54 protein-coding genes (1 of these 54 only partly in view) are annotated in these 57,671 nt (G+C 47.9%); 50 read left to right on the top strand and 4 right to left on the bottom strand.

Features of this window, described 5'->3' with window-relative positions:
• Positions 1–138: 138 nt before the first annotated feature.
• The 5 genes from hypF to DHAF_RS18105 all read left to right on the top strand — a co-directional run bounded on the left by hypF (position 139) and on the right by DHAF_RS18105 (position 5,217).
• Positions 139–2,415 (top strand): carbamoyltransferase HypF, encoded by a 2,277-nt coding sequence (hypF, locus tag DHAF_RS18125; protein ID WP_005810713.1) that lies wholly within the window; start codon positions 139–141, stop codon positions 2,413–2,415.
• Positions 2,415–2,636, top strand: a complete 222-nt coding sequence (locus tag DHAF_RS18120) for a HypC/HybG/HupF family hydrogenase formation chaperone (protein ID WP_005810715.1) — start codon at positions 2,415–2,417, stop codon at positions 2,634–2,636. The genes hypF and DHAF_RS18120 overlap by 1 nt, the downstream gene beginning before the upstream one ends.
• Positions 2,623–3,726 (top strand): hydrogenase formation protein HypD, encoded by a 1,104-nt coding sequence (gene hypD, locus DHAF_RS18115; protein ID WP_005810717.1) that lies wholly within the window; start codon positions 2,623–2,625, stop codon positions 3,724–3,726. Before DHAF_RS18120 ends, hypD begins: the two co-directional genes overlap by 14 nt.
• Positions 3,727–4,719, top strand: a complete 993-nt coding sequence (hypE, locus tag DHAF_RS18110) for a hydrogenase expression/formation protein HypE (RefSeq protein WP_005810719.1) — start codon at positions 3,727–3,729, stop codon at positions 4,717–4,719.
• 87 nt (positions 4,720–4,806) lie between these two features.
• Entirely contained in the window at positions 4,807–5,217 is a 411-nt protein-coding gene (locus DHAF_RS18105) for a DUF3842 family protein (RefSeq protein ID WP_005810723.1), read from the top strand.
• Between the two features lie 71 nt (positions 5,218–5,288).
• Here the strand turns inward: DHAF_RS18105 and DHAF_RS18100 are convergent, their stop codons facing one another.
• The gene (locus DHAF_RS18100; protein WP_005810724.1) at positions 5,289–6,731 is read right to left on the bottom strand and encodes an ammonia-forming cytochrome c nitrite reductase subunit c552; all 1,443 of its coding nucleotides are present in this window, start codon (positions 6,729–6,731) and stop codon (positions 5,289–5,291) included.
• Positions 6,732–7,232: a cytochrome c3 family protein gene (locus tag DHAF_RS18095; RefSeq protein ID WP_005810727.1), complete on the bottom strand. Its 501-nt coding sequence runs from the start codon at positions 7,230–7,232 to the stop codon at positions 6,732–6,734.
• Positions 7,233–7,363: 131 nt separating this feature from the next.
• Between DHAF_RS18095 and DHAF_RS18090 the strand changes: the two genes are divergently transcribed.
• From DHAF_RS18090 to DHAF_RS17975, 24 genes are all read left to right on the top strand, one after another.
• Positions 7,364–8,122: a YebC/PmpR family DNA-binding transcriptional regulator gene (locus DHAF_RS18090; RefSeq protein WP_011460362.1), complete on the top strand. Its 759-nt coding sequence runs from the start codon at positions 7,364–7,366 to the stop codon at positions 8,120–8,122.
• A gap of 206 nt (positions 8,123–8,328) precedes the next feature.
• On the top strand, positions 8,329–9,333 hold the full coding sequence (locus DHAF_RS18085; protein WP_005810730.1) for an SPL family radical SAM protein: 1,005 nt from the start codon (positions 8,329–8,331) through the stop codon (positions 9,331–9,333).
• Positions 9,334–9,437: 104 nt separating this feature from the next.
• Positions 9,438–9,935, top strand: a complete 498-nt coding sequence (ruvC, locus tag DHAF_RS18080) for a crossover junction endodeoxyribonuclease RuvC (RefSeq protein WP_005810732.1) — start codon at positions 9,438–9,440, stop codon at positions 9,933–9,935.
• Positions 9,932–10,537, top strand: coding sequence for a Holliday junction branch migration protein RuvA (ruvA, locus tag DHAF_RS18075; RefSeq protein ID WP_011460360.1), 606 nt, complete (start codon positions 9,932–9,934; stop codon positions 10,535–10,537). Before ruvC ends, ruvA begins: the two co-directional genes overlap by 4 nt.
• Positions 10,538–10,603: 66 nt before the next feature.
• Positions 10,604–11,650: a Holliday junction branch migration DNA helicase RuvB gene (gene ruvB / locus DHAF_RS18070; RefSeq protein WP_005810736.1), complete on the top strand. Its 1,047-nt coding sequence runs from the start codon at positions 10,604–10,606 to the stop codon at positions 11,648–11,650.
• A 93-nt stretch (positions 11,651–11,743) separates the two neighbouring features.
• Complete coding sequence (locus DHAF_RS18065; RefSeq protein WP_015944695.1) at positions 11,744–13,123, top strand: SpoIID/LytB domain-containing protein; 1,380 nt, start codon at positions 11,744–11,746, stop codon at positions 13,121–13,123.
• 41 nt (positions 13,124–13,164) lie between these two features.
• A complete protein-coding gene (gene queA, locus DHAF_RS18060; protein WP_011460358.1) occupies positions 13,165–14,190 on the top strand; it encodes a tRNA preQ1(34) S-adenosylmethionine ribosyltransferase-isomerase QueA in 1,026 nt (341 codons plus the stop codon).
• 17 nt (positions 14,191–14,207) lie between these two features.
• Positions 14,208–15,326 carry a tRNA guanosine(34) transglycosylase Tgt gene (gene tgt, locus DHAF_RS18055; RefSeq protein WP_015944694.1) on the top strand — a complete coding sequence of 373 codons (1,119 nt, stop codon included), beginning with the start codon at positions 14,208–14,210 and terminating at the stop codon, positions 15,324–15,326.
• 88 nt (positions 15,327–15,414) lie between these two features.
• On the top strand, positions 15,415–15,771 hold the full coding sequence (gene yajC / locus DHAF_RS18050) for a preprotein translocase subunit YajC (RefSeq protein WP_005810745.1): 357 nt from the start codon (positions 15,415–15,417) through the stop codon (positions 15,769–15,771).
• Positions 15,772–15,913: 142 nt separating this feature from the next.
• Positions 15,914–16,663, top strand: coding sequence for an EcsC family protein (locus tag DHAF_RS18045; RefSeq protein ID WP_011460357.1), 750 nt, complete (start codon positions 15,914–15,916; stop codon positions 16,661–16,663).
• 46 nt (positions 16,664–16,709) lie between these two features.
• On the top strand, positions 16,710–17,372 hold the full coding sequence (locus DHAF_RS18040) for an HD domain-containing protein (protein ID WP_005810750.1): 663 nt from the start codon (positions 16,710–16,712) through the stop codon (positions 17,370–17,372).
• Positions 17,373–17,472: 100 nt separating this feature from the next.
• On the top strand, positions 17,473–19,683 hold the full coding sequence (locus DHAF_RS25330) for a protein translocase subunit SecDF (RefSeq protein WP_011460355.1): 2,211 nt from the start codon (positions 17,473–17,475) through the stop codon (positions 19,681–19,683).
• 180 nt (positions 19,684–19,863) lie between these two features.
• Positions 19,864–21,555 carry a biosynthetic-type acetolactate synthase large subunit gene (ilvB, locus tag DHAF_RS18025; RefSeq protein WP_015944692.1) on the top strand — a complete coding sequence of 564 codons (1,692 nt, stop codon included), beginning with the start codon at positions 19,864–19,866 and terminating at the stop codon, positions 21,553–21,555.
• 6 nt (positions 21,556–21,561) lie between these two features.
• A complete protein-coding gene (gene ilvN, locus DHAF_RS18020) occupies positions 21,562–22,056 on the top strand; it encodes an acetolactate synthase small subunit (RefSeq protein WP_005810756.1) in 495 nt (164 codons plus the stop codon).
• 154 nt (positions 22,057–22,210) lie between these two features.
• A complete protein-coding gene (locus DHAF_RS18015) occupies positions 22,211–23,170 on the top strand; it encodes a polysaccharide deacetylase family protein (RefSeq protein ID WP_015944691.1) in 960 nt (319 codons plus the stop codon).
• Between the two features lie 264 nt (positions 23,171–23,434).
• Positions 23,435–23,572: a hypothetical protein gene (locus tag DHAF_RS26155; RefSeq protein ID WP_005810761.1), complete on the top strand. Its 138-nt coding sequence runs from the start codon at positions 23,435–23,437 to the stop codon at positions 23,570–23,572.
• A gap of 467 nt (positions 23,573–24,039) precedes the next feature.
• The gene (locus DHAF_RS18010) at positions 24,040–24,471 is read left to right on the top strand and encodes a hypothetical protein (protein ID WP_242660008.1); all 432 of its coding nucleotides are present in this window, start codon (positions 24,040–24,042) and stop codon (positions 24,469–24,471) included.
• Positions 24,472–24,771: 300 nt separating this feature from the next.
• A complete protein-coding gene (recJ, locus tag DHAF_RS18005; protein WP_015944688.1) occupies positions 24,772–27,177 on the top strand; it encodes a single-stranded-DNA-specific exonuclease RecJ in 2,406 nt (801 codons plus the stop codon).
• 26 nt (positions 27,178–27,203) lie between these two features.
• Positions 27,204–27,725: an adenine phosphoribosyltransferase gene (locus DHAF_RS18000; protein ID WP_011460351.1), complete on the top strand. Its 522-nt coding sequence runs from the start codon at positions 27,204–27,206 to the stop codon at positions 27,723–27,725.
• A gap of 27 nt (positions 27,726–27,752) precedes the next feature.
• Positions 27,753–29,933 (top strand): RelA/SpoT family protein, encoded by a 2,181-nt coding sequence (locus DHAF_RS17995; protein ID WP_005810772.1) that lies wholly within the window; start codon positions 27,753–27,755, stop codon positions 29,931–29,933.
• Between the two features lie 2 nt (positions 29,934–29,935).
• Positions 29,936–30,385: a D-aminoacyl-tRNA deacylase gene (gene dtd, locus DHAF_RS17990; protein ID WP_011460350.1), complete on the top strand. Its 450-nt coding sequence runs from the start codon at positions 29,936–29,938 to the stop codon at positions 30,383–30,385.
• A 39-nt stretch (positions 30,386–30,424) separates the two neighbouring features.
• Positions 30,425–31,042, top strand: a complete 618-nt coding sequence (locus tag DHAF_RS17985; RefSeq protein WP_011460349.1) for an MBL fold metallo-hydrolase — start codon at positions 30,425–30,427, stop codon at positions 31,040–31,042.
• The gene (locus DHAF_RS17980; protein ID WP_011460348.1) at positions 31,039–32,595 is read left to right on the top strand and encodes a coproporphyrinogen III oxidase; all 1,557 of its coding nucleotides are present in this window, start codon (positions 31,039–31,041) and stop codon (positions 32,593–32,595) included. Before DHAF_RS17985 ends, DHAF_RS17980 begins: the two co-directional genes overlap by 4 nt.
• A gap of 114 nt (positions 32,596–32,709) precedes the next feature.
• Positions 32,710–34,035: a UDP-glucose dehydrogenase family protein gene (locus tag DHAF_RS17975; RefSeq protein ID WP_015944686.1), complete on the top strand. Its 1,326-nt coding sequence runs from the start codon at positions 32,710–32,712 to the stop codon at positions 34,033–34,035.
• 126 nt (positions 34,036–34,161) lie between these two features.
• On the opposite strand, the gene DHAF_RS17970 is transcribed toward DHAF_RS17975, so the two are convergent.
• A complete protein-coding gene (locus DHAF_RS17970; RefSeq protein ID WP_011460346.1) occupies positions 34,162–35,325 on the bottom strand; it encodes a glycosyltransferase family 4 protein in 1,164 nt (387 codons plus the stop codon).
• 731 nt (positions 35,326–36,056) lie between these two features.
• On the opposite strand from DHAF_RS17970, the gene DHAF_RS17965 reads away from it, so the two are divergent.
• From DHAF_RS17965 to trxA, 19 genes are all read left to right on the top strand, one after another.
• Complete coding sequence (locus DHAF_RS17965; RefSeq protein ID WP_015944685.1) at positions 36,057–36,530, top strand: ribonuclease H-like YkuK family protein; 474 nt, start codon at positions 36,057–36,059, stop codon at positions 36,528–36,530.
• 66 nt (positions 36,531–36,596) lie between these two features.
• Positions 36,597–37,922, top strand: coding sequence for a PhoH family protein (locus DHAF_RS17960; protein WP_011460344.1), 1,326 nt, complete (start codon positions 36,597–36,599; stop codon positions 37,920–37,922).
• A gap of 110 nt (positions 37,923–38,032) precedes the next feature.
• Positions 38,033–38,614: a zinc dependent phospholipase C family protein gene (locus DHAF_RS17955; protein WP_011460343.1), complete on the top strand. Its 582-nt coding sequence runs from the start codon at positions 38,033–38,035 to the stop codon at positions 38,612–38,614.
• A gap of 310 nt (positions 38,615–38,924) precedes the next feature.
• The gene (locus DHAF_RS17950; protein WP_015944684.1) at positions 38,925–39,440 is read left to right on the top strand and encodes a phosphatase PAP2 family protein; all 516 of its coding nucleotides are present in this window, start codon (positions 38,925–38,927) and stop codon (positions 39,438–39,440) included.
• A gap of 185 nt (positions 39,441–39,625) precedes the next feature.
• A complete protein-coding gene (locus tag DHAF_RS17945; protein ID WP_015944683.1) occupies positions 39,626–39,934 on the top strand; it encodes a nucleotidyltransferase family protein in 309 nt (102 codons plus the stop codon).
• 318 nt (positions 39,935–40,252) lie between these two features.
• Positions 40,253–40,777 (top strand): RNA polymerase sigma factor, encoded by a 525-nt coding sequence (locus DHAF_RS17940; protein ID WP_011460341.1) that lies wholly within the window; start codon positions 40,253–40,255, stop codon positions 40,775–40,777.
• On the top strand, positions 40,774–42,093 hold the full coding sequence (locus DHAF_RS17935; protein WP_015944682.1) for a DUF4179 domain-containing protein: 1,320 nt from the start codon (positions 40,774–40,776) through the stop codon (positions 42,091–42,093). The genes DHAF_RS17940 and DHAF_RS17935 overlap by 4 nt, the downstream gene beginning before the upstream one ends.
• 169 nt (positions 42,094–42,262) lie before the next feature.
• Positions 42,263–42,697: a VOC family protein gene (locus DHAF_RS17930; protein WP_011460339.1), complete on the top strand. Its 435-nt coding sequence runs from the start codon at positions 42,263–42,265 to the stop codon at positions 42,695–42,697.
• 18 nt (positions 42,698–42,715) lie between these two features.
• On the top strand, positions 42,716–44,578 hold the full coding sequence (locus DHAF_RS17925) for a MutS family DNA mismatch repair protein (protein WP_011460338.1): 1,863 nt from the start codon (positions 42,716–42,718) through the stop codon (positions 44,576–44,578).
• Positions 44,579–44,712: 134 nt separating this feature from the next.
• On the top strand, positions 44,713–45,921 hold the full coding sequence (locus tag DHAF_RS17920) for an EAL and HDOD domain-containing protein (protein ID WP_011460337.1): 1,209 nt from the start codon (positions 44,713–44,715) through the stop codon (positions 45,919–45,921).
• A gap of 182 nt (positions 45,922–46,103) precedes the next feature.
• Positions 46,104–46,784 carry a response regulator transcription factor gene (locus tag DHAF_RS17915; protein ID WP_011460336.1) on the top strand — a complete coding sequence of 227 codons (681 nt, stop codon included), beginning with the start codon at positions 46,104–46,106 and terminating at the stop codon, positions 46,782–46,784.
• Entirely contained in the window at positions 46,781–48,484 is a 1,704-nt protein-coding gene (locus DHAF_RS17910; RefSeq protein WP_011460335.1) for a sensor histidine kinase, read from the top strand. The genes DHAF_RS17915 and DHAF_RS17910 overlap by 4 nt, the downstream gene beginning before the upstream one ends.
• Positions 48,485–48,626: 142 nt before the next feature.
• Positions 48,627–49,085: a DIP1984 family protein gene (locus tag DHAF_RS17905; RefSeq protein WP_011460334.1), complete on the top strand. Its 459-nt coding sequence runs from the start codon at positions 48,627–48,629 to the stop codon at positions 49,083–49,085.
• 404 nt (positions 49,086–49,489) lie between these two features.
• Complete coding sequence (locus DHAF_RS17900) at positions 49,490–49,753, top strand: hypothetical protein (RefSeq protein ID WP_005810817.1); 264 nt, start codon at positions 49,490–49,492, stop codon at positions 49,751–49,753.
• On the top strand, positions 49,741–50,190 hold the full coding sequence (locus DHAF_RS17895) for a type II toxin-antitoxin system VapC family toxin (RefSeq protein WP_005810818.1): 450 nt from the start codon (positions 49,741–49,743) through the stop codon (positions 50,188–50,190). Before DHAF_RS17900 ends, DHAF_RS17895 begins: the two co-directional genes overlap by 13 nt.
• Positions 50,191–50,994: 804 nt before the next feature.
• Positions 50,995–52,269 carry a histidine--tRNA ligase gene (gene hisS, locus DHAF_RS17890; RefSeq protein WP_011460333.1) on the top strand — a complete coding sequence of 425 codons (1,275 nt, stop codon included), beginning with the start codon at positions 50,995–50,997 and terminating at the stop codon, positions 52,267–52,269.
• Positions 52,269–54,047 carry an aspartate--tRNA ligase gene (gene aspS, locus DHAF_RS17885; protein ID WP_015944679.1) on the top strand — a complete coding sequence of 593 codons (1,779 nt, stop codon included), beginning with the start codon at positions 52,269–52,271 and terminating at the stop codon, positions 54,045–54,047. The genes hisS and aspS overlap by 1 nt, the downstream gene beginning before the upstream one ends.
• A gap of 128 nt (positions 54,048–54,175) precedes the next feature.
• On the top strand, positions 54,176–54,454 hold the full coding sequence (locus tag DHAF_RS17880) for a metal-sensitive transcriptional regulator (protein ID WP_011460331.1): 279 nt from the start codon (positions 54,176–54,178) through the stop codon (positions 54,452–54,454).
• Between the two features lie 70 nt (positions 54,455–54,524).
• On the top strand, positions 54,525–54,854 hold the full coding sequence (gene trxA / locus DHAF_RS17875) for a thioredoxin (RefSeq protein WP_005810823.1): 330 nt from the start codon (positions 54,525–54,527) through the stop codon (positions 54,852–54,854).
• Between the two features lie 124 nt (positions 54,855–54,978).
• Here trxA and DHAF_RS17870 read toward each other — a convergent pair whose 3' ends face one another.
• A complete protein-coding gene (locus DHAF_RS17870; RefSeq protein ID WP_005810826.1) occupies positions 54,979–56,292 on the bottom strand; it encodes a replication-associated recombination protein A in 1,314 nt (437 codons plus the stop codon).
• A 395-nt stretch (positions 56,293–56,687) separates the two neighbouring features.
• On the opposite strand from DHAF_RS17870, the gene DHAF_RS17865 reads away from it, so the two are divergent.
• Positions 56,688–57,128, top strand: a complete 441-nt coding sequence (locus tag DHAF_RS17865; RefSeq protein WP_011460328.1) for an RrF2 family transcriptional regulator — start codon at positions 56,688–56,690, stop codon at positions 57,126–57,128.
• Between the two features lie 59 nt (positions 57,129–57,187).
• Positions 57,188–57,671 carry the 5' end (the start) of a cysteine desulfurase NifS gene (gene nifS, locus DHAF_RS17860; RefSeq protein WP_011460327.1) on the top strand. The gene runs 719 nt beyond the window's last position, so 484 of the gene's 1,203 nt are visible here — the first part of the coding sequence; the start codon lies at positions 57,188–57,190; its stop codon lies off the right edge, out of view.

Here is a 57,671-nt window from a genome sequence, read left to right as displayed (position 1 = left end):
CAATTAGATTGTAACCCATTTCGCAAGCCTTGGCTAGCCCTTTTTAAAATTTCCGAATATTAAAATTATTTACTTAATACCTCATTCGAGTGTAGAATGTATTTACATGATTAGGCCGGGCAGAAAGCGGGTAAATTTATGACGACAGCTTATTTTATACATCTCAATGGCATCGTTCAAGGTGTAGGCTTTAGACCCTATGTCTACCGTTTAGCTCATGAAATGGGAATTAAAGGGTGGGTGAACAATTCCAGCCATGGAGTTTATATTCATGCTGAAGGTTTACAGGTTCCGGTTTTCTATAGGCGTTTGCTTCAAGAGGTGCCCCCGTTAGCCAAGATTACTCATGAAGAATACCGAGAAGTAGCATTTGGCAATTATGCAGATTTTGCAATCCTGCAAAGTCGGGAGGAAGGGCAAGCCGATGTGCTCATTTCTCCGGATATAGCTACCTGTGGAGATTGTCTGGCTGAGCTCAGGGATGTGCAGGATTTGCGTTATCGATATCCTTTTATCAACTGCACCAATTGCGGGCCCCGTTACACGATTATTCAAGATGTACCCTATGACCGGGCCCAGACGACGATGCAGTCCTTCCCCATGTGCCCTGTCTGCGCTCAGGAGTATGCAGATCCCCTGAACCGGCGCTTTCATGCTCAGCCTGTAGCTTGCTCTCAATGTGGTCCTGCGGTTCAGCTTTTGAATGCTCAAGGTGATTTCTGCGCAGGTCTGGGCATTGAACAGATAGCCCGGGGAGAAATTATTGCTATCAAAGGGTTAGGCGGATTTCATTTAGTTTGTGATGGAGGAAATCCGACAGCTGTTCAACGCTTACGCCAGCGCAAAGAAAGAGGAGCTAAGCCTTTTGCTTTAATGGCCCGCAATCTTGAGGTCATTCGCAGATATCTTAAAGTCTCTTTAAAAGAGGAAGAGCTATTAAAGAGTTCAGCAGCTCCTATCGTCATCTTAGAAAGAAAAAAGGAAAGCGGGAATGTTCTTCCTGACGAACTGGCCCCAGGGCTTCACACCCTGGGAGTGATGCTCCCTTATACTCCCCTCCATGCCCTGCTTTTCGATGGAGCCTTTGATTTTTTGGTGATGACCAGTGGGAATCTCAGTGGCCGTCCTTTGATTTATACTAATGAAGAGGCTGTCCGGGAGCTTAAAGGGATCGCCGACTATTTTCTCCTTCATAACCGGGATATTTTTCATCCCTGTGATGATTCTGTGGTTCAAGTCATTGGAGATGAGGCCGTCTTGCACCGGCGGGCCCGTGGTTATGTTCCGCTCCCTCAGAAATGTCCCCAGGATTTGAAGGCTTCAATCTTAGGGGTAGGGGGAGAATTAAAAAATGCCTTTTGTCTGGGGGCCAAAGACAGAGCCTTTACCAGCCAATATATCGGAGATATGGAAGGGTACGAGAATTTTCAGCGTTTTCGTCAGGAGCTCGCTTCCTTCCAAAAAGTAGTGCAAATTGTACCTGAGGTGGTAGCCTATGATGCCCACCCCGATTTCCAGACCACACAGTTTGCCTTGGCAGGCCCCTGGCCGCAGAAAATAAAAGTACAGCATCACCACGCCCATTTAGTGAGTGTCTTGGGAGAGCATGGCATCACAGCCCCTGCCTTAGGTGTGGTGTGTGACGGGACAGGCTGGGGTGAGGATCGGCGAATCTGGGGATTTGAGTTTTTGAAGGGAAATGCTGAAGGATACCGGCGTTTGGCTCATTTGGAATATCTGCCCTTACCTGGAGGAGATGCCGGAGCTAAACATCCCCTGCGGATTGCCTATGCCTATGGAAAAAGCCTGCTCTCTGAGCGGGAGTGGCTGATGACGGAAAGATTATGGGAAAGGCTTGCTGGGGCTGAGCAGAAGATTCTCGATCAACAGCTGGAGAAAAGGCTTCAGATCTTTGAGACATCCAGTGGAGGCAGGCTATTCGATGCGGTGAGCGCTTTGCTGGGTATCTGTACAAGCGTTACCTATGAAGGGCAGGCCGCTATCGAATTAGAGAGTAAGGCTGCACTGTGGTCCGGCAAAAACAGTGAAGATGCGCTTGAGCCACGCTACCTTATCGAGTGGGCTGAGAATGGGGAATGCTTAATCTTAAAGGTGAAGGAACTCTATTGGGGTATTATTCAGGATGTACTTGACGGGAAAGAGCCCGCTTTTATAGCTTATCATTTTCACGATTCTCTGGCTCACGGGATTGTCCGGACGGTGCTTGAGCTTCAGGTTGGTGAAGGCCCCCTTGTTCTGACGGGTGGGGTCTTCCAGAATAAACTTTTAACGGAAAAGGTATTGGTACTATGTAAAGCTTTCGGGATCCAAGTCATCCGTGCCAAGGAGTTGCCGCCGGGTGATGGGGGATTAGCCTTAGGTCAAATATTGATAGGGAATGAGAGGTGCTCATAATGTGTATAGCTATTCCTGCCCTGGTGGTATCCATAGATGAAATGATGGCCAAAGTTGATATGATGGGCAATGAACGTATCGTCGGGACTCATCTGGTACCAGATGTGCAGGTGGGGGACTATGTTTTGGTTCACGCCGGGTTTGCTATTGAAATCGTTGACCCTCAGTATGCTAAAGAGACAGAAGAATTACTGATAGAGGAAGCGAATGCACGTGAATAATTATAATTCAAAGCAATCGGTTAAAGAAGTGGCGGCGGGCTATCTAAAAGAAATTCGGGAATTAGCGGCAGCCCCCTATACGGTTATGGAGGTATGTGGAACTCATACTGTGGCTATTGCCAAGAATGCCTTGCGGGATTTGCTGCCGGCTCAGATTCGCTTGGTCTCCGGTCCGGGGTGCCCTGTATGTGTTACAGACAGCAGCGATATTGATCAGTTTCTCTATCTGGCTGCTCAGCCTCATGTCATTACCGCAACCTTTGGCGATATGATTCGGGTGCCCGGCTCGCAAAAGAGTCTGCAGATGCTGCGTGGGGAAGGGGCGGATATCCGCATTGTTTACTCCACACTGGACGCCTTGGACCTGGCCCGGAAGAACCCTGACAAAGAAGTGGTCTTTCTCGGCGTGGGCTTTGAGACCACCGTTCCCACGGTGTGTGTAAGCATTGAACAGGCCCAAAAGGAAGATATCAGGAATTACAGTATTTTATCCATGCATAAGCTTGTGCCTCCTGTGCTGCGCGCCTTAGCAGAGGATCCGGAGACGGAAGTGGATGGGTTTCTGGATCCCGGTCATGCCTGCGCTATTATTGGCAGCGAAGCCTTGGCCTTTATGGCTGAGGATTACGCCATGCCCGGAGTGGTTACTGGTTTTGAAGCTCTGGATATCCTGGAGGGGTTGGTCATGCTGCTCCGGCAAAGAGACCAAGGCCGTGCGGAGATAGAAATACAATATGATAAGATCGTGAAACCGGAAGGCAATCGGGTAGCTCAGGCTCTCATCCATAAGATCTTTGAACCGGTTGATGCAGCATTTCGGGGACTCGGTATCATTCCTCTGGGAGGGTTGGGGGTCCGTAAGGAATATGAGGATTGGGATGCTGCGAAAAAATTCGCGCTCCCGGAGTTTGAGACCGTAGAAATCCCCGGCTGCCGCTGTGGGAACGTTCTAAAGGGGCAGATTACTCCACCTGAGTGTCCATTATTTGCCCGTAAGTGTACCCCCTTGTCTCCTGTGGGACCTTGCATGGTTTCCTCAGAAGGGTCTTGTGCAGCTTATTACCGATATGCGCAAAGGAGTGGGATATAAATGGAGCGAATTATTATGGCACATGGCAGCGGGGGACGCTTAAGCCATCAATTGGTCCAGGAGATTTTCCAGAAACATCTGAGCAACGATTTCCTTAATCAGATGAATGATGCCACCTGCCTGCCCGGAAGTGAAAAACTGGCCGTAACCACGGATTCCTTTGTGGTTTCCCCGATTTTTTTCCGAGGGGGCGATATCGGCAAGTTAGCAGTTTGCGGCACTATCAATGACTTGGCCGTAGCGGGGGCTCAGCCCCGCTACCTTTCCCTGGCAGTGATCCTGGAAGAAGGATTTCCCATCGGCGATCTCGAAAGAATTGTCATGAGCATTGCCGAGACATCCCGTCAGGCCGGTGCAGCCATCGTCTGCGGGGATACTAAGGTCGTAGAGCGGGGCAGTGCGGATAAAATTTTCATCAATACTACGGGGATAGGGATGATTCAAGAGCGGTTGGTAGGACCTCACTGTATCAAACCGGGGGATTATGTCCTGATCAGCGGTACCCTTGGTGATCATGGGATTTCCATTCTTGCCGATCGGGAGGGGTTGGAATTTGAGACCCCTGTCATCAGTGATTGTGCGCCTTTAAATCATCTTATCGACAGCTTCTATATGCCGGGAGTGCATTGCATGCGTGACCCTACCCGGGGGGGTGTCGGTACAACTTTGAATGAGCTGGCCCGTCAGGCCCAGGTCAGCATCCTTCTTGAAGAAGAAAAACTACCCCTCAACCCTGGAGTTGCGGGAGCTTGTGGAATGCTGGGATTGGATCCTCTCTACCTTGCCAATGAAGGGAAAGTTCTGGTGATCGTTTCACCGGAAGCTGTGGAAAGAGTCTTAATTCAGATGAGAGCTCATCCTCTTGGCAAAGAGGCCGCAGTTATCGGCAGGGTTGAAGAAGCCGATCCGGGACTTGTCCTGCTGGAGACTCCCCTGGGAGGAAAACGCATCGTAGGAATGCTGGAAGGTGAGCATCTGCCAAGGATTTGCTGAATCAAGGGGACAGGTACCATTTTTCAGGAAGAAATCGCGCCTTGGGGAAAGAGAATATTGATATAATAAGAAGTGTGGAGGTTGGGGATGAGAGTTGCAGTCATTGATGGACAAGGCGGAGGAATGGGGAAGCATATCGTGGAACAATTGCGCAAACGCATGCCGGATCTGGAGATATTAGCCCTCGGAACCAATGCATTGGCCACAGGTGCTATGCTCAAAGCAGGTGCTACAGAAGGCGCCTCCGGTGAAGCGGCCATCTGTTATAATGCCCATAGGGTGGATATTATAGCGGGCTCTTTAGCTATTGCCACAGTTCATGGTCTGCTGGGTGAGATTACACCAGGGATAGCCGGAGCAATATCCTCAAGTCCGGCTCTGAAGCTTCTCATACCTATCCAAAGAAGCAATACAGTGATCACAGGAATTACCCGTATGCCCTTGCCCCATCATGTCGAGCAATTGGTGGATGAGGTGGCCGCAAGGGCGAAGGAATAAAGAGGAAGTAGTAAGGAAGTAATAAGGGAGGCCGCTGACTAAGCAGTTGCGGCCTCCCTTTGTTGCAATGATTATGATTGTTTCTTTTCCTCTGTTTGTTTTGTTTCATCATTAGGAGCAGAGCCATCCCCATCCGTGGGCTTCTTATCATTGTTCTTATTGTCTGGGAGTGGGGTAGCGCCCCCTGCTGCTTCATTGGCGGTTCCTGCGCCCGGAGTCTGACCGGCATCGGGATTAGCCGCACCACCGGCAGCGGTACCAACGGCCAGATTAGCCTGCAGCTGAGCCTGACGGGCAAAGTCGATTCCTTCACCCAGCACACGCAGGGCTTCATTAGGACTGTGGAAACCCATGCTGTTTTCGGCGGCAATGTAATCCCAGCGCCACTGAGCTTTGCGGTGCAGATCCCGGGCTTTACTCATGGCATCGGCTTTGGCATTGGCATTTTTATCGGCAGTCTTGATAGCATCCATGGCGTCAGCCAGGGCGTTTTCCAGAACCGTCCGTGTCGCAAAGACTTTATCCTGAGTGGCTATGACTTGATTTTTCAGGTATTCCTCGCTTTGGCGATGACAGGTTTGGCATGACTCACTAATGCTGTTGAGGGGGCTTTGCAGATGATGGGAGGAGATCTTGGATGTTCCTTCTTTAACGTAGGGCATATGGCAGTCGGCACAAGCCACCCCGTTAGCGGCGTGGACTCCTGTTGAAAACAGCTCATAATCAGGGTGCTGGGCTTTCAGCATAGGCGCTCCGGTTTCGGCATGGTTCCAATCTTTGAAGTTGATCTCTTCGTAGTATTTTTCTGCGTCATTGGCGGTGAGGCCATATTTCCAGGGATAGGTCACTCTTTTGGTCTCAGGTTCAAAATAATATTCCACATGGCATTGAGCGCAGACCATGGTACGCATTTCCTGGCGGCTGAGCTGGTTGGGATCGATGCCGCGTTCCTTGAGGGCATTGAGCAAGGTAACCCGGGTAATGCGCAGATTCATGGTCTCAGGATCATGGCAATCTGCACAGGCAATGGGCATGGTGATTTGATCTTTGAGCTGCAGGAAAGGCGTGGACCAGAAGTCATCCCCCATTTGCTCGATTAAACCGGGAACCTGAGGGCTTTTGCAGTTCCAACAGGAGCTGATGGTTTTTTCATTAACCCGCAATGTGGTCGTTACATCCTCAAGGGCGTAGACATGACCCCTCTCGTCATTGTAGTCTTCCGAGAATCCATAACCGGCAAAAAGCCTTTTTTCGATGGGATATTTTTCAAGATGGGATTCTGGCAATGAACCTCCGTATTTGGAGTTGCCCTTGGTCATTTCCTTCTGTTTGTTTTGGCTGGCGTATTGATCCGGATAGACCTTTCCCCAGGTCTCGGAATCAAGGGCTCCTTCCGGGATAGTGGCGGCGGTTCGCGGCGAAGGAGTAATTTGCGAAGCACAGCCGAAGGCCAGCACAGATGAAACGGCTAAGAACAATGAGATAAGTAAAAAGCTTTTCCAAGATTTACGCATTTATGAGCCTCCAATCGAGTGAAGTGGTGTGGAAATGGTTTGTATGCCAAAGGATTGAGTCCCTTGTCCGTGAGGAGTATTTCTATGACAATCAAAGCACTGAGGACCATCTGAGATCCGGATGTTGGCTACCACATCTTGATGACAGCGCAGACAATTCTTCTGAATGACATCCTGGCTCCATTCTGAAGTATGCAAGACGACCGGTTGAGCAAAGGCGTTTTTATAAACATCCTTCATTCCGGAATATCCCTTATAGATCAGGGAATAGGCTATATTAGGACCATGATAAAGATGACAGTCGCCGCACCCCACAAGTTCTTCCCGATGAACGCTGTGCAGTTGCGTTTCATAAGCTTCTTCCATGATGTGACAGGTCGTCCCGCAATAATGAGTGGTTGAAGTGTATTCATAGATGTAGGCGATAAAACCGACGAATACTGCCAGGACGGGTATACTGATGACAAGAAGTTTTTTGTATTTGCGTGGTATGGGTGACAAAACAAAACCTCCTCTCTGTTTTTGTCTTTAGTATGAGGTGCCGGAAGATTTTTCATTCCCTCCAAATAGCTTTACAGGCAAAAATTCTCTATGGTACAATAAGCCTTGGACTAAACAAAGGAGGAGTCACTGTGTCTGGACATTCTAAATGGGCGAATATTAAACATAAAAAAGCAAAAGCTGATGCACAAAAAGGAAAAATCTTTACCAAGCTTGGCAGGGAGCTCATTGTGGCTGCAAGGGCCGGCGGTGGAGACCCTAATAATAATTTTCGCTTGAAAATTGCGATTGATAATGCTAAATCGGCTAATATGCCGAACGATAATATTCAAAGAGCCATCCAAAAAGGTGTGGGCGGCGGCGAAGGGGAAAGCTATGAGGAACTCCGGTATGAAGGCTATGGTCCGGGCGGCGTAGCCATCATGGTGGATATCATGACCGATAACCGCAATCGTACGGCCGGTGAAGTGCGTCATATTTTCTCCAAGCATGGTGGAAACCTGGGAGAGACAGGCTGCGTAAACTGGATGTTCACTGAAAAGGGTCAACTGATGATCCTTAAAGAAGATCTAAAATGTGATGAAGACGAACTGATGCTGCTTGTCCTCGAAGCCGGCGCAGAGGATTTGCAGCAGGATGAAGAGAGCTTTGTGGTGTATACGGCTCCCGGTGATATGGAAGCAGTGCGGCAGGCTTTGCTCGATCAAGGCATTGCCATCGAGGAAGCGAAGATTAACCAAGTTCCCCAAAATACCATTGAGATCGCTGATCTGGAGCAGGCGAAAAAGCTGGTCCGTATGATGGAACTCCTGGAAGACCACGATGATTCCCAGGGAGTCTATGCTAACTTTGAGTTTGCAGACTCGATTGATGAAGAGGAACTGGACTGATTGGCCTAACTGACTGATTGGAAGGATTGAACGAGACTTCTTTCAGTGATCAAGAGTTCTGCACTGTGTCATCGGTGCAGAACTCTTTGTTTTCTTATAGCTTAAAATCCTCTCTTACGACTTTCCTTCCCTGAATAGGACATACTAAAAAACACGATCAGATGATATGTTGTTTTTGCTGATGCCACAAAGTGAGGGAAAGGGAGATGAGCTTTATGCACCCTGAAAGGATCTATTTTGAGCCGGCAGTTCTGAATTATGAATTAGGACGGCAACTCCAGGCTAAATACGCCACTGTTCCTTGGGAGCCAATCGAGAGCCATAACAATATTGAGAAATTGCGCAAGAATCCCAATCAAGAGTTTCCGCGCATGAAGCGTCTGCTTATTCTCGGGGTTAGAAAATCGTTAAAGTACACTCCAAATCAAAAGGTTTCCGACTTTCTCGTTCCCTATACTTCCTCCGGTTGCAGTGCCATGTGTCTTTATTGCTACTTGGTATGCAATTACAATAAATGCTCCTATCTGCGGCTGTTTGTAAACCGTGAACAGATGATGGATAAATTGATCAAGACTGCTGATCAAGGGGAAGGTGAACTGGTCTTTGAGATTGGCAGCAACAGTGATCTTGTTTTGGAAAATACCATCACAGGAAACCTGGAGTGGACTATAGAAGAGTTTGCCAAAAAGGAAAGAGGTTACCTGACCTTTCCCACCAAGTTTGATCGGGTTGAACCGTTGTTGGCTTTAAATCATCGGGAAAGAATTATCTTTCGTATGAGCGTAAACCCTGAAGAGATCATTCAAAAAGTGGAGTTGGGAACCTCGCCATTAAAGGCGAGGGTCCAAGCGCTGAACCAAATGGCTGAAGCAGGGTACAAAGTGGGCATACTCATTGCCCCCGTGGTGCTGGTGGAGCATTGGCAAGAACTTTATGCTCAATTGATCGAGCAGCTGGCTGAGCTGATCACCCCGCAAGCTAAGAAGAAACTGTTTATTGAAATCATTTTCATGACCTACAGCTTTATTCACCGGGCTATAAATCAAGAGGCTTTTCCTAAAGCAGTTGAGTTATACGATCAATCCCGCATGACGGGGAGAGGCCGGGGAAAGTACTGGTACAAAGAAACAGTCCGGGTGAGTGGTGAAGAGTTCCTGCGGAAGGAACTGGCGGAAAAATTAAAGGGAATTCCGATCCTTTATGTGGTTTGACCAGTGCCAAAAGGAAACCCAATGCCTCTTTTAAATAAAATCCCCCCACAAGGAATAAATCGTCTTCCTGTCGAATCTTAATCAAGAGAGAAAGGAAGGCGTTTATGCTTATATTAGGTATTGATCCAGGCACCGCGATTATGGGTTATGGATTAATTGAAAAAAAGGGGAATCGTTTATTTCCCGTGGATTATGCTTGTTGGCGTACACCGGCTCATACCCCCATGCCTGAACGGTTGCTTATGCTCTATCATGAGATAGAGGCCTATATAAAGGAAAAACAACCCCACCATGTAGCTGTTGAAGAGCTCTTTTTTAATCGCAATACGACAACCGCTATTTCCGTGGGGCAGGCCAGAGGAGTTGTGTTGCTGGCCGCAGCTCAATGTGGCCTCCCTGTCTATGAGTATACCCCCTTGCAGGTTAAACAGGCTGTGGCGGGTTATGGCAGAGCGGATAAGCAGCAGATTCAACAGATGGTCAGAGCCTTGCTGGGCCTGCAGGAGATACCGAAACCGGATGATACGGCAGATGCCTTAGCCATCGCTATCTGCCATGCCCATAGTGTGAATTTGCTCAATAGAATGGGGGGAGCCCTTTGATAGGAATGCTCAGAGGAAAGGTATGGGAGATTCAAGCCGATAAATTGATTCTGGATGTTCAGGGAGTAGGCTATCAATTATCCATCCCGTATGGATTATTAGGCAAAGCACATCCTGGTCACGAGCTGATTCTGTATACCCATGTGATTTTGCGGGAGGATGAGCTGGCTCTGTACGGTTTTTCTTCAGCAGCGGAGAAAGAGCTCTTCTTGCTGATGCTTTCCGTATCGGGCATTGGACCCAAAGCAGCCTTATCGATCCTATCGACTTTAGGCATTGGCCAGACAGAAAGTGCCATTGCCAGTGAAAATATTACCCTTTTGACCAAGGTGCCCGGTATCGGCAAAAAAACGGCACAGCGCTTGATTTTAGAGTTAAAAGAGAAATTCAAAGGCCGGGCCATAGCGTTGGAGGGGATAGAGGGAGCAGGAAGCTTGCCCCAGGCTGCTTTTCACTCGGAAGCTATGGAAACCCTGCTGGCTTTGGGATTCAGCCAAGAGGAAGCTAAGAAAGCGCTCCAAGCTCTTCCCGATTCAGCCCAAGCATTGAGTACGGAGGAGCAGGTACGATTGGCGCTGCGCTCTCTTGCCGCGACAAAGTAAACTATAGCGCCCTTTGAGGGATGAGGCATGCCCTTTGAAGGATGATGAAGATAGAGGAGAAAGATTATGGAAGAACGGATGATCACACCGCAGCAGCTTCCAGGGGATCAGGAAGGGGAAGTCCTTAGACCCCACCGGCTGGCGGACTACATAGGTCAGACTAAGGTTAAGGATAACCTGCAGATTTTTATTCAGGCTGCCCTGGCCAGGGGAGAAGCTCTGGACCACGTCCTTCTCTATGGCCCGCCGGGTCTGGGCAAAACCACACTGGCTAATATTATCGCCACGGAGATGGAGGTAAACATTCGGACCACTTCAGGACCGGCTATTGAGCGACCGGGAGATTTAGCGGCTATTCTTACCTCTTTAGAACCAAGAGATGTCTTATTTATCGACGAAATTCATCGGTTAAGCCGTACCACTGAGGAAATACTCTACTCCGCTATGGAGGATGGGTGCCTGGATATTGTCATCGGCAAAGGGCCCAGTGCCCGGTCCATCCGTCTCACCTTACCGCCCTTTACCTTAGTGGGGGCAACCACCCGGGCCGGGCAGCTGGCTTCTCCCTTAAGGGATCGGTTCGGGGTCATCAGCCGCCTTGAGTTTTATGAAGTGGAGGATCTCATCAGGATCATAACCCGGGCCGCAGGGATCTTAAATCTTCAGATAACCTTGGAAGGAGCGTCGGAGATTGCCAGAAGATCGCGGGGAACCCCACGGGTAGCCAACCGTCTCCTCAAACGAGTGCGGGATTATGCCCAGGTCTGGGAAGATGGCAGAGTTACTCAGGAATTGGCCGGCAAATCTCTCGATCGGCTGGAAGTCGATCCCGCCGGACTGGATCGAATTGACCAAAAATGCCTCCTTACTATCATTCAGATGTTCGCGGGGGGGCCGGTTGGTTTGGAGACCCTCTCAGCAACTATTGGCGAAGAGGCGGAAACCATCGAAGATGTGGTGGAACCTTATCTCCTGCAGCAAGGGTTTATTCAAAGGACACCCCGGGGACGGGTGGCTACGGTTCGCGCTTATCAGCATCTCAATATTCCTGTAAATTCTTCTCACCAAGAAGGCGGGCAGGGTGACAGTTTGTTTGACGCAGCGGAGGATTGAACGAGACTTCTTTCAGTGATAAGTCTGAAGTACAGGAATAGATAAAACCTGAAACGGGCAATCTGTTTGAAAAGAGTAGTGAGGTGGTTGAATTTGCTGCCTTTGTCAGACAGATTGTCTTTTTCCGTAAAGAAAGTATTCTTTTTTCTCATGGTTTCCTTGGCTCTTCAAGCTGCGCCTTGTCAAGCCAAGGAAATTGATGTGGAGTTAGTATGGAAGTTTAAAGATGCCGGGTGGATTAAAGTTGAGGTGGAACAAGGGAATTATACCCTTAAAGAAGCTGGTAAAGATAAGCAGACAGCAATGCCTTTTCCGGCGGGTTCTAACCTCGAGCTCACCTGGGGAGGCTGGTCCCCCGCTCTGAAGAAAAACTATGATCCTTTTCAAAGCTGGAGCGGGAAAGAGCTGGAGTTGAATCGCCAAGGGGCATACGGATCCTTTCTCGTGCAAACTCCGGATGGTCAAAAGGTAAGCTATCGGGGGAGCCTGAAGATCCGTTGGGAAAATGGCGGTTGTAAGCTTATCAACCGGGTGGATCAGGAAGAGTATCTCAAAGGAGTTGTCTCCATTGAAATGAGCAACTCCTGGGCCGGGGACGGTTTGGAGGCCCTCAAAGCCCAAGCGGTAGCTGCCAGAACCTATATGGTGAGAAAAACCCGTACTGCGGCTCAGATTACGGACTCTCCTGATTATGATCAAGCTTATTCGGGAAGGAATGTAGAGGGTGCGGCCAACCAAGCCGTAGAAGCTACCCGGGGAGAAATCCTGGTGGACTCTATAACCTATCAGCCCATTGATGCCCTTTATTCTTCTCATAACGGCGGGTATACGGAACTTGCGGAAAATGTGTGGTCCAATCCGGATCCTCATTTTATCTCGCAGCCGGATCCCTTTTCCCAAGGAATCGGCGGCCCGGCCGATCGCTGGCGGTTTATTATAGGCGCAGATATTCTGGGGCAAGCCTTCGAAATGGGTCCCATTGCCAAAATTGAACTTGACAAACTCCCTTCAGGTAGGGTAAAAAAGGTAAGGATGCAGGACATTCATGGTAAACTTCATGAGGTGAGCGGCAGGGCTTTTGTGCAGAAATTTTACCCCTATGGCCGGCCGATTACCGTCCAAGCCTTTCTGGGCAATCTATTTACCGTCCGGCAAATACCTGGGGATGAACCTTTATTTTCTTTTGATCTGGGGGAATTAGGTGTTCCCTCCCGTCTGAGCGAACTTATAGAACGGCAAAAAGCGATGGAAGCCGGCTCCGGACCCCGTTTGAGCCGTATTCTAAGTACGAACCAAGGGATTCGGGATATTCCCGCTGCCCATGATGTCTTTGTTTTTAATGGCCGGGGCTGGGGTCATGGTGTGGGTATGTCGCAATGGGGAGCCTATCACATGGCTCAACGGGGATATACTTACGGAGAAATCCTGGCTTTTTATTACCAGCAGACGGATTTAATCAAACATTATTTATAAGATTCGCTGTGACTTTGTTCCAGAGAAAAAGGAGAATCATTTTGAAATTAGAAGATTTCGATTTTGAGCTGCCCGAGGATCGGATTGCTCAGCATCCAGTGGAACCCCGGGATTCTTCCCGTCTTATGGTGATGAATCGTTGGACTGGAGAGATTGAGCATCGTGTGTTTCGGGAACTCCCCGAGCTGCTCCAAGCAGGAGATGTCCTGGTGGTCAACAATACCAGGGTCATCCCTGCTCGGTTAATTGGTGAAAAAGAGGGTACCCAGGCCAAAATCGAGTGCTTGCTCCTCACCCGCCGGGACAAAGATGTGTGGGAGACCCTTATTAAGCCTGGTAAACGCTTAAAGGCAGGGCAGACTGTAGTATTTGGGGATGGCCTCCTGCGGGGAGAGCTCCTGGAGATTTTACCTGATGGCAATCGGCTGGTGAGGTTTAATTATCAGGGAATCTTTGAAGAGGTCCTTGATCAATTAGGGAACATGCCCTTGCCCCCCTATATTACGGAGCAGCTGCAGGATAAGGAGCGGTATCAAACCATCTATGCCAAGGAGAGTGGCTCCGCCGCTGCTCCTACTGCCGGTCTCCATTTTACGCCGGAGCTGTTGGAGCGTTTGCAGGATAAAGGCGTGGAAATCGTTGAGATCCTGCTCCATGTAGGGTTGGGAACTTTCCGGCCGGTCAAAGTGGAAAATGTGGAAGAACATACGATGCATTCGGAATATTACCGGGTTACCCCAGACGCTGCGGAGCGGATCAATCGTGCTAAAAGCCAGGGGCGCCGGGTCATCGCCGTAGGAACCACGGCTTCCCGGACGTTGGAGTCCGTGGCTGGGGAAAATGGCCGGATTGAAGGGAAGGAAGGGTGGACAGATATCTATATCTACCCGGGTTATACCTTCAAAATTCTCGATGGCTTGATCACGAACTTTCATTTTCCCAAGTCCACCCTGGTTATGCTGGTCAGTGCTTTAGCCGGCAGAGATCAGATCCTCAAAGCCTATCAGATCGCCATTGCAGAGGGCTACCGTTTCTATAGCTTTGGCGATGCTATGATGATATTGTAATAAAGGAAGTGACCCCATTGGCAGTTCGTATAGAAGTTCTCAAAGAAGATAACCGTACCCGTGCCCGCCTCGGCAAGCTCCACACTCCTCACGGAGTGATCGAAACTCCCGTCTTTATGCCCGTGGGAACCCAGGCTACGGTAAAAACTATGACCCCTGAGGAATTAAAGGACCTGGGAGCGGGCATAATATTAAGCAATACCTATCACCTTTTTTTGCGCCCGGGTCATGAGCTCATCCGTGAAGCAGGCGGCCTTCATGCTTTTATGCATTGGGATGGAGCAATTCTCACCGATAGCGGCGGCTTTCAAGTATTCAGTCTCGGTGACTTGCGCAAAATTACTGAGGAGGGAGTGGAATTCCGTTCCCATCTGGATGGTTCAAAGAAATTTTTAAGTCCGGAGATTGCTACACAAGTTCAGATGGCTTTAGGCTCCGATATCGTCATGGCTTTTGATGAATGCACACCTTATCCCGCCACCCGGGACTATGCCAAAGCTTCTTTGGAGCGTACGACCCGTTGGCTTAAGCGTTGCCAGGAGACCTTGACCACCACAGACCGGCAGGCTCTTTTTGGGATTGTTCAAGGAAGCATGTATGAGGATCTGCGCAAGCAAAGTGCGGCGGAAATCACTGAATTGGATTTGCCGGGCTATGCCGTAGGTGGCCTGAGTGTGGGAGAGCCTAAGGAACTGATGTATGAAGTTCTGGATTATACAGTTCCTCTATTACCTAAGGATAAGCCCCGATATTTGATGGGAGTAGGTTCACCGGATGCCCTGATTGAAGGAGTGATGAGGGGGATTGATATGTTTGACTGCGTTCTGCCGACGCGAATTGCCCGTAACGGAACCGCACTTACCCGTTATGGCAAGCTTGTGGTCAGAAACGCTGAATCAGCTCATGATTTCTCACCTATCGATCCCACCTGTGATTGCTACACCTGTAAAAATTACTCCCGGGCTTACCTAAGGCATCTAATCAAAGCGGATGAAATCCTGGGTTTGCGCCTGATGACCATTCATAACCTGCGTTTCTTAACCAATCTTATGAGCGAGATTCGGGCGGCCATTAAAGAAAACCGCCTGCCCGAATACCGAGAGAAGTTTTTCTATGAGTATGGATATTTGAAATAATTCGTTCAATAAGCAGGATTTATGGAGGGCTATGAGGAATAAGGTACACTAGAATGATGGACAATATTAAAAGGGGGACAATAAATTTATGGATCAAGGTACAATGACACTTCTTATTTACGTCGTAGTTTTTGGTGGTATAATGTATTTTTTCATGATCCGCCCACAGCAAAAACAAGCGAAACAAAGACGAGCTATGCTGGATAGCTTACGTGTTAATGATAAGATCATAACCGCCGGTGGAATCTATGGGAAAATCCGCAAGGTCAAAGAAGATTCTGTGATCATCCAGATTGCCGATAAAGTGGAGATCGAAGTGACTAAGACCGGTGTAGGTTCCGTCGAAAATCGTGACATTGTCGTAGAAAAAGAGAAGAAGGCAGATAAAAAGGATAAAGCAGAGAAAAAAGAAGAGGTCGTCGAACAGGAGCAGACCGCAGAATAGGACCCACAAGAATGTCCGACCTGATTACGGGTACAATATAGAGGAACGAATAAGCAAGTGGAAGTATCTGCTTGCTTATTTCATTGGTTGCTAGAAATTTGGTTTTGTTCAAAATAAATCTTTATGTCAGGTGGGGATAAATGTGACCTACGAAGAGCATATCCAAAGCGAATTACTGCGGTGGCAAAAGAAAATGCTGCGCCCACCGGGTTTGTTGGAAAAGGGATCGAAAGCAATTCAAAGTAAAGTCAACGGGCTCTACCCTAAGAAGTTTTTTGATACCCTGACGGTCACCATCAAAGGACTGGTTCGCGGGGTGCTCTTTGGTCTTGAATTTATACCCAAAGGCAAGCCCATTAAGCAGGCTGCCCTTATGGAAAGGGATCAGAAGGCCTTGGAACTGCTCAAGAATTACAAACGAGTGGCGGCGGCAGAAGGCGCCGGAACAGGAGCCGGGGGAATCATACTGGGTATAGCGGATTTTCCCGCCCTGATCGCTATTAAGATGAAATTTCTTTTCGAACTTGCTCATATCTATGGTTATTCCACTGAAAGCTATAAGGAGCGGTTATACCTGTTGTTTGTTTTCCAATTGGCCTTTTCCAGCCAGGAGAAACGCCCGGGGGTGTTCTACAACCTGGTGCATTGGGAGGAAACAGTCAAAGAATATCCGGAACTAAAAGCCATGGAACTTTTTGATTGGGAGCAGTTCCAGGTGGAATATCGGGATGCCATCGACCTGAGAAAAATGCTCCAAATGCTGCCGGGAATCGGAGCAGTGGTTGGTGCTGTAGCCAATTATGGTTTACTGGAGGATTTGGGCCATGTGGGCATGAATTGCTACCGGTTAAGGATTCTTCAGGAAAAAGGACTTATCCAAGTGGATTTATAAGCAAGTGGATTCAATAAGATGCGGCAAACAGTCTGGGGGAATTTTCATGAAATCGGTTACGGTAGCTGATTTGAAAGCGGACCCAATCGTTCAAGGCTATATCGAAGTGGGCAACAGAAATCTGGCAGCCATTGGATTTACGGAACACGGCTTGAGACATGTGGGATTGGTGTCCAATATTGCTTATAATATCCTGGAGAAATTGGGTTACTCGGAACGTGAGTGCGAGCTTGCGGCAGTAGCCGCTTATCTTCATGATATCGGCAATGTCATCAATCGAAGCGGACACGCTCAGACAGGGGCGCTGCTGTCTGCTCATATTCTGGAACGTCACGCCATGGCCCCTGAAGAAATTGCCATCGTCATTGGCGCCATTGGCAATCATGACGAAAGCGACGGCAACCCTGTCAGCAATATTTCCGCAGCATTAATCTTAGCGGACAAATCCGATGTGCACCGCTCGCGGGTAAGAAACCAGGACCCGGCCACCTTTGATATTCATGACCGTGTCAATTATGCTGTGGAACATTCATTTTTACGGGTTTACCCCAAAGATAGAGTTGCGTTGGAGATTACCATCAACACGGAAATTTGCCCCGTTATGGATTATTTCGAAATATTCTTGGCCCGCATGCTCCTTTGCCGTAGGGCAGCCAGTTTTTTAGACACTGTATTTGAACTTAAAATCAATGAAGTTAAGCTTCTTTAAAACTACGATAAAAACTACCTTTCATTGACACCGTGAATAAGCGAGGATTATAATTAGGTTTGGCATGGGCAAGTCCCAGGTAACAATTAAGGGAGGAAGTATGATGAAAAGGGGAAGTATCCTGAAATTAACAGCAGCCTTATTGCTGATCGTCATCGCCGTAGTATTCTCAATTCAGCCCCTTACGGATTCAGAAAGGGGAATTTCGTTAGGACTTGACCTGCGCGGAGGAGTTCACCTCGTCCTGCAAGCTGAACCTGGACCTGACGGTGCAGCTATTACAGCGGATGATGTGGAAAAGGCTAAAAGCATCATTGAGAAACGGGTCAATGAGATGGGGCTGTCTGAGCCGGTCATTCAGGCTGATTTAGATAAGAAGCGGATTATTGTGGATTTAGCCGGAGTTCAGGACCCGGATAAAGCGGTAGAAGCTTTAAAGACGACAGCAAAACTCACTTTTAAAGATCCGCAAGGCAATGTGGTCATTGAAGGAGGGGATTTGAAAGATGCCCGTGCGGGACAGGGAGAACGCAGTTATGTGGTTCATCTCACCTTCTCTCCGGAAGGAGCAAAGAAATTTGCAGATGTGACCAGCCGTAATATTGGTCAAAACATTGGCATTTACTTAGATGATCAGCTACTGCAAAATCCTCAAGTACAGGCTGCCATTACCAATGGCCAGGCTGAAATCACCGGGTATGCATCTCTGGAAGAAGCTGCTCAATATGCAGTCTTGCTTCGTTCCGGCGCATTACCTGTAAGCTTAAGCATTGAAGAGAAACGTACTGTGGGAGCTTCGCTGGGTGTAGACTCCCTGAATAAGAGTATCAATGCCGGTATTGTAGCTTTAGTATTTATTCTTTTATTCATGCTGGTGCTCTATCGTCTCCCCGGACTTGTCGCGAATATCTCTTTGATTGTCTTTACCTTAATTGTGTTGTGGGCCTTGAAGGGATTTGGCGCCGTTCTGACCTTGCCGGGCATAGCGGGGATACTTCTCTCCATCGGCATGGCGGTGGATTTAAACATTATTATTTATGAGCGGATTAAAGAAGAGCTGCGCCTGGGCAAATCCCTGCGCGCCTCTGTGGAAGCCGGCTTCAGCCGCGCCTTTCTGACCGTCTTTGACTCTAATATTACCACCTTATTTGCAGCGGCAACCCTCTTTTTCCTGGGCACAAGTTCCATTAAAGGATTTGCCATAACCTTGGGTATCGGTATTTTTGCCAGCCTCTTTACGGCCATTACCTTTACCCGGATGCTTTTACGCTGGATAGTAGGTATTAATCCGCGCATGAATACAGCTTGGTTTGGCGTGAAAAGGGAAAACGATGCTTCCGGAAAGAAAACCGGGGAAGCAACGCCTGCGACTCAGGCAGCTACCTATGAAGATGTTAAGGCATCCATGCCTTTCTATTTCAATGTAGTGAAACGCCGGTATATCTGGTTTGCTCTATCCTTAATTATGATTGCCGTCAGTTTGGGCTCCCTCTTCACTCAGAAGCTGAATCTGGGAGTGGACTTTACCGGCGGCACCATGCTTGATATGAAATTCAGTCAGCAGGTTACCCAGGAAAAGATCACCCAGGCTATGGAATCCGTAGGTCTGGAAGGACCGGTGGTGCAGCTTTCCGATAATGATACGTCGGCTTTGATCCGGACCTCTGCCTTGGAAGAAGACAAGCGCAACGAATTGCTCACCGCCCTGCAGACTCAGGTAGGAGATTTTGATAAGGAATCCCTGAAAGAAGACAAGGTCGGACCGGCTATCGGCCAGGAGCTGACCGAGAACGCTTTCTTATCTCTGGCTATTGCAGCAGTCTTAATGCTGGTGTATATTGGCTTCCGCTTCCAATTTGCTTATGCTGTATCGGGAATTTTGGCTCTGGTGCATGACGTGATCATCACCGTAGGGATATTCTCCCTGTTCCAATGGGAAATCGATGCGACCTTTGTAGCCGCTATCCTGACCATCTTCGGATATTCCATCAATGATACAGTGGTTATTTTTGACCGAATCAGAGAAAATGAACCTCGCCTAAAACGAGGGGACAGCTATGAGGACATGGTGGATAAATCCGTCTGGCAGATGATGGGGCGTTCGATCAAAACCGTCCTGACGGTTCTCATTTCCCTGCTGGCAATTTATATCCTCGGCGGCGAATCAACCCAAGGATTTGCCTTAGCCATGCTGATTGGTGTCATAGCCGGAGCTTATTCTTCCGTCTTTAATGCCAGCCAGATTTTGGTCGAGATTAAAAAAAGAATGAAGCCGAAAAGGGGCGGTAAGGCTGCCCGCACGAAAGCATAATCTTCGGCTTTTGCATAATCTAATATAAACCTAAAAATTCCGGGCTGGCTCCCGGAATTTTTATTACACCGGCAGAAGGCGGCTGATAAATTTGTTCCTGGATTTATAATATTATATAGTGCATTTTTTTCTATTCTGTACTATAATACATTCTAAATAGAAAATAAAGGAGGAGTGGGCATGAGGATGTCGGGAGCTCAAGCTGTCATTGAATGCTTGAAGCAAGAAAATGTGGAAATCGTTTTCGGATATCCTGGGGGTGCGGTCTTGACGCTTTATGATGCGCTTTATGAGACCCAGTTTCCTCATATATTGACTCGTCATGAACAGGGTGCGGTCCACGCTGCAGATGGCTATGCCCGATCGACTGGAAAAGTGGGGGTATGTATTGCCACCTCTGGACCGGGAGCTACGAACTTAATTACCGGGATCGCCACAGCTTATATGGATTCCATTCCCATGGTGGCCATCACAGGCCAGGTGGCAGTTTCTCTGATCGGGCGGGATTCCTTTCAGGAAGCTGATGTAACAGGAATTACCACGCCGATTACCAAGCATAACTATCTTGTCAAAGATGTCAGTGAATTGCCCAGAGTGTTTAAAGAGGCTTTCCATATCGCCCGGACAGGCCGACCCGGCCCGGTCTTGATCGACGTTGCCAAAGATGTGTTTGCTAAGGAGCTGGACTTTCACTACCCTGATAACGTCCACTTGCGGGGATATCGCCCGATTTTTGAAGGGGACGCTCAGATCATTGCCCAAGTCGCTGAAGAACTGAGCAAGGCCCAAAGACCGCTGCTCTTTGTGGGTGGCGGGGTAAATCTGGCCGATGTTTCTCCAGCCTTAAGGGAGTTTGTAGAATACACCCGCATCCCTGTCATAAGCAGTCTTATGGGCTTAGGCTGTATTCCTGATCAACACCCGCAGAATTACGGTATGGTGGGCATGCACGGAACCTATGCTGCCAACATGGCGACCACCCATGCGGATTTGCTGATTGGCCTGGGCGTGCGTTTTGACGATCGGGTCACGGGCCTTGTGGCGGATTTTGCCTCAAAGGCGAAAGTGATTCATTTCGATATCGATCCTGCTGAGGTTAATAAGAATATTATCGCCAATATTCGTGTTGTAGGGGATTTAAAGTGGTCCATACCGGCTCTGTTGAATCAAGTGAAAGAGAGAGCTGCGGAAACATGGATGGGGTCCAATAGGGAATGGAAAAAGCAACTGGATGAATGGCGGGAGGATAATCCCCTGACTTATCTTCCCCGGGAAGGAATGATTATGCCTCAGCATTTAATCCAGCGAGTCAGCCATTTTGCGGCAGAGGATGCTGTCGTCGTTACGGATGTCGGGCAGCACCAGATGTGGGCCAGCCAATTTTATGAGTATAAACGCCCCCGGACGTTGCTCACCTCCGGTGGTTTGGGAACCATGGGATACGGGCTGCCCGCGGCTTTGGGAGCCCAAGTGGGATGCCCCGGCCGCCAGATTGTCTGTTTTTCGGGTGATGGCGGTTTTATGATGAACTGTCAGGAGTTGTCGACGTTAGCAGATTTGGACTTGCCGGTCAAGGTATTTATTCTTAATAATCAGGTCCTCGGTATGGTAGCCCAATGGCAGCGGATGTTCTATAATGGACATTACTCCCACACTACCCTGAAAGGGCGTACGGATTTTGTGAAACTGGCGGAAGCGATGGGTGTCACCGGCTTGAGAGTCACGGAACCGCAGGATGTTGACATGGCTATTCAAAAGGCTTTCGCAATCAAAGGGCCTGTAGTCGTGGAGATTCGGATTCCTGCTGACGAAAATGTACTGCCCATGGTTCCGGCGGGAGGGCGTCTTGACCAAATGATTATGGGAGGGTAAGGCATTATGAGACATACATTAGCCGTGTTGGTTGAGAATCGCCCCGGAGTATTGACTCATATCTCAGGATTAATCAGCCGGAGGGCCTTTAATATTGAAAGCATTGCCGCAGGGTATACGGAGGAACCCGATACCACACGCATCACGGTTGTTGTTCAGGCTGATGAAATGGAACTGGAACAGGTGGTCAACCAGCTTTCCAAACTGGTCGATGTGATTAAGATAACGAATTTAACCGCAGCGGATTCCATTCAAAGAGAGCTGGCTATGATTAAAGTGAAGGCCAGCAGCGAGACCCGTTCCGATATTGTGGATATTGTCGATATTTTCCGTGCCAAAATCGTCGATGTGAACCGTGAGACGATGGTTATTGAATTGACAGGAGAAGAAACCAAGATTGACGCTCTTTGTGAAGTCCTTAAGGATTACGGTATTATTGAAATTGTCAGGACTGGAAAAATAGCTTTGTCACGGGGACCTATCCCAGCAAAACATGGATAACCCGGAATGATAGTTAAGCCAAATTACCAATCGGTTGGTAATTTGGCTTTTTAAATGTCGGAAAAAGAGGTGGATCGAGTGGCTGTAGAGAATATTCAATCAAGTGGAAAGGGAGAGCGGCATCTAGTTTATAATGCTCAGAGGAGTTGGGGATATGAATCATGTGAAGAGCAAATATATCTATTTATTCTTTGTTATTACTGTTCTAACCACTCTGGTCATCCTTGGCTGTTCGTCAAGGCCCAATGAAGCGCCAGTACCGCAAAAACCTACTATCAATGAGGAAATTCAAAACCAAGAACCAAGGGAAGAACAAGAACCCATCGAAAAGGAGAGCGATAAGGATGTGAGCCCTCCTGAAGCCGATAATCCATTAGAGTCAGGAAATGACCCTTTAGAATCTTTGGAGCCTACACAGCCTTTACCGCCTGCATCGCTTTCACCAGCCTTAAAATCGCCTATCCCTATACTCTATTATCATTCCATCGACTATGAAGAGGGCAATGAGCTGAGAGTACCTCCTGAGGAATTTGAAGCTCATATGGAGCACCTTTCCCAAAACGGCTATGAGAGCGTTACCCTGGATGATCTCTATCAGTATTTTTATGCAGGGAAGGACCTTCCGGAAAAGGCTTTTGTCTTGACCTTTGATGATGGTTACGAAGATAATTATATTCACGCTTTTCCTATTGCGGAGAAGTATGGATACAGCGGAACGGTTTTTGTAGTGACAGAATGGATTGGGGGAAAAGGATATTTAAACCGGCAACAATTGCTGGAAATGAACCAGGCCGGTTGGCAGATTGAAAGTCATACTGTGACCCATCCTTATTTGGATAGTATTTCTACAGAACAAATCAAAGAGGAGCTCCTCACTTCCAAAGAGGTTCTGGAAGAGTTGCTTGGTAAGCCGAAAGTCGCTTTTGCTTATCCCTATGGAGTCTATGACTCTTCCATTATTGAATTATGCCGGGAAACAGGATATAAAATGGGGCTGACCATAGACAGAGGGTGGGCCGGACCAGAGGATCCCTTTCGAATGAAGCGCGTCTATTGCTATGCTCAGATGGGCCTTGATGAGTTTAGGAGAAGGGTTGAAAATGCCAACTATTAAGTTTAAATAATAACTCAAAGAACGATGGGAAATTTTACAAAATAATATGACGGACATCTCACATATTTGGAGAGCGGACATATCTTGTAATGTAACCAGATATTACCAACTCGAAAGGGGGATAAGAATATGGCATTCGGAGCAGGTGGAGCTTGCGGACCTAACTATTTACAAGGAATCGCGGTGGTTGTAGTAATCATTCTCTTATTGATCGCAATGGGTATCGTATTCTAAAGATTTTATGAATTTAAAGGAGGGTACTTTATGTACGGTTTAGGATATGGAGCAGGTTTTGGCGGCGGCGCTGGCTTTTGCGGCGGCGGCGGAAACTGGGGTGTTGGCGCAGGCATCATTGCTATTGCCATCTTGATTCTTATCGCTTTGGGCGTAATCTTCAACTAATAAAACCAGATCTGCACAGTGAGCCTCCTCATTCGAGGGGGCTTTTTCGCACTTTGCGGCCGATGAGCGGCGCGGGCGTGGGATATGCTGAGCATGCAAGAAAAGCCGTGGAGATATCCAGCGGCCTTTCTTGATAGTACTTATAATGAAGCTTATAAGAAGAACAAGAAATAAGAAGCACTAAGAAGGCTGAGCCCTGGAGCGGTTTACCACCACCAGCGACGCCGCCAACCAAACCAACCAAACCAGGGGAACCCGAAACCAAAGCCCCACCAGGGGAAACCCCACCAACCCCACATAGTCCAATTCCTCCCTTAAAAAGATTTGTTAGTGTCAATACAAGATATGCATAAATGGTGTAATATGCCAATTGTCCAGGAATATATTTCCTGTCAGGTTTATTTACCATAATACGGGAGATACTAATTCAAAATGCTGATTAGAAAGGGGGGCGGGCCTTGGCCTTTGTGGTTCTGATCTTATTGGAATGGTTGCTCTTGCTGGCGGCCGCATCGGTGTTCATAGGTGGAATCCGGGGGGCCTTGGTTGCAGCACTCATCTTAAGCGGAATAGTTTGGTATACACATCCGGATAATTTTTGGTCGCTGGAAGTCCCCTTTTTAATCGGGGCATTAATAGGCATAGGTGTGCTTTGGTATTTTGTAAAAAAAGCGGGGCAAAGCAGTATCGTGGCAGGTTTAGCCGGAGGGATAGCCAGTCTGGTTATCTTTGGCGCTTTTTTCACCCCTCTTTTGGCAGTAATAGTTTGGGCTTTAGTTGTAGGTACAGGGTTAATTCCTAAGATTAAGCTGAAAGAAGTGGCGTGGGGAGTTTCGCCGATGCTCTGGCGTGCGTTGCTGGGGATATTGTGTATTGTCATAGGCAATCTGATGATTTGAAAATGCGATATTTTTTTCTTGTCATTATTAATCAATTTTGTTATTCTGAAATAAGTTAATGTCAAAATTCTTTGGACTGACAGCGGCTCGGATGGAGGACTTCACTGGGAAGTCCTTTTTATATCACTATCAGAAAGTATAAGCTTGCGCTATATACTTTCTAAGCATAAGGGCAACCAACGACTTCGCCTTTTTGGGGGCGAGAAATATAAAGCTCGGCGAAGCCGGGTTTTCTTTATAATAATAAATATCCACAAAAGTGGCAGGGATAAGCTATAATATTGCCTATGGAGGTGGAGCATGACCAAAAGAATATGGACAAAACCACAACCCCTTCCTGGGTTTAAAGATAGTAGAAGCCCGCTCCCCCAACGATTAGGGATTACTCCGGTAGTGGCAGACATTCTCAGGCAGCGGGGCATCGAGGCAGAGGAGGAAATCATGGAATTTCTCAGACCTTCTTTGCTTAATTTAAATTCTCCGTTTGCCTTTCGAGAAATGGCTAGGGCTATTGAGCGTTTAGAGCTGGCACGGGCTCAAGAAGAAAAAATCCTTATCTACGGCGATTATGACGTTGATGGGGTAACCAGCACGGCTTTGCTCTATAAAGTATTGACAGATTTGGGGTTTAAGGCGGTCGCCTATATTCCCAGCAGGATGGACGAAGGCTATGGCTTACATAAGGATGCTATAACAAAAGCTTTGCAAGCCAATGTGAAGGTGATGATCACTGTGGATTGTGGCATTACCGCCGTGGAGGAAGTGGAGTATGCTCGGTCTCAGGGGATAGATATTATCCTTACCGACCATCATGAGCCGCCGGATAGTCTGCCTCAAGCTTATGCCATTCTGAATCCCAAGGTTAAGGATTCAGGATATCCTTTTCGGGACTTAGCCGGAGTAGGAGTAGCGTTTAAGCTGGCTCAGGCCTTGTTGGAGAGGTTAGAAGAGGGAAAATCAGGTGCTTATGCGGTCCTGGAAATCTTAGATTTAGCAGCTTTAGGTACCATTGCTGATCTTGTCCCCTTAACCCATGAGAACCGCATCATTGTGGCCTATGGCTTACGCCAGATGGAGAATACCATTCATCTGGGACTGCGTACTCTTCTTGAGGAGTGCGGTCTGTGGGGAAAACCGCTTAAAGCCGGGCAAATCGCCTTCATGGTGGCGCCGCGTATTAATGCTGCAGGCCGCATGGACAGTGCCCGGGCCGGATTGGAGCTGTTGCTCACAGGTCATGAAGAACGGGCTGTTGAGCTGGCACGGTTTTTGAGCCGGGAGAATACCTTGCGCCAGGACACCGAAAAGGAAATCTTTGCTGAAGCGGTGGAGATTTTGGAGAAAAACCCTATGCCACGGGTGATTGTTTTATCAGGAAAGAACTGGCATCATGGGGTCATCGGCATCGTGGCCTCCCGCTTGGTGGAGCGCTACTATCGCCCGGTTTTCCTTATTGCTGAGGAAGAGGAGATTGGGAAAGGGTCCGCCAGAGGGATTGGGGGCTATCATGTATTGGATGAGCTCAAGGCTCAAGCAGAGTTGTTGGAGAAATTCGGCGGACATAGTCAGGCCGCCGGCTTCTCGTTAAAACTGGAAACTATCCCCCTGCTTCGGGAGGCTTTGAATCAGGCGGCCTTACACCTTCCTGAGGAGATGTTCTATGAACGGATTCGTGTGGACCAATGCGTCCCTTTGGAAGTTCTTGATGCCTCTTTGCTGCATGATTTGGAACATCTGGCCCCTTTTGGATTTGGCAACCCCAGCCCGGTGCTGGCCGGAAGGGATTATCCCCTCTATATGGCCGACACGGTGGGCAAAGACCATGCTCATTTAAAGTGTATGTTCGGACCCCAAGGGGAATGGGAAGGAATAGCCTTTCGCAAAGGGGAAGAGTTAGCCAATATTTTGGGTTCGGCAACGGTGGATGTTGCTTTTGGTTTGGATTGGAATACCTTTCGTGGCGCCCAGAGTATTCAGCTGATGATCAAAGATATTCAGCCCCAAGCCTCATGGCAGGAGGAGCATGACCGATTCCTGGCCGGGCAGGAGATTGCCTTGGGTCAGGAGGAAACGGCTGCAAGTGGCCTATATCCTCAAGAACTGGAAATTATGGATTGGCGAAGCAAAAATCGGGAAGAATGGAGCAAAACCCTGGAAAGCCGGGGGGACTCCGTTGCTCTTTGGGATTTTACCGGGATAAGCCCTCAAGGGCCAGACGCAGATCACCGGGCACCATGGGCTGTAGTCATAGGGGTTCCTCCATCGTGGCAAAGGGTTGCGGATATGATCAGGCAGGTCCGGAACAGCGGTGGACAAGGAGTGATCCTGGCTGAAAGTCAGATTGATCCGCTGGTTCTGAAGGAGCGAACGGGTTATTTAGCGCGGGAAGATCTTGTCCAAATGTACAGAGTATTATATGATTTGGCTATTAAGAATAATCCGTTTACCTGGGTGGCAGAGGAAATTCCCCTATGGCAAGCACAGGCTGGATTAAAGATCTTCGAAGAATTGAATTTGTTCCGCTGTCTGCGCTATAGCTCCGATACCATCCATATCGAGTGGATCCCGGCCCAAAAGAAGCTGGACCTGGAAGGAGCGCTGCGTTTTCGCGGGGCCAAAAGCCGCTGGGAGGAAGCCATGGCGTTTAAAGAAGAATATTGTACGATGCCGTGGCCGGAGTTTAAGAAAAGGCTGGGCCGGTACTAATAGTAGAGAACTAAGCAGTGAAAGGTGTGAAGGCATTGGATTTTGATAAGTACATACGCGTTATTGATGATTTCCCCAAACCCGGTATTTCTTTCAAGGATATTACTACCCTGTTAAAGGATGGAGAAGCTTATCGGGCAGCGGTTGATGCCATCGTTGAGCGGGTCAGGGAATCTCAACCGGATCTGATTGTGGGACCGGAAGCCCGCGGCTTTTTGCTGGGAGCTCCGGTAGCTTATGCCTTGGGCATTGGCTTTGTTCCGGTGCGTAAACCGGGCAAACTTCCGGGTAAAACAGTGAGCGAAACCTATGAACTTGAATATGGTAGTGATACGTTAGAAGTTCACGCTGATGCCATTCAACCGGGACAACGGATCGCGATTGTCGATGATTTGCTGGCGACCGGCGGCACGACTTCCGCCACAGCCCGTTTAATTGAAAAGACCGGCGCCCAGGTGGCAGGAATGAGTTTTTTGATTGAATTGGGCTTTCTGGAAGGCCGTAAGAGACTGGAAGGGTATGAGGTATTTTCTTTAATTAAGTATTAAAAGCGGTCACAAGAGAGGAGCAGGGTAATGACGATAAGCGAGCTCATGGAAAAATTGCATAAAGCGTCTCCAGAAGGGATCAAGCTTGTGGAGAAAGCTTATTCCTTTGCTGAAGAAGCTCACCGTGGGCAGCTTCGCAATTCAGGAGAAGAATATATTCAGCATCCTCTGGAAGTGGCCAAGATCCTCTTGGAACTGGAAATGGATGAGGCTACCATTGCGGCGGCTTTCCTCCATGATGTGGTGGAAGATACCCATTACACCAACGAAGATATAGAAAGAGAGTTTGGCTCTCAAGTAGCTATCCTGGTCGATGGCGTCACGAAGCTGGGGCGAATCGAGTACAAGAGCAAGGAAGAGCTTCAGGTTGAAAACCTGCGCAAGATGTTCCTGGCTATGGCTAAGGATATTCGGGTGATTTTAATCAAGCTGGCGGATCGTCTCCACAATATGCGGACGCTGAAATTTCATTCTGAAAAAAAACAAAAGGAAATCGCTCTGGAAACCCTGGAGATTTTCGCTCCTTTGGCCAACCGGCTGGGTATTTTCCGGATTAAATGGGAGCTGGAGGATTTATCTTTCCGCTACTTAAAACCTCAAGAGTATTATGACTTATCGGAAGGAATTGCTTTAAAACGGGCAGAACGGGAAGTACAGATCAATGAAGTCATCAGCCAGTTATCCAAGCGCCTGGCTGAAGTAGGCATCAAAGCGGATATATCAGGCCGTCCCAAGCATTTTTACAGTATCTACCGGAAAATGATCAATCAGCACAGAGAGCTCAGCGAAATCTACGATTTAACTGCGGTTCGGGTGATCGTGGATTCTGTGAATGATTGTTATGGTGCCCTGGGAATCATTCATACGATGTGGAAGCCTTTGCCCGGCCGGTTTAAGGACTATATCGCCATGCCCAAGCCTAATATGTATCAGTCTCTGCATACTACGTTGGTAGGAGCCCATGGAGAACCCTTTGAGATCCAGATTCGTACCTGGGAAATGCATCGTACTGCTGAATACGGCATTGCCGCCCATTGGAAATATAAAGAAGGGGCCGGCAAACCCGTCGGCGGTAATTTTGAGCAGAAGCTGTCCTGGCTGCGGCAGATGTTGGAGTGGCAGCATGATTCCCCGGATGCCGGGGAATTCATGGAATCACTCAAAATAGACCTGTTTGCCGATACGGTTTTTGTCTTTACGCCCAAGGGAGATGTGGTGGAGCTGCCGGCGGGCTCCTGTCCGGTTGACTTTGCCTATCGGGTTCATACGGATGTAGGGCACCGCTGTGTAGGGGCTAAGATTAACAGCCGCATTGTCCCGCTGGAAACCAAATTGGCCAATGGGGATATTGTGGAGATTCTGACTTCCAAGCAGAGCAATGGACCCAGCCGGGATTGGCTTTCTTTCGTAAAAACATCTCAGGCGAAAAACAGAATTCGTGGGTGGTTTAAGAAGGAAAAGCGGGAAGAAAATATTGTCCGCGGCCGGGAGGGAATCGAGCGGGAGGTGCGGAAGCTTGGCCTGGATCCAGCTCAAGTGCTTAAATCCGATCTTCTCTTAAAAATCGGTAAATCTTATAATATAACTAATGTGGAAGATCTCTATGCCGCCATGGGAGACGGCGCCGTTACCGTGAATAAGGTTCTGGTGCGCTTAAAGGAAGATTTGACCAAGGATGAACGGGAACGGCTTCAGTTGGAGGCCCTGCAGCAGGGAGAAGGTAAGCCTTCCAGTGGCTATGGGAAGGCGAGCCAAGGGGTAAGGGTCAAGGGTGTGGACAATATTCTTGTGCGCTTTTCCCGTTGTTGTAATCCTTTGCCCGGAGATGATATTGTTGGTTATATTACCCGGGGCAGGGGGGTCTCCATCCATCGCCGGGAGTGTGATAATGTCAAAGCTCATTCTCAGGAGGAGCAAGCCCGGATGGTGGAAGTGATTTGGGATACGGAAGTAGAATCCATTTATCCGGTGGATTTGGAGATTTTCGCTTTAGACCGGCCGCGGCTGGTTACCGATGTGATGAATGTGGTGATGGAGACCCGCACGAATATCTTGGGGATCAATGCCCGGGTGGCCAAAGATAAGAATACCCATATTCAACTGAGTATTGAGATTCGCAATTTGGGACATTTGTATAATGTGATGCAGAAAATCCGGCGGGTTAAAGATGTCACATCTGTGGAGCGGGTACATTTAGGAGGGCGTTAAGTTTGCGCAGTGTTGTTCAGAGAGTGACCCAGGCCTCCGTTACTGTGGAGGGAGAGGTCGTTGGCCGGATTGGAGCCGGATTGTTGGTGCTGTTCGGAGTGGGCCGGGGAGATACAGAAGCGGATCTGAACTGGATGGTGGATAAAATTGCCGGACTTCGGCTTTTTGAAGATGGAGAAGGGAAGATGAATCGCTCGGTTCAGGATGTCGGGGGCGAAATCCTCATGGTCTCTCAATTCACCCTTTATGGAGATTGCCGCAAAGGCAAACGCCCCAGCTTTGCCACGGCAGCACCTCCCGAGACGGCTGGAGAGCTTTTCCAGCAGGCCGTGGCAAAAATGCGGGGCTATGGGCTTCATGTGGAAACAGGGGTTTTTCAGGCTGAGATGCAGGTAGCCCTGGTCAATGATGGACCGGTGACCTTGCTTATCGATAGTGAGAAGAATTTCTAAGTTCAATGAGAAAGCATAGATTAGGATGGAGGGATGGACATGATTGAGTGTCGCGCGGTAGGAGCTATGGGGGCTAATTGTTATCTGGTGAGCTGCCCTGAGACCAAGAAGGCAGCCCTTATCGATCCGGGAGCCAATGGGCCCGGAATTCAGGAATGGGTGGATGAGAGAGGGGTTCAGGTGGAATATATTCTGCTTACTCATGGACACTTTGATCATATCGGTGCGGTGGATAAATTGCGTGAACTTTATCAGGCCAAGGTAGGGATTCATAAAGAAGATGCCGTGATGCTGACCAGCGGTGCCCATAACCTTTCCCGAATGCTGGGAAGATCCTATGAGTTTAAGCCGGCGGATTTTCTGCTGGAAGATGGTCAGATACTGCAGGTGGGGAATCTGAATCTTACCGTGATCGCTACACCTGGGCACACCCTGGGTGGGGTCTGCTTCCTGACTTCTGAAGGATTGCTCAGCGGGGATACTCTGTTCGACGGTTCCATCGGACGAACTGATTTTCCCGGCGGGTCTTATGATGAATTGATTAAATCTGTGGTGAAGAAACTGCTTGTGCTGCCGGAGGACACTAAAGTCTACCCTGGTCATGGACCGGAGACCACGATCGGGAGGGAAAAGCGGGAAAACCCGTTTTTGCAATGAAAATAGTTTTAAGAAGCCATACTTTATCCCGCTCCGAACTGGAAGCGGGTCTTTCCTTAAGCCGGGCCTTTTTCCCTGAGGCACAGATCGAAGTTGAGGACCTAAGCGGAGAAAATAATGCCGCCGGCTGCGGGGTGGGGATTATTCACATTGATATTCATTATCCCGATACTCCCTGGCAGATTGAAGGGAGTTTTAGGGGTCTTAGCTGCGGGACCAAGTTAGGGTCTGGCAAAAGCTCGGTTATTCTCAATGAGGAGCAAATAAAATTTATTTTGTCCCATCCTTATGCAGGAAAAGAAGATAAGCGGAAGTTTTTGCTGAAGAGGGGACTCTTGTCACTTCTTGCCCAGGTGACAGGACACACTCCTCCCTGGGGAATCTTAACGGGAATTCGCCCCAGTAAAATTCTTCATCGCTTAAAAGAGGCAGGATACTCTTCTGAAGAGAGAGCGGCATCACTGGGGGAAGTGTATGCTATTCGTGAGGATAAGTCACAATTGCTTCAGGAAGTGGTGGACATTCAACAGCCCTTTCTGGAAGATATGAAAAGCCATCCCCAGGATGTAGCTGTATACATAGGGATACCCTTTTGCCCTACCCGCTGCTCCTATTGCTCCTTCCCTGCCTATTCGTTAAAGCAGGGCAGAGAGCCTCTGGAGCATTATCTGCAGGGGTTAGGGGAAGAAATCAGGACGGCAGGAGCATGGATGAAGGCTGGAGGACTCACAGCCGACTCCCTTTATCTGGGCGGAGGAACTCCCACTATACTCACGATTCGGGAGATGGAAGGCCTGATCGCTTTAATGATGACTCATATTCCCCATAGAGAGGCTGGGGAATTTACAGTAGAGGCCGGGCGGCCCGATACCTTGTCTGAAGGGAAACTTTTGGCTCTCCGTGCCAGCGGTGTCAATCGGTTGAGCGTCAATCCTCAAACCATGCATAATCGAACTCTGCAACGGATCGGTCGTGCCCATACTGTGGAAGATATAATTAAAGCCTATGAACTTGCCCGTGAGATTCCGGGCTGGGTGATCAATATGGACTTGATTATGGGGCTGCCTGGAGAAGGGGCTAAGGATATCCAGGAGACTTTAGAGAGGATCAGGGCACTGGAACCTGATAACCTTACCGTCCATGCCTTAGCTATTAAACGAGGCTCTAAAGAGCATGAGCAGGGTTCAACACAAAACCTGGGCAGGGAGTTGGAGGGAATGCAGGAAGACATCATGGCCGCTGTCCGCTCTATGGGGATGGAGCCCTATTATCTCTACCGCCAAAAGCATATCGCCGGCAATCTGGAGAACATCGGCTTTGCCAAGCCCGGCTTGGCATGCCGTTATAATATTGGCATCATGGAAGAGCGCCAAACGGTCATCGGCCTGGGAGCGGGAGCTTCCAGCAAAATCGTTGATCCCAGGGACTTTTCCCTGGTCAGTTTTCATCATCCCGCGAACTGGCAGGTTTACCTGAAGCGATGGCGGGAGACCCAAAGGAAGAGAGAAGAAGCAGAAAAATCTTTGGCTAAACATTTACATCCGCTTTACTAAGTCATTCATGGGCTATAATCAAGCATTTACATTCCGGCGCTATAATCAAAACAAGACTATGACTAATGGCTTGTTCTGAGTCATCGGCCAGGATGAAGTGAAGGAGGCTTGATTATGAAGATTTGTGTCGTCGGCGCAGGATATGTGGGCTTGGTCTCAGCCGCGATTCTGGCTGACTGGCAGCATAATGTGGTATGCGTTGATCACAATGAACAAAAAATTGAGGACCTTTTGGCTGGTAAACTGCCGATCTTTGAGCCGGGGCTTCAGGAATTGGTGGAACTTAATAGGCGCAGGCAATATCTGCGCTTTACTGCAGAAATGGCGGAGGCACTGAGGGGATGTGAGATGATCATCGTCGCCGTGGGAACTCCCCCTGCAGAAAACGGACATCCCAATCTGGAAGACTTTTGGGCGGTAGTCAAAAGTTTCCGGGAGAATGTGGGCAATAATGTGATCGTCATGATCAAAAGCACTGTACCGGTGGGAACCGGTGAGGCGGTTTCCCTGTATTTAAATGAAAAGGTCAGTCATACATTTTCCGTAGTCTCTGCACCGGAATTCTTGCGTCAGGGAACAGCCGTCCATGACTTTCTTCATCCCGACCGTCTGGTTGTGGGCTGTATGTCACCGGAAATCAGGGAGCAAATGAAGGAACTGTTTCAGCCCTTGGATTGTCCTAAGGTTTTCACCGACTGGCATAGTGCGGAGATGATTAAATATGCTTCCAACAGTTTTTTGGCCTTGAAAATTTCTTATATCAATACCATTGCTAATTTATGTGAAGCTGTGGGAGGCAATATCCAGGATGTGGCTGCAGCGGTCGGTCTGGACCACCGCATTGGTCAGGCTTACCTGAAGCCGGGAGTAGGCTTCGGGGGCTCCTGTCTGGCTAAAGATACCCAGGGGCTGATCGCTCAGGGTGAGGTTCACGGTGTCAATGTCTGGATGTTCAAGGATGTGCTGGAGGTCAACTATGAGCAGCGGGTACACATTGTTCAGCGGCTGACCGAGGTGCTGGGCAACCTGAAGGGCAGAAAAATCGCCATCCTGGGTCTGGCCTTCAAAGCCAATACGGATGATCTCAGGGACGCTCCTTCGGTAACGATTATTGCCCAGATTATCAAACTGGGAGGACTGGTCAAAGTCTATGATCCCGTTGTGGATAGTTCGAGCTTGCCTAATATCATTTCTGTAAGTACTGCGGACAATCCCTATGCAGCATGCCAGGGCGTCGACGCCGTAATTGTGCTGACGGAATGGGAGGAATTCCTGGATCTTGATCTGAAGCGTCTGCAAAAGAGCATGAATGCCCCTGTATTTATCGACGGGCGTTATCTCTTTGAACGGAAAAGATTGCTGGAGGCAGGCTTTTTCCTTCCCGAGCGGCCCTCTTCCAGCGAGTGGCCTGTCGTGCAAAGCATGATTTCAGCCCGTTAAACTCGAAAAATCTGACCGCTGGGGGCTGGGAGCTGCTCATATATTTAATTTGCCGTATGGTAAAAGCGTGTTGCGGATACTCACTATGCAATCCCAACACGCTTTTATGCGCAATTAAACAACTCCCTAAGCTGACTGAACCGTATCACTATATTTATCCAGTACAAATCTGTAATCCCTGAGCAGCCGGTCAAAAATAGTGTTCCAGGACTGAGACGATGCATGGGCGAGAGCATTAGCGGCAAGTGCTTCTCTGAGTTCGTCCTGATCAGCCAGCCTGATCATCGCCTCCGCCAGACTTGCTTCATCCCGGGGGGCACACAGCAAGCCGTTCTGCCCGTCAACAACATTATCGGTAACGCCGCCGCTTCTGACCGTAATTACCGGCAGACGGGAGGCCATGGCTTCCAGAACCACATTGCCGAAGGTCTCCGTACTTGAAGGAAAGACAAAGGCATCACAGGAAGCGTAAAGGGAGGACAGTTCCGCTCCCTGGAGGTAGCCGGTAAAAAGGACATTCCCGTCGGACTGCTCACGCATATCCTGGGCATAGGGTCCGTCCCCGGCGATGATGAAGCGGATTTTCTCCTGGTGGGTTTGGTTCACCTGCTTAATGCTTTGGGTCAGGATATCGAGGTCTTTCTCCGGGGCAAGGCGGCCTACGTAGAGGAAGAGCAGTTGTTGGGGCCGGCTGATGAAGCGGCGGCGAATCTCTTCACGGCGATGATGCGGGCTGAATCTGACAGAGTCCACTCCTCTGGCCCACAGGGCCAGATTTTCGATTCCTTTGGCGGCAAGAACCTGCATGGTTGTTTGGGAAGGACAGAAATTCATCGCACAGGAATTATGGAACCACTGGAACAAAGCCCAGACCATTCCCTCCAAATATTCCATTTTATAATAGCTGAGATAGGCATCGAAGTTGGTATGGAAAGATGAGACCACGGGAATCCGGCGCTCCTTAGCGTAGCGCAGGCCGGCAAGCCCGATGCCCAAGGGGTCGGTCAGATGAATGAGGTCAGGGCGAAAACGGTCGGCAATTCCCGCAAGCTTGGTATAATTAGGCAAGGAAAGGCGGCACTCCGGGTAGAAAGGCAGGGTCACGCTTTTAAAACGGGCCACGGGAGAGGGGCAAAGACAGGTGAGACCGGAAGGCTCCCTTTCATATTGGGGAGCAAAAAAGAGGTGTTCTGTTTGCCGGTTTTTCAGATAATCCCCTAACCTGCCCAGAGTATTGGTAACGCCATTGATTTGCGGCAGGTAGGTATCTGTAAAATAAGCGATTCGCAAAACCTTCCCTCCTCATAGTCCTTTTATGAAAAGTATAAAATATAAGTGCAAAAGGAGTTTTATGTATTTGTAAACTGGAGTTGAAATTTGCCCGCAAGACTATGAGTTTTAGCAGATTTTACTTAGGCTTAACCTAATCGGGCTTTTAGTTTATGATTAGTGTGCTATTTTAAGATTGACTAAGTCTCCGGGTGGCACCGGACTTTGATGGGCCGGCTCTCCGGCCGCTTTTTTATGGGCTTCAATCTGTTTAAGGAAGCAAAAAACACCTGTTGGACAGTGGAGCCCGCAGAAAAATTTTTTCTTTTTATTTACTTATGTTTAATAATGAATTAACATTAATAGTGTAATATTCTTTTATCGCCAAGGAATCACAGAAACCGGACATAGACGGTGAATTGGCAGGGGAGGGGTATTTATGTTTCATGACAGGAAAGAGAGCAGGTACAGAGATTTAAGGCGGGCGTCTGGAGAAAGATGTTCAGAGGGCCGGGCCCCCATGTCCTGGTATCGGTATCATTATTATAAAGAGTGAAAGCGGGTCTCCTGACGGCAGTTAGGACTCGCTTTCATTTTTTATACTTTCAGAAAGTATAGCTTCGCTGCCTACTTTCTTCCAGCATAAGTGCAACCAACGACTTCGCCGTTTTGAAGGCGTGACTAAAAGGAACGGCGAAGTCGGGTTTTCTATATAGGGCAACACGCAGATCAAGTCGGTGAGGAGGGCGATTATGTACAGCATCACTTACGGAGAGGTGACCTTCGAGGAAATGTATCAGCTGATCAGAAATTACACGGCTCACGGCAGCAAAATCCAATACAAGCTTGCCGTTGGGACGGACAGTCAGAATTTCTCCTATACCAAAGTCCCGATCACCATCGGGGTGCACAAGTTCATCAACGATGTGGGCCGGGGCGGGATTTTCTTCTCGGAGATCAGAAAGGTCAGGAAAATCACCAACACCAAACAGAAGATCCTCTTTGAGACCGGTCTGAGTTTGGAGTATGCTCAAAAGCTCCAGGAACGCTTTGAGAAGGATAACATCTACTGCCCTATTGCCGTCCATGTGGATGTAGGCTACAACGGCCCTACCGCCCAGTTCATGGATGAAGTGGTGGGCTGGGTCAAGTCCTGCGGCTTTCTCTGCGAGGTTAAGCCCAACTCCTATATGGCTTCCAGTGTGGCCAACAGGCTCTCTAAATAAAACAGAGTCTGACAACTCCATATTAAATCCTGACATCAAAATCGGTAAGGCGGGAGGAAGGATAATATGAAGAAAGTATTTGTACTGGATACCAGCGTTTTGCTCCATGACCCCAAGGCAATGTTCTGCTTTGAAGACAACGAGGTGGTTATCCCCTATGCCGTTCTGGAAGAGTTGGAGCATAAAAAAAGATTGCTGGACGATGTTGGGCGCCTGGCCCGTCAGGTCATCCGTTATTTGGATCAATTGCGCGAAGGGGGACAGCTTGCTCAGGGAGTTGCTCTGCCGGGGAGAGGAAAACTGAGAATTGAGCTGAACCATTCTTCAGGAACGATTCTGCCCCTTCTTTCCGATCTTTCTCTGCCGGATAACCGGATTCTCGCCGTGACCCTTAATCTGGCCAATGAAGATGAACGCCCGGTTATTCTGGTTACGAAGGACATCACGATGCGTGTCAAGGCGGATGCCCTGTCCGTCCAGACCGAGGATTTTTATAATGATAAAATGAACCTTACTCCCTTGGATGAAGAGGTTATGGTCATAAATCTTAAGGATGACGAAGCGGCCGAGCTTTATGAAAAAGGCTCACTGCCCCTGGCAGACAAGAAAGTGCCCAATAGCTGCGTTAAAGGAGTTCTCACCGATCAGATGGAGATTCCGCTCTTGGTCGCCAAGGACGGAACCAAACTGGTCAATATCTATAAGCGCAACGGTAGTTCCTGGGGCATTTTTCCCAAAAACATCGAGCAGATCTGGGCGCTGCATATGCTCAACGATCCGGAAATCAAGCTGGTCAATCTGATGGGACCGGCCGGTACAGGCAAGACCTTGCTTGCTTTAGCCAGCGCTCTGGAACAGACCCTTCATCAGGAACTCTATACACGGATTCTCTGCGCCCGGCCCATCGTTCCCTTGGGCAAGGATATCGGCTATCTTCCCGGTCTGAAAGAAGATAAAGTGCGTCCCTATATGCAGCCCATCTATGACAACCTTGAATTTTTACTGCGTCCCAAAATGAGCAGGCAGCGGGATAAAAACGATGATTTCATAGTAGACAGTGCCATTGACATGCTCAGGAAAAAAGACCAGTTGGAGATCGAGGTTCTCACTTATATTCGGGGACGCAGCATCGCCAACCAGCTGATCATTATCGATGAGGCACAGAATCTGAATGCTCATGAACTGAAAACCATCATTACCCGGGCTGGAGAAGGAACTAAAATCGTGCTCTGCGGCGATCCGGATCAAATCGATCACCCCTATCTGGATAAGGAAAGCAATGGTTTGGCTTATGTGGCTTCCCGCCTGAAAGGCCAGGCTTTCTATGGTCAGGTTGTTTTAGTTAAAGGGGAACGCAGTGAACTGGCCACCCGGACGGCTGAACTGTTGTAACGGCTTGAATTTTAATAAAACTTTTATCTGAACTTTACAAAGTACTCCCCTTATCTTAATAATCCTCAGGTAAGCTAGGATTAGAAAATAGAGATAGTGCTGGGGGTAATATGTGGATACGAACCCATTATTTCATGGCTAAGTCAATTCATAGTTATATCAAAGAAAAGTATAAGGTATCGTTGCAGCTTGACCAGCTTCAGTATGGCAGCATCAAACCTGACCTGCTGCCCAAATATTGGGAAGGATCTCATTATTATGAGAGCTGTTCGGGAACCTGGCTTGCGGAGGTAGCCCAGCTGCTGGGGGAGCAAAAAAAACGCTCTATCCGCAATTTCAGCGATAAACTGGGAGTAATCCTCCATTTCACGGCCGATTTTTTCTGCAGCGCCCACAACCTGCCCAACCTGAGGGAAAACATGTGGGAACATCTGCTCTACGAACTAAAGCTGGATGTGGCCTTCCGTCACTTTGAATCCTTCCGCGGAATTCAGTGCTTAAATTATGACGACCCCTACGACCTGCTCACCTGCTGCCGCCAAGATTATCTCTCCGGTCAACCGAGCCTGGAAAGAGACATTCATTATATCTATGCCGCATCCCTGAGCATTACCGACCTGCTTGTTACTCAGGCACTGCTTCCCGTAGCCAAGCCCTTGATGTTGCTCAAAGACCTGCCGGAGAGCTCCTGATTTTCAGGAGCTTTTTTTGCAACCACTCATTGACAACCATAAAAAAATAACCGCTTCAGGCAAGCGGTTGCAAGGACGAGAGCGGCTTCGCTCCCATCTATAGTAAAAGTAGGAAGAAGAATGTAGAAGAATGCTGTCAATTAAAAGGTTAACATAGAAGTATTAACTGCCAATGAATGCTATGTAAGATTAAGGTTAAATAATGCTTTGTTCAGCGGACTCAGAAAGATTTTACGGAAGCTTTAGAATGGGTCCGTGCTCAATTTACAAAAGAACGATAAAATAAATGACGAGCATGGGAGGGATAATAGTGTATAAAGTCACTGAACGATTGCGCGGGGGAGAGCTTTTCACTTTCTATTGGATTAATCATGTGCTGCGTTCCTCTTTTGGTGATTGGCTGATGCCCAGGATCACTCACGCGGGAGGAGTCACCGCCAGTGTTTTGTGTTCATTGTTCCTGCTTTTGAGCAAAACGCCCTTTTGGCATCAGACCGGTGTTCATTTGGCGTCCAGCCTGCTTATAAGTCATCTGCTTGCCAATATTCTCAAGCGCTTTGTTCGCCGGCGCCGTCCCTATCAGGCCCTGGAGGGAGTATTGACTGGAATCAAGCCCCTCAAAGATGCCTCCTTTCCCTCCGGACATTCCACCGCCATCTTCTGTATGGCCACTGTGCTGGCCTTGGCAGTTCCGTCCTTATTGATTTTTTTCTATGGCTTCGCCTCAGTTGTTGCCTTCTCCAGAGTTTATCTGGGCATGCATTATCCGTCGGACATTATGATCGGTGCAAGTTTGGGGACGATAACGGCGCTGTTGATGGGGTAGAAGTTGTTTGGTTTCAGATGGATGTATCAGAATTATGATTGGACAGGCAGCTTTAGGGCTGCCTGTTTTTGGACGCAGCAACAAATGATAGTTAAGCTGCTTTCTCTGCGGACTTTGCATATCTGGTTATATATGGCATAATAAACTTAGTCAATGTAATGCTTGATGATGAGGAGTGGAAACCGATGGCTGCTGACCAAAATACCCGCGAAGTGCTGACAGATCTCAAGAAGTTATTGCTCCCGGCTATTAGCGATCGGCGCGTCAAAGTTTATCTATTGGGTTCTTGGGCACGAGGAACTGAAAAAAAGAGTTCAGATATAGATATCGGGATTTTTCATCCTGCTTCACCTGGACCGGAGTTTTTTGCGCAGCTTCGCGATCTTGTGGAGGAGTCAACGGTTCCTTACCGAGTGGATATTATTGATCTGGTTCATGCGGATCCGGCTTTCCTTGAGAAAGTCCATAAGGAGGGGATAGTGTGGAGCGATTAAGCCTCATGCTGTACTGATGCGTCTGTGGCTTAGTGAATTGCAAAGACGAACGGCAAATACGATGAGTGAGGAGAGATAAACAGCCTTATATAAACGGCCAGACAACCCTGCCCTGAATCATTCAGGGCAGCGGTTGTTTTTCATATGCACTATCAGGAGGTATAAGTTTGCGCTATATGCTTTCTAAGCATAAGGGCAACCAGTGACTTGCCTTTTGTGGGGTGTGAAAATTAAGCTCGGCGGAGCCGGGTTTTCTTTAGCGTCTGCGAACTTTTTGCCTGGGTAAATACTCTTATCTATAGAAAGAGAGGTGGCAGAGTGGAACAAAAGATTATGAACAGGGTGAAACAGGCCCAAAACGGCGATAAAGAAGCCTTGATTCAATTGATCATGAGTCAGAAGGAGGACTATTATCGTCTGGCTTATGTTTATATGAAAAATCAGGAAGATTCCCTGGATGCGCTGGAAGATATGATTCTGAAAGTGTTTGAAAATATCAGGACGCTTAAAGATGCCGAAGCCTTCTTTAACTGGAGCAAAACGATTTTAGTCAATTGCTGTAAGCAGAATTTGCGGAAGAAGAACAAAGTTATCCTGCTCCAGGAGCTGCCTGAAGAAGCCTATGAAGAAGCGTATAGTGTACACGAAGAGCGGATGACCTTTGAAGCCTATTTAACCTCATTGAATCCACACTATCAGGAGGTTCTAAGGCTGCGGTTTTTACTGGATATGGATTATCAAACCATCGCCGATCTATTGAAAATCCCTCTGGGTACGGTGAAATCAAGAATGCACACCGGATTGCAAAAGCTAAAACAAAGGATGGAGGTGGAGCAGGTATGAAGAATGTTGAAGAATTGTTCGAGGAGGGCAAGGCTCAAATGGACCGCATCCAAGTGCCCGATGAACTGGAGATGAGACTGCGCAATGCGCTGGAAAAGGCGGAGCCCAAGCCCCAGCCCCTGTTCTTTTATCAACGTCAGGCCAGGCAGTTCAAGATCGCGCTGGTTCTCGTTCTTGCTCTGCTCATCGGCTTTAATTATAATGCTATAGCCTCCTACGGCAAACAGCTTTTCGGCTATGATCAGGTCATGGACGGAACTCTAAGGGAACTGAATGAGCTGGGCAAAGGGCAGCTGATCGGTAAAAGCCATACCTTTCCTAATGGGGTGTCCTTAACGGTAGACTATGTGATGCTGGACGAAAACCAACTCCTTCTTTTCTATACGGTAAAAGCTCCTGCAGGAGATGTAACCAATGCTTTATCTCCCTTTATGTCTTTGCAGAACTTATTCGGAGAGAGCCGGTGTATAAGTTCCCAAGGGAGAATCAACGAAGAGGAGTCGGAGGTAAAATATATTGCCAGCTTTGAGCCGCCATCGAGCTTGGCAAGAAAACTAACCCTTAATTTTGCTCTCAATGGACAAGGAGTAAGTACTCCTGCTGAAATTACCTTTGCCTTGGACCGCAATACGGCTATGGGACACACTATAAAGAAAGATCTTAATCAAACCATTGTTGTGGATCAAACGGAACTAAAATTCCAGTCCATTGTGGCTTCCCCTACCCAAACGGTAATTAAGGGAGCGGCCCAGAGCATTTTTGGCTTAGCCATAGATACCCTTAGTGGTGAACGCTTTAGGCCAACGGATATCAATCTCCGCTTAATTGCCAATGGCGAAGCGATAGAAGTCAAAGGGAGAGGGCTGAGTACAGATATGAAAGGGATTACCTTCCATACTAATTTTGATGCTCTGCCTGCCTCTTTGCATGAGCTGAAACTGGAATTGGTGAGCTTTAGTGCGGATCATGATGTGAACCAGCAGTATAGTTTAAACAGGGAGGAGAAGCCTCAAGTCCTGGATATGCTCGGACAGCAGGTCGAGATTAACCAGATTGAGACAACCCATGGAGAGACTTTGCTCACCCTAACCAGTGAAGAGAGTGTGGTTCTGACTAAAGTCTATCTCCTGGCCGATGGGCAGCAGATTGCTTTAGAAGAAACCATCAATGATGATTATGTAAAAAGCTCAGACGGTACGATTAAGCATCAAAGGACTCTGCGCTTCCTGGGAACGGGGAAGGATCTCCAACTGGATGTCAGGCGGATGACCTATAGCAAAAACTATAATAAAGTGATCAATATTCCCTTAGACTAACTGAATTCGCAGCCAGGATAAAAAACGTATGAGTCGATTGTCCAGCAATGGCTGGGCAGGTTTATTGATTATTGTAAATTGGTAATTATAGAGGCATACTATGGGTGGAACTCCTCATGGATGTCTCTTTTTGTATCACTAAAAAGTTTTTATGGAAGAAGGTCTGGCTATGAGCGATTGGTTAATTCCCTATATTAACTTTAACGGCAATTGTGAAGAAGCGGTGAAGTTCTATCAATCGGCAATAGGTGGAGAAGCGCAAATTCTCCACTACAAAGATGCCCCGGCTAATCCGGATTTTCCCATCAGTGAGGGTAGCCAAAACCTGGTCCTGCATGCCGAGCTCAGAAAGGACGGACATGTCATTCGATTCGCAGACAATTTTCCCGGCACCCCCTTTAGCCAAGGAAACGCTATTTCCTTTGCCCTGGAATTGCCTACTGCAGAAGAGACTCGCAGGATCTTCACCGCTCTATCCCAAGAAGGAGAAGTCGAGATGGATCTCCAGGAAACTTTCTTCAGCCCTCTCTATGCGAAATTTACGGATAAATTCGGAGTTCATTGGCAGCTTCATTGTAAAAAGTCAGGCCCTTTTTCCACCTGATAATGGTATAATGGCAGTATGAAGAATTCTTTTCATAAAAAGACGGGGAGGCATAGTGTGAAGGAGCCGCAAATCATTTACGAAAAAAGAAAACAGGCCTATGAAGACTTAAGTAAAAAACAGAAGCGAACAGCGAATCAGTTAAGCAACTATCGGTTGTTTTCTTTCTTATTGGGCTTTTCTGTCGCTGTTTTACTATATCTAAAAGTCAGTGGCGTCTTAGGAATAGTGGTGGGGATTCTCACCCTGGGAGTTTTCCTGTACCTTGCTTCACGTCATCGCTCTGTCCGCACCCAATTGCGCTACGCGGAGATTCTCACCGGCCTTAATCAGAAAGGAATCCAACGGTTGCAAGGAGAATGGGTAAAGTTTAAGGAGCAGGGGGTAGAATTCATTGAGGAAAAACACCCCTATGCTATTGATTTGGATCTTTTTGGACAGGCTTCAATTTTTCAATGGATTAATTCTGCCCAAACTCCCTTGGGGAGAATTGCTTTAAGCGAAGTCCTCAAAACTCCAGCTAAGAACCATGAGGAAATACTAAAGCGTCAAGAAGCCATTGCGGAGCTGGCCCAAAATTTAGGATGGCGTCAGCGTTTTGAGACAGAAGGAATCATTGCCTCCCAGCAATTTCAGGCCGTGGAGCCCTTTATCCATTGGGCAAAGGAAAGAGAAGAAGCTTATTTAAAGCCTGTTCTCAAGCTGGCCGTAACGGTTCTTCCCGCCATAACCTGCATCATGGGAGCCCTCTATGTGTTTTGGAGTGCCGTTCCCTGGCAGGTTCCCGGACTATTGGTTGCTGTCCAAATCCTGCTGCTCCAGTTATATAATAAAGAGCGTTCCAAGGTTCTAGCCATGGTGTATAAGCATGAAGCCAGTTTAAAGACCTATGCCGATATGCTGAAGCAGCTTGAGAAAAAGAAGTTCCGCACAGAGGAACTTCAGAAGCTTCAGAACATTTTGCGTGACCAAGAAGGGCGATCTGCCTATAAGCAGATTCAGAAGCTCTCCAAGATAGTGGAGCGGATCTCCAATCGTGACAATGCGATGTTTATCTTTATCAACATTCTTTTGCTTTGGGACTATCATTGCATGATAGCTCTTGAGGAATGGAAGAGCAAATCCGGAGGCCTTTTGCGCAGCTGGCTGGAGGTTATAGCGAAATTTGAAGAATTATCCAGCCTGGCTACCATCCCTTTCGAGAATCCGGATTGGGTAGTCCCTGAGATAGTAGAAAAAGGCAATGAACAACAACGGGGAATAGCCGCCCGCCAAATGGGCCATCCTCTGCTTACCCGTAAACGGGTGACCAATGATTTTACCCTAAGGGAGCCCTCGGGAATCGCTCTTATTACCGGCTCCAACATGTCAGGGAAGAGTACTTTTTTACGCACTGTGGGGACGAATCTTCTGCTTGCCTATACAGGTGCTCCGGTGTGTGCCCAAAAGTTCCGCTGCTCTATTGTGGAGATATGGACCTGTATGCGTGTCAGCGATAATCTTGAGCAAAGCATTTCCTCCTTCTATGCGGAGATATTGCGGATTAAGCAGATTGTGGAAGCAGCAGAAGGGAATGAACCGGTGTTCTTCTTACTAGATGAGATTTTCAAGGGAACGAACTCCCATGATCGTCACCAAGGAGCTATCGCATTAATTCAGCAATTGCAGAAGAAAGGGGCATTGGGGCTGGTATCGACCCATGACCTGGAGCTGGGTGAGCTGGAGAGGGAAAGCAAGGGCAGGATCAAAAACTACCACTTCCGGGAGTACTACCAAAACAAGGAGATCCACTTTGATTATACCCTCAGAGAGGGAATATCCACCACACGCAATGCTTTATACCTGATACGTCTGGCAGGAATTGAGATTAAAGAGGATTAAAAATCTGGGCTTTGATAATAAATGCGTTAATTTCGTAATGTTGGTCTAAAAATAAAGGATTTAAGGATTTAGAGTTAGAATAAGTGAATATTTGGTATAATTGCAGGAATATTACTGCTAAAATGGAGGAGCTCATGGATGTTTTTGTAGCTCGTCAGCCAATCCTGGATTCCCAGGGTCATATTCACGCTTATGAACTTCTTTTCAGGGAAAGCATGGACAATTATTTTAAGAGCGGCGATGGGGACTCAGCCACCAGTTCCCTGATCTCCAGCAGCTTTTTTCTCATGGACTTCAATAAGCTGACCATGGGCAAACCTGCCTTCATCAACTTCACAGCAAATTTGCTTAGGGAAGGGATGGCCACTTTACTCCCCAAGAACCAAGTGGTCATTGAGATCCTCGAAGATGTGGAGCCCGATCCGGAAGTTGTAGCAGCCTGTAAGAGCCTTAAGGAAAAGGGCTATCAAATCGCTTTGGATGATTTTGTGTTCCGGCCGGATTATCGCTCTTTGATTGAACTGGCCGACATCATTAAGGTGGATTTCCGAGCCACTCAGAGCTATGAATTGCAGGCCTTGATCAAACGATTGAATGAACTCAATATACGTTTCTTAGCTGAAAAAGTAGAGACTCTGGAGGAATATAAGAAGGCCAAGGATTTTGGTTATGGATTGTTTCAGGGGTATTTCTTCAGCAAGCCGAATATTGTTCAAGGTAAAGATATTTCCTCAAATAAATTGAACTACTTGAGATTGTTGCAGCAGGTCAATTCTCCGGATGTAGACATAGACAAACTGGAAAAAATCATAAGGGCGGATATCTCCCTTACCTATAAATTATTGAAATTTATTAATTCCTCCGCCTTTGGTCTGAACTCTCAGATCTCCTCCATTAAGCAAGCCTTGACCCTATTAGGACCTAAAGAAGTGAAAAAATGGGCCTCAGTCATCGTGATGGGTAAAATCACCGATGGAAAACCCGATGCCCTTGCTATCCAATCCTATGTCAGAGCCAGCTTTGCCGAAAAACTATCCGCGAAGGTGGGCTTAGGGAGTATGGATTCCAATGCTTTCTTATTAGGGCTTTTCTCCTTGATCGATGCCTGCCTGGATCGTCCCCTGGCCGAGATTCTTCAGGAACTTCCCATCGAAGTGCCGGTAAAAAATGCTCTTTTAGGGCAACCCAATGGGTATCGTTATCTGCTGGAGTTGATCATTGCTTATGAACAAGGAAATTGGTCTGTGGTAAACCGATTGCTCAATAAGTTCAGTATCAAGGAAGAATGTGTTCCTCAGTATTATTTGCAAGCTTTGCAGGAAGCACATGAATTGAACCAATAAGAATAAGAATCAAAATAAGAATCAAGAGTAGAGAACCTTCACCTCTTGCCTTAGGGCAAGGGCGGGGGTTCTTTTGATTAGCAGAGAGAGCTTTGGTTTTTAATATTAATGGTACATTATCGAGTAAGGACACAGAAAAGATAGATGGGTTTGCTACACTTATACCTGAGGAGGGAAGCTGGATGATCAAGATCCTTTTGGTGGAGGACGATCTGCAGTTACAAGAGATCATTGAGGATTATTTCACCGCCAAAAGTGCCGGTGAAATCGAAATGGTCTGTGCGGCCAACGGAGCCGATGGGTTGGAGAGCGCTCAGGAAAAGGACTATGACCTGGTGCTGCTGGATGTGATGCTGCCGGAAGTGGATGGTTTCACTATCTGCCGGGAACTCAGGCGTCACAGCGATGTCCCCATAATGTTCCTGACGGCCCGCCAGGCGGAAGGGGACAGACTTCACGGTTACGGCCTTGGGTGTGACGACTACATGATAAAACCCTTTTCCCTGGCGGAACTCTATGCCAAAGCCAACTCTTTGGTTCGGCGGGCCAAGGGTATGGTACGGGATGACCTGATGAGCGTGGGGGGAATCAGCCTCGATCCTTACAGGGGCACCGTTTCGGTGGACGGAAGAGTGGTGGAGCTGGCCCCGAAAGAATACGCCCTCTTAAAATTGCTGATGGAGAATGCCGGAAAAATCGTCACCCGGGAGACCCTGCTGGCGAGGATCTGGGGCTATGATTTTTCCGGGAATGACCGGGTGGTGGATAACCATATCAAAAAGCTCCGGCAGACGCTGGGAAAAGGGGCGGAACAGATTAAAACCGTGGTGAAAAGCGGCTACCGTCTGGAGGAGAGAAAATGAAAAAGAAGATCTATCTGCGTACCTTTAGCTGGCTGATGGGGATTTGGCTGGTCTTTATGAGCGGTTTTTCAGTGTTTGTCTTATCCGTGGAGAAAAACGAAATCAAGAGAGAGTTTATGGAGCGTGCCAGGACCATCGGTGTGGATGTGGAGCGTATTATTAACGATTGTCAGGGCAGTGAGGATAAAAAGGTCGCCATCCAGAAAGAACTCAACTGGAAAATCAACTCCTTGACTTCTTATCAAGGCTATGAAGCCGCCGTTTACACTGAGGAAGGAGAGCTGATCTCCAGCACCAATGAGTATTGGACCTGCCAATATACATCTCACCGGAAAGGGAATACCCACTATATGGGCTATGCTGTGCTTGATCCTAAGAAGTGGTTCAGTGCCGAAGAAGTTGCAGAAATGGAAGAATATTTGTATGGGGAGCATCATCCGGTAAAGGTGGGGGATCTCTGGCGTTATTCTCTGGATATGGAGGGATTCTGGCTGGATGGGGCCGAGGTCATTCCGGATACGATCAGGGTAACGAAAACCGTGGCGGACACCTTTAATGAGCAGGGGGAGGTTACCTCCGGCGGAGGGAAGAGATTAGGTGTTCCAGTCTACCGATCCAATTATGTGGATGCCGGTGAATTGCCCTATTATGAACATGGAGCCCTACAAGGGAATAGTGTCTTTACTCCTGACGGGAAAATAAGATTACGCAGCGATGAGCGGCAGACCGCCTTGCGGGAAGCTTTGCTCGATAAACATATCTTTGAAGAAGTCATCGAGGCAGCTATCGCCAATTTTATGCAAGCTCCGGCCATCGAGGTCAGGGAGGGCTTCACTTACCGCTTTATCACCCCTTATCCTTATCAAAGCATGATTAACTCTCAGGATGGTGGCAGCTATACCAGTGAATATTGGATTGTAACGGCCAATGAATTTAATATTTTGACCGGGGTCTTGCCGATCCTGAGCGGGGTCTGGATCGGTTGCTTCGCAATCTTTGCCTTTACTGCCGGAATTCTTTCGGCACAGACCTGGAAAACCTTCCGCAGCCGCGAGGAGCTGGAACAACAGCGTCGGGACATGACCCAGGCTATCGCTCATGATTTAAAGACGCCGCTGGCTGTTATATCCGGTTATGCGGAGAACCTGGCTGAGAATGTCCACACGGAAAAGCGGGAGCACTATGCAGCGGGGATTCAGGAGAATGTCCGGCGCTGCGACCGTATGGTCAGGGATATGCTGGAACTCTCCCGCATGGAGAGCGGCGGGGTAAAGCTGGCTTTGGAAGAGGTTTCCTTACGGGAAATTACCGAGGAGATGATGTCGAGGTATGAGGATGTTTTTTTTACTAAAGGAATTATTTGGGCGATAGATGGCAGAGCCGGAATCAAGGCGGACAGGGAGCTTATGGAGCGGGTCCTGGATAACCTTGTCAGCAATGCGGCCGCTCATACGGCGATAGGTGGCACGGTTCAGGTAAAGATCACCGAAAAACGGTGGAGTATTACGAATACCGGTTCCCCTATTCCGGACGAAGAGCTTCCCCGTATCTGGCAGGCCTATTATAAGCTGGATCAGTCGCGAACGGGCAGCGGCTCAGGTCTTGGGCTTTCCATCGTTCGCTCAATCATGGAGCTGCATGGTTTCCAATATGGGGCGGAAAATACGGAGGCAGGGGTGTGTTTCTGGTTCGAATGGTAAAGAAAGCGAAATAAGGAGCTTGAGCAAACAGAGGAACCTTGGTAAACTATCCCTATATAGTATTAAAGCCATCAAAGAGGTGAAAGAGCCTATCGACTTTGCCTTAATAGATTATTAGCTTAAGAGAAAGGGGCCATAAGCTATGAAACTGGCAGAAGCACTGATTTTACGAGCCGATTATCAAAAAAGAATTCAACAGCTGAGAAACCGGCTGGAGCATTGTGTTAAGGTTCAGGAGGGAGAAGAGCCGGCGGAGAATCCTCAGGTGTTGTTAAGTGAGATTGACGCTATCTTCAAGGAATTAACTGAACTTATTCAAAGGATCAACAGAACCAATTGCCACATCAGATTTGATGAGAAGCGGACCCTGGCCGATGCTTTGGTGGAAAGGGATCTATTGCTCAATAAGAGGGGGATTCTTGCTCACATTGCCGAGAATGCCGCTATCAAACACGACCGGTTCAGCCGCTCCGAAGTGAAGTTTATCAGCACCATCGATGTAGGCGAGACCCAAAAGCAAGCGGACCAATTGTCGAGGGAATTCAGAGAACTGGATACCCGGATCCAGGGCATGAACTGGACTATTGATCTCATGGAATGATTATTGATAATGAATAATCTCAGTGGTAGCTGATTTGGCAAAGGTGAGTACAAACCCGCCAACTGGGTGAGTTGGGTTGATGGTAGTATGGGGGCAATACTGGTGGTTCGACTCCACTCTTAACAAGTCAGGCCCAGTAATGTGACACCGGTACGACTTATTGTGATTGTAACCACCGCGTACTAATTTGCGAATTCAGTGAGGGCGGGTATGGGGAAATAAAGGCATACAAAAAAAGATCGGAGGGTACCGAGGGTACTCCGATCTTTTTTTGTATAGTGAAGATGCTCTAAATGGCAAGACTCTTTAAGGTGTGTACCATAAAGTTACAATTCGTAAATTTTAATTTAGTCACAGAAGGTGTATAATAAATTAAGAGCTATTATTGAGAAGGGGGAAATATCGTGGAGACTGAGAAAAAGGTTATAACAAATCCCGGTGGAGAATACAGCGTGGTATTGATACCCAATGATATGATAGAGAGCCTCAAAGAAAAGTTTGGAAACGATGTGCTCTGGATATATGATGAAGAATCCCAAGAATTAACTTTGATAAAGAAGCCGCAGTCCTACACAGACGCATTATCAGGTTTAGGTGCTGAAATGTGGAAACAAGGAGAAGGAGGCACAGAATTTATCCGTCGGGAGAGGGAACAGTGGGACGATTAGAGGATAAGATTAAGCAATATGATTGTATCGCAATTGATACAAATTCTTTTATCTACCTCATGGAGAGAAATCCCATATTTTTTAATGTTGTACGAGAACTCTTTAATTCGATTGAGTCCGGTACTGTCTATGCTGTTTCTTCAATATTACTGATGACAGAAGTGTTGACTAAACCACTTCGTGAAAGAGATAAAGTGCTCGTCAATCGTTATATGGCTTTTATAGGTACATTTCCTAATTTGGAGCTAAAAGAAGTTAACAATAAGATCGCATTTAAAGCTGCAAAGCTTAGAGCAGCTTATGGATTGAAGACTCCGGATGCAATCTTTATAGCCACAGCTATCCAAGAAAAGGCAAAGCTTTTTGTTACCAATGATGTAAGACTTCAAAAGGTAGAGGGAGTCGAGACTCTTCTTCTAAACGATTACCTCGATTGAAACTATATGACTTAATATGAAAAAATAAGATCGGAGCTGCTCCGATCTTATTTTTGCTTCGTTGCTTTGTCGATATAGCGGTCTGATTTGTTGGGACTTTGGGTATTATCGTCGGCATTGGGTGCATGAGTGCGGGTTTTATCGGTTTGCTTGTCTGACATGATCAATAACCTCCTTGCTTTGTCTTTTAAGTTTTCCCTAAATCATCCTAAACATGTAAGTATCATTGATTATAATGGGGTTATTATGGTATCTCATTGGATAAACTGTATAACAAAACTGTATTTGACGCATTGACAAATGATCATTCTCTCGTTAAGATGTTGTAATATAACACGTTTACATAGTTCGAGCTATCATGCTTAAAAAGCATTATGCAACTTAAGTTTCTGAGAAATTCTTGGGAAGAGACTGTGCATCATCTCTCGGCAGGGAAGGCTGGCCTGGACTGAAACCAGCCTGGGAGACGCTTAGGAGGACACCCCAAGAACAGAAATGACAGCGGTTGGTCTCGTTATCGACTAAAAAAGTGGGCGGAGCCTTTCAAGGAATCCGCCAATAAGGGTGGCACCACGGGAGCTCTCGTCCCTTGCTTTACAGCAAGGGAGGGGGCTTTTTATTGTTGCACTTTCAGAAAGTATAACTTCGTTGCATACTTTCTTCCAGCATAAGTGCAACCAACGACTTCGCCTTTCTGGATGCGTGATTATAAGGCAAACAAGTGCGAAGACAGTGTCTTCGAGCGAAGCCGGGTTTTCTTTAGCTTACATATTTGGAATAGATTCCAGGAAGGAGTTTAAAATTATGGCTATTCAACGTCCGAAAGGAACACAGGACTTGCTGCCCGGAGTGGTGGAACAATGGCAGGACCTTGAAGAACAGATCCGGAAGATCTGTAGGGAATATGGCTATCAGGAGATTCGTACTCCTATCTTTGAAGCCACGGAGTTGTTTCAACGAGGGGTGGGTGAAACCACGGATATCGTTAATAAGGAAATGTACACTTTTCTTGATAAAGGAGATCGTTCCATTACCCTGCGCCCGGAAGGGACAGCCTCGGTGTGTCGTGCCTATGTAGAGAACAAGCTCCATGGCGGGCCCCAACCCGTAAAGCTCTACTACATTGGCCCCATGTTCCGTTATGAGCGTCCTCAATCGGGAAGGTTCCGGCAATTCCATCAGTTTGGGGTAGAGGTTCTGGGAGTGGATAAACCCATGGTGGATGCGGAGGTCATTACCCTGGTGTGGGATTTGTACAGCCGTTTAGGGTTGAAGGGATTGGAAGTTCATGTGAATTCCGTCGGCTGCCCGAGCTGCCGTCCGGAGCATAAGAAGAAACTCCAGGAATTCCTGGCTCCCCGCCAGGAGCAACTCTGTAAGGATTGTCAGTCGCGCTTTGAGAAAAATCCCTTGCGGATACTGGACTGTAAGAACCCAACCTGTCAGGAGATCACCCAGGGAGCACCGACGACCCTGGATACTCTATGTGAGGAGTGTGCAGAACACTTTAAGGAACTGCAGAGCTTACTGAGTGCCGCTGAAGTCGTCTATAAAGTCAATCCCCGCCTGGTGAGGGGACTGGATTATTATCGTAAGACCGCTTTTGAAGTCCTGGTAGAGGATATAGGTGCTCAAAGCGCCATCTGCGGAGGGGGCCGCTATGACGGCCTTGTCCAGGAAGTAGGCGGGCCTCCGACCCCTGGTATCGGTTTTGCCATGGGAATGGAGCGGGTACTGGCCGCCCGGAAGCTTGCTCAGGGAGAGCAGGAAGGGGAAGGAAAAGAGTATTTGATGCTGGTGGCCTTAGGGGACCAAGCCCAAAGGGAAGGTTTCGCCATCGTCAGCCGTCTGCGGAAGCAGGGAATGCCTGCCGGAATTGACCTATTAGGCCGGAGCCTTAAAGCCCAGCTTAAGGCAGCCGATCGGGTTCAGGCTCACTATGCTGCCATTCTCGGGGAAGAGGAACTCCATAAAGGAATCATTATTTTGCGGGATCTCAGGCTGGGAGAACAGGTTGAATTACCGCTTCAGGACTTTGAAGAGGTTGTGTGGAAGAGATATAAGGAGGATGGAAATTAATGACCTTATTAGCTGAACGAACAGAATCAGGAAGTTTGAGATTAAGCCATGCCGGAGCAGTGATTCATCTTTTGGGCTGGGTACAGCGCCGCCGGGACCATGGGGGAGTTATCTTTGTAGATCTCCGCGATCGCTCAGGGTTTGTACAGGTTGTATTTAATCCTGATATGCCTGATTTTGCTGCCGCAGAACGCCTGCGCTCAGAATATGTGGTAGCCATTAAAGGAAAAGTGCGCCCCCGTCCTGAAGGAGCGACCAACCCCAATCTGGAGACCGGGGAAATCGAAGTGGTGGCTGAATCGTTGACTATCTTAAATGGAGCCAAAACACCGCCTTTCTATATCCAGGATGATGTGGATGTGGATGAGATGGTTCGCCTTAAATATCGTTACCTTGATCTGCGCCGTCCGGAAATGCAGCAGGTTTTCAAGATTCGTCACCAGGTTACCCAAGTCATGCGGAATTTCTTCGACAGCCAGGGGTTCTATGAAATTGAGACCCCGATGCTGATTAAATCTTCACCGGAGGGGGCCAGGGACTATCTCGTTCCCAGCCGTGTTCATCCCGGGGAATTCTATGCATTACCCCAATCTCCCCAGATTTTTAAGCAGCTTCTAATGGTTTCCGGTATGGAGAAGTATTTCCAAATTGTGCGCTGCTTCCGTGACGAAGATTTGCGGGCCGATCGGCAACCGGAATTCACCCAATTGGATGTGGAGATGTCTTTTGCCGAAGTAGAGGATATTCTGCCCATGATGGAAGAGCTGATGGCTCGTATTTTTAAAGAGACCATCGGCCGAGATATTCCCCGTCCCTTCCCGCGGATGACCTACCAAGAAGCCATGGAGCTGTACGGCTCAGATAAACCGGATATTCGTTTTGGTATGGAAATGGTGGATGTGGCGGAATGCGTCAAGGATTCCAATTTCAAGGTCTTTACAGATACCTTAGCCAAAGGCGGACGGGTCAAAGCCCTTTGCGCCAAAGGCTGTGCAGGCATGCCCCGCCGTGAGTTGGATGGCTTGATTCAATTTGTCAGCATCTATGGCGCCAAAGGTCTGGCCTATATCGTTTTAGCAGAAGAGGGAATCAAATCCCCCATTGCTAAATTCTTCAGCGAAGAGCAGCTTAACGGCTTAATCGCCAAACTGAAAGGGGAAACAGGAGATATTCTCTTCTTTGTAGCCGATAAGGAAGCTGTCGTTGCCGATGCCTTGGGACACTTAAGGCTGGAATTAGGAAAACGTCTGGGACTCATACCTGAGGATGCCTTGAACTTCTTATGGGTTACGGAATTCCCCCTTCTCCAGTGGGATGAAGAAGATAAGCGTTTTGTAGCAATTCACCATCCTTTCACCTCACCCATGACCGAGGATCTGCCCCTCTTGCCAACAGAACCGGGTAAAGTCAGAGCCAAGGCTTATGATATGGTTCTTAACGGAACAGAATTGGGCGGAGGAAGTATCCGTATCCATCAAAGAGAAGTTCAGGAGCAGATGTTTGACCTGTTAGGCCTTACCCCTGAGGAGGCCAAGGCTAAATTTGGTTACTTGCTGGATGCCTTTGAATATGGTACGCCTCCTCATGGTGGGATTGCCTTTGGCTTAGACCGGTTGATCATGCTCTTAACGGGCAAGGATAATATCCGGGATGTGATCGCCTTCCCCAAGACCCAAAGTGCGTCTGATCTCATGATTCAAGCTCCATCTTCCGTTGACGAAAAGCAATTGAAAGAATTGCACATCAAAAGGGATATTCTGCCGGGTAAAACAAAATAATATAATGATATCAAATGGAACAATACATTCCATCTGAATTTTAAATAGCAAAACCTTTGACAAAGGAAGGGACTCTGTTTTATAATAAAGGATGTACCCCCTATGGGTATCAGAGAGGGGAACGTGTAGTGCAGGAAAACTCTGATTTAGCACAAAAGGAAGATATTATCCGTCGTTTGAAGAAAATTGAAGGTCAGGTTAAAGGTCTTCAGCGCATGGTGGATAATGAAAAGTATTGTGTGGATATTTTAATTCAAGTTGCAGCTGTACGCGCAGCCATTAATAAAGTTGGCGTTTTAATCTTTGAGAACCATTCGCGGGAGTGTTTGCAAAAAGCTGTAGTAGAAAACCATCAGGATGAATCCATCGATGAATTGATTGCCGTTTTAGCGAAATTCATTAAGTAGCTCATAGTTAATCCATTATGTTATTTATAGCAGCTGAATTAATTCAAACTAATTTGAGGAGGGTATATTCATGGCAGGCGAAAATGTTAAGACCTTTACAACAGCAAATTGGAATGAAGAAGTTTTGGGTTCCGACAAAGCCGTATTAGTAGATTTCTGGGCGGCTTGGTGCGGACCCTGCCGTATGGTTGCTCCTATCATTGAGGAGCTGGCAGATGAAATGGCAGGAAGAGTCATCATCGGCAAGCTTAATGTGGATGAGGAACCGGCAATTGCCGGACAATACCAAGTGATGAGCATTCCCACTTTAGCTGTTTTTAAAAACGGCCAAGTGGTGGATAAGAGTGTAGGGTTCCGCGGTAAGGCTGACCTCGTCAAAATGATTGAAAAACATGCCTAATTAAGTGGACTCTTGCCTTGGGTAACCTAAGGTAAGGAAGATCAAAACGGTGCCATTCGGCACCGTTTTTGTATTAATCAGGCTCCTTTGCTGTGCTTTTGTTATCATCAGGCTTAGTTCCATGTCATTCCGAGGGCGGAATAACCTGAGGTTTGCCGCGGTTATCGCGGTCCTGTCCCGTTCCGGAAGGAGTAAAGAAATTCTCTCCCTGGACTTCTTGGGGCAAATACCCTTGCTCCACCCAATGACCGGGATAGTCATGAGGATAAAGGTAGTTCTTGCCATGGCCCATTTTTTTGGCCCCCGGATAATTAGCATCCCGCAGATGCGCAGGAACCTGGCCGGTGGGATGGGAGCGGACATAGCCCGTGGCTCTGTCGATAGCCATAATGGTGCTGTTGCTCTTAGGAGCCGTGGCAATGGCCAGGACGGCTTGGGCGATTGGGATTCTGGCCTCAGGAAGCCCCACCCATTCCAGGGCATTGGCTGCTGCATGAGCCTGGAGCATCACCATAGGGTCCGCCAGTCCCACATCTTCGGAAGCATGGACGATAATCCGGCGCACGATAAAGCGGGGATCTTCTCCCGATTCCAGTAGGACTGCCAGCCAATAAAGGGCCGCATCGGGGTCGGAGCCGCGCATACTTTTGATAAAGGCTGAGACAATATCGTAGTGATTATCCCCATTTTTATCAAAACGCATTGCTCTTTGCTGTATGGATTCTTCAGCTACAGACAAAGTGATCCGGCGCACTCCCTGCTCAGGAGGGGTAGTGAGTACGGCCAATTCCAAAGCATTTAAGGCCCGCCGCAGATCCCCGTTGGCGAAATTAAGCCAATGCTCCCAGGCCTCCGGATCGATGCTTACCGAGTAATTTCCCAGTCCCCGTTCCTTATCGGCCAGAGCTTGTGCCAAGCCGCTGCGAATATCCTCTGCCGTGAGAGGCTGGAGGCGAAAGAGAGTGGAACGGCTTAACAGAGCGGAGTTAAGCTCAAAAAAAGGATTTTCGGTGGTCGCGCCGATAAAGGTAATGGTTCCATTCTCCACGGCGGGGAGCAAGGCATCTTGTTGACCTTTATTAAAACGATGAACTTCATCACAGAAGACAAGGGTTTTCTTGCCATAGAGATGCAGTTGCTCCGTGGCCGTTTGAATGATCTCCCGGATCTCTTTGACGCCGGCTGCCACTGCATTAATACGCACAAAGCCGGATGACGTGGTGTTGGCAATGACTTGAGCCAAGGAGGTCTTACCTGTTCCCGGAGGTCCGTAAAGAATGAGAGAAGTGACCCGGTCCGCTTCGATGGCCCGGCGGAGAAGCTTTCCCTTGCCGATGATTTCCGATTGCCCGATATAGTCATCAAGAGTTCGGGGACGCATCCGTTCGGCCAGCGGAGCGATTTGATGGGGGTTAAAAGAAGCTGAGAATAAGTCCATGCGTAACAATCCTTTCTGAAGCTGAACTCTATATTACATTGAAAACAAATGTGTCTTTAGGATAGGTACTAAGTAAAGGGAGCAGCTTGACCTAACCTTAGTATACTTTGTTTCCTGGTTTAATTAAAGAAAGATGAATGAGCAGTACACTAACTAAACCTCTACAGCTGATTATAATCAAAAAAGAGGTATAGCATAAGAGCTTCTGATAACTAAATGGGAATATATAGGTAAATTGAGCAAAGCACTGGAAACTGATAATATTTTATAAAAAAATCTGAGCAAATTGCTCGGGATTGACTTGACAAATCCCGAGTGTTTTTGTAAGATATCCTTGAAAAGCGAATTCCATATTACTTAACGGATGATAGAATGGGTGAAAAGGAGTGGGGGGTTTGAAGCTTTCTACGAAAGGCCGCTATGGTCTCACGGCCATGGTTGATCTAGCTTTAAATTCGGGCGAAGGGCCAATCTCCCTAAAAAGTATAGCCGATCGACAGGGATTGTCTGAGCACTATCTCGAACAGCTGATTTCCGGGCTGCGCAAGGCTGGGCTGGTGAAAAGCATTCGAGGAGCACAAGGTGGATATGTCTTAGGTAAGAAAGCAGAAAAAATCAGAATTGGTGATATCATCAGGGTTTTAGAAGGACCGATAGCGCCGGTGGAGTGCGAGGCCAATGGCGATCCTGAATGCTGTCAGAAGTCGGATTATTGTGTGACGCGGAGTATTCGCGAGAAGGTTCGTGATCCCATTGAAGATGTTTTGGACTCCATCAGCTTGGCCGATCTGGTCAGAGATCCTCAAACTATGTGTACTATTGCAGACCCTGGATAATAAAGCTTGCAGTTTAATCAGTGACTACTTATTAATCAAGTTTGCTAGGAGGAACTAACATGCGCAGAGTATATCTTGACCATAGCGCCACAACTCCAGTCGACCCTGAAGTTGCCAAGCTTATGATGACCTATTACACAGAGAAATATGGAAACCCCTCCAGTGTTCACAGCTTTGGACGAGACGCCAAAGCGGCCTTGGAGAATGCCAGAGAGTCTGTCGCCAAGCTTTTGGGTGCTCAGCCTACGGAAATCACCTTTACCAGCGGCGGCACAGAAGCAGATAACCTTGCCATCTTTGGCGTGACTGAAGCTCAGAGTAAAAAAGGGAAACATATCATCACTTCAGCAGTTGAACACCATGGAGTTCTGGAGGCCTGTGAATTTTTAGAGAAGAATGGCTATGAACTCACCATCGTTCCGGTAGATGAAGAAGGACTTGTGGCCGTTGAAGATGTAGCCAAAGCCATCCGGCCCGATACCATCCTGATTACCATCATGCATGCCAATAATGAAGTGGGAACGATTCAGCCCATTGCTGAGA

It is taken from the genome of Desulfitobacterium hafniense DCB-2 (assembly GCF_000021925.1).
Classification (GTDB): domain Bacteria; phylum Bacillota; class Desulfitobacteriia; order Desulfitobacteriales; family Desulfitobacteriaceae; genus Desulfitobacterium; species Desulfitobacterium hafniense.
The sequence above is the reverse complement of the archived record's forward strand: the minus strand, read 5'-3'. Positions and strand labels throughout refer to the sequence as shown.

What these genes read in the sequence shown, in the direction of transcription:
- DHAF_RS17965 (WP_015944685.1), top strand. Translation starts at nt 36,057, where the DNA reads ATGTACAGCATCACTTACGGAGAGGTGACCTTCGAGGAAATGTATCAG.
- hisS (WP_011460333.1), top strand. Translation starts at nt 50,995, where the DNA reads ATGGCTATTCAACGTCCGAAAGGAACACAGGACTTGCTGCCCGGAGTG.
- DHAF_RS17905 (WP_011460334.1), top strand. Translation starts at nt 48,627, where the DNA reads ATGAAACTGGCAGAAGCACTGATTTTACGAGCCGATTATCAAAAAAGA.
- DHAF_RS17910 (WP_011460335.1), top strand. Translation starts at nt 46,781, where the DNA reads ATGAAAAAGAAGATCTATCTGCGTACCTTTAGCTGGCTGATGGGGATT.
- hypE (WP_005810719.1), top strand. Translation starts at nt 3,727, where the DNA reads ATGGAGCGAATTATTATGGCACATGGCAGCGGGGGACGCTTAAGCCAT.
- DHAF_RS17955 (WP_011460343.1), top strand. Translation starts at nt 38,033, where the DNA reads ATGTGGATACGAACCCATTATTTCATGGCTAAGTCAATTCATAGTTAT.
- DHAF_RS17960 (WP_011460344.1), top strand. Translation starts at nt 36,597, where the DNA reads ATGAAGAAAGTATTTGTACTGGATACCAGCGTTTTGCTCCATGACCCC.
- ruvB (WP_005810736.1), top strand. Translation starts at nt 10,604, where the DNA reads ATGGAAGAACGGATGATCACACCGCAGCAGCTTCCAGGGGATCAGGAA.
- DHAF_RS18120 (WP_005810715.1), top strand. Translation starts at nt 2,415, where the DNA reads ATGTGTATAGCTATTCCTGCCCTGGTGGTATCCATAGATGAAATGATG.
- DHAF_RS18105 (WP_005810723.1), top strand. Translation starts at nt 4,807, where the DNA reads ATGAGAGTTGCAGTCATTGATGGACAAGGCGGAGGAATGGGGAAGCAT.
- DHAF_RS17925 (WP_011460338.1), top strand. Translation starts at nt 42,716, where the DNA reads ATGAAGAATTCTTTTCATAAAAAGACGGGGAGGCATAGTGTGAAGGAG.
- ilvB (WP_015944692.1), top strand. Translation starts at nt 19,864, where the DNA reads ATGAGGATGTCGGGAGCTCAAGCTGTCATTGAATGCTTGAAGCAAGAA.
- DHAF_RS17945 (WP_015944683.1), top strand. Translation starts at nt 39,626, where the DNA reads ATGGCTGCTGACCAAAATACCCGCGAAGTGCTGACAGATCTCAAGAAG.
- recJ (WP_015944688.1), top strand. Translation starts at nt 24,772, where the DNA reads ATGACCAAAAGAATATGGACAAAACCACAACCCCTTCCTGGGTTTAAA.
- hypF (WP_005810713.1), top strand. Translation starts at nt 139, where the DNA reads ATGACGACAGCTTATTTTATACATCTCAATGGCATCGTTCAAGGTGTA.
- DHAF_RS17920 (WP_011460337.1), top strand. Translation starts at nt 44,713, where the DNA reads ATGGATGTTTTTGTAGCTCGTCAGCCAATCCTGGATTCCCAGGGTCAT.
- yajC (WP_005810745.1), top strand. Translation starts at nt 15,415, where the DNA reads ATGGATCAAGGTACAATGACACTTCTTATTTACGTCGTAGTTTTTGGT.
- DHAF_RS26155 (WP_005810761.1), top strand. Translation starts at nt 23,435, where the DNA reads ATGTACGGTTTAGGATATGGAGCAGGTTTTGGCGGCGGCGCTGGCTTT.
- DHAF_RS17935 (WP_015944682.1), top strand. Translation starts at nt 40,774, where the DNA reads ATGAAGAATGTTGAAGAATTGTTCGAGGAGGGCAAGGCTCAAATGGAC.
- DHAF_RS18015 (WP_015944691.1), top strand. Translation starts at nt 22,211, where the DNA reads ATGAATCATGTGAAGAGCAAATATATCTATTTATTCTTTGTTATTACT.
- DHAF_RS17915 (WP_011460336.1), top strand. Translation starts at nt 46,104, where the DNA reads ATGATCAAGATCCTTTTGGTGGAGGACGATCTGCAGTTACAAGAGATC.
- DHAF_RS25330 (WP_011460355.1), top strand. Translation starts at nt 17,473, where the DNA reads ATGATGAAAAGGGGAAGTATCCTGAAATTAACAGCAGCCTTATTGCTG.
- hypD (WP_005810717.1), top strand. Translation starts at nt 2,623, where the DNA reads ATGCACGTGAATAATTATAATTCAAAGCAATCGGTTAAAGAAGTGGCG.
- DHAF_RS17980 (WP_011460348.1), top strand. Translation starts at nt 31,039, where the DNA reads ATGAAAATAGTTTTAAGAAGCCATACTTTATCCCGCTCCGAACTGGAA.
- ruvC (WP_005810732.1), top strand. Translation starts at nt 9,438, where the DNA reads ATGCTTATATTAGGTATTGATCCAGGCACCGCGATTATGGGTTATGGA.
- DHAF_RS17995 (WP_005810772.1), top strand. Translation starts at nt 27,753, where the DNA reads ATGACGATAAGCGAGCTCATGGAAAAATTGCATAAAGCGTCTCCAGAA.
- ilvN (WP_005810756.1), top strand. Translation starts at nt 21,562, where the DNA reads ATGAGACATACATTAGCCGTGTTGGTTGAGAATCGCCCCGGAGTATTG.
- DHAF_RS17975 (WP_015944686.1), top strand. Translation starts at nt 32,710, where the DNA reads ATGAAGATTTGTGTCGTCGGCGCAGGATATGTGGGCTTGGTCTCAGCC.
- trxA (WP_005810823.1), top strand. Translation starts at nt 54,525, where the DNA reads ATGGCAGGCGAAAATGTTAAGACCTTTACAACAGCAAATTGGAATGAA.
- DHAF_RS18085 (WP_005810730.1), top strand. Translation starts at nt 8,329, where the DNA reads ATGAGCTTTATGCACCCTGAAAGGATCTATTTTGAGCCGGCAGTTCTG.
- DHAF_RS17930 (WP_011460339.1), top strand. Translation starts at nt 42,263, where the DNA reads ATGAGCGATTGGTTAATTCCCTATATTAACTTTAACGGCAATTGTGAA.
- DHAF_RS18040 (WP_005810750.1), top strand. Translation starts at nt 16,710, where the DNA reads ATGAAATCGGTTACGGTAGCTGATTTGAAAGCGGACCCAATCGTTCAA.
- DHAF_RS17870 (WP_005810826.1), bottom strand. Translation starts at nt 56,292, where the DNA reads ATGGACTTATTCTCAGCTTCTTTTAACCCCCATCAAATCGCTCCGCTG.
- aspS (WP_015944679.1), top strand. Translation starts at nt 52,269, where the DNA reads ATGACCTTATTAGCTGAACGAACAGAATCAGGAAGTTTGAGATTAAGC.
- DHAF_RS17985 (WP_011460349.1), top strand. Translation starts at nt 30,425, where the DNA reads ATGATTGAGTGTCGCGCGGTAGGAGCTATGGGGGCTAATTGTTATCTG.
- DHAF_RS18100 (WP_005810724.1), bottom strand. Translation starts at nt 6,731, where the DNA reads ATGCGTAAATCTTGGAAAAGCTTTTTACTTATCTCATTGTTCTTAGCC.